The sequence below is a fragment of the Photobacterium sp. 2_MG-2023 genome, from assembly GCF_030547675.1.
In the GTDB taxonomy this organism is placed as follows: Bacteria; Pseudomonadota; Gammaproteobacteria; order Enterobacterales; family Vibrionaceae; genus Photobacterium; species Photobacterium arenosum.
This window is the reverse complement of sequence record NZ_JAUOQQ010000028.1, coordinates 1-57,671: the sequence shown is the minus strand read 5'-3', so window position 1 is coordinate 57,671 and position 57,671 is coordinate 1. Positions and strand designations below refer to the sequence as shown.

The 57,671-nt window shown below is 51.7% G+C and carries 54 protein-coding genes, 2 tRNA genes and 1 other RNA gene; 45 read left to right on the top strand and 12 right to left on the bottom strand.

All coding sequences use genetic code 11. The features are described 5' to 3' along the window. The first annotated feature begins 180 nt into the window (after window positions 1–180). From epd to mscS, 4 genes are all read left to right on the top strand, one after another. A complete protein-coding gene (epd, locus tag Q4491_RS18700; protein WP_303459812.1) occupies window positions 181–1,254 on the top strand; it encodes an erythrose-4-phosphate dehydrogenase in 1,074 nt (357 codons plus the stop codon). Window positions 1,255–1,298: 44 nt separating this feature from the next. Beyond that, complete coding sequence (locus Q4491_RS18695) at window positions 1,299–2,462, top strand: phosphoglycerate kinase (protein WP_192015753.1); 1,164 nt, start codon at window positions 1,299–1,301, stop codon at window positions 2,460–2,462. Window positions 2,463–2,600: 138 nt separating this feature from the next. Then, the gene (fbaA, locus tag Q4491_RS18690; protein WP_027253596.1) at window positions 2,601–3,677 is read left to right on the top strand and encodes a class II fructose-bisphosphate aldolase; all 1,077 of its coding nucleotides are present in this window, start codon (window positions 2,601–2,603) and stop codon (window positions 3,675–3,677) included. 263 nt (window positions 3,678–3,940) lie between these two features. After that, window positions 3,941–4,825, top strand: a complete 885-nt coding sequence (gene mscS / locus Q4491_RS18685) for a small-conductance mechanosensitive channel MscS (protein WP_303459801.1) — start codon at window positions 3,941–3,943, stop codon at window positions 4,823–4,825. A gap of 71 nt (window positions 4,826–4,896) precedes the next feature. Here mscS and Q4491_RS18680 read toward each other — a convergent pair whose 3' ends face one another. Continuing rightward, window positions 4,897–5,529 (bottom strand): LysE/ArgO family amino acid transporter, encoded by a 633-nt coding sequence (locus Q4491_RS18680; protein ID WP_303459798.1) that lies wholly within the window; start codon window positions 5,527–5,529, stop codon window positions 4,897–4,899. 129 nt (window positions 5,530–5,658) lie between these two features. On the opposite strand from Q4491_RS18680, the gene Q4491_RS18675 reads away from it, so the two are divergent. Both Q4491_RS18675 and Q4491_RS18670 read left to right on the top strand, forming a co-directional pair. Then, complete coding sequence (locus Q4491_RS18675; RefSeq protein ID WP_303459794.1) at window positions 5,659–6,555, top strand: LysR family transcriptional regulator ArgP; 897 nt, start codon at window positions 5,659–5,661, stop codon at window positions 6,553–6,555. A 153-nt stretch (window positions 6,556–6,708) separates the two neighbouring features. Further along, the gene (locus Q4491_RS18670) at window positions 6,709–7,404 is read left to right on the top strand and encodes an oxidative stress defense protein (protein WP_218384258.1); all 696 of its coding nucleotides are present in this window, start codon (window positions 6,709–6,711) and stop codon (window positions 7,402–7,404) included. Window positions 7,405–7,471: 67 nt separating this feature from the next. Here Q4491_RS18670 and serA read toward each other — a convergent pair whose 3' ends face one another. From serA to Q4491_RS18645, 5 genes are all read right to left on the bottom strand, one after another. Then, window positions 7,472–8,701: a phosphoglycerate dehydrogenase gene (gene serA, locus Q4491_RS18665; RefSeq protein ID WP_192015748.1), complete on the bottom strand. Its 1,230-nt coding sequence runs from the start codon at window positions 8,699–8,701 to the stop codon at window positions 7,472–7,474. 252 nt (window positions 8,702–8,953) lie between these two features. Continuing rightward, complete coding sequence (gene rpiA, locus Q4491_RS18660) at window positions 8,954–9,613, bottom strand: ribose-5-phosphate isomerase RpiA (RefSeq protein WP_192015747.1); 660 nt, start codon at window positions 9,611–9,613, stop codon at window positions 8,954–8,956. A 117-nt stretch (window positions 9,614–9,730) separates the two neighbouring features. Next, a complete protein-coding gene (locus Q4491_RS18655) occupies window positions 9,731–10,354 on the bottom strand; it encodes a 5-formyltetrahydrofolate cyclo-ligase (RefSeq protein WP_192015746.1) in 624 nt (207 codons plus the stop codon). A 69-nt stretch (window positions 10,355–10,423) separates the two neighbouring features. Further along, window positions 10,424–10,605, bottom strand: a non-coding RNA gene (ssrS, locus tag Q4491_RS18650) — 6S RNA. 7 nt (window positions 10,606–10,612) lie between these two features. After that, window positions 10,613–10,915: a cell division protein ZapA gene (locus tag Q4491_RS18645; protein WP_192015745.1), complete on the bottom strand. Its 303-nt coding sequence runs from the start codon at window positions 10,913–10,915 to the stop codon at window positions 10,613–10,615. A 291-nt stretch (window positions 10,916–11,206) separates the two neighbouring features. Here Q4491_RS18645 and Q4491_RS18640 point away from each other — a divergent pair, with 291 nt between their 5' ends. From Q4491_RS18640 to gcvH (Q4491_RS18620), 5 genes are all read left to right on the top strand, one after another. Beyond that, the gene (locus Q4491_RS18640; protein WP_192015744.1) at window positions 11,207–11,782 is read left to right on the top strand and encodes a UPF0149 family protein; all 576 of its coding nucleotides are present in this window, start codon (window positions 11,207–11,209) and stop codon (window positions 11,780–11,782) included. A 26-nt stretch (window positions 11,783–11,808) separates the two neighbouring features. Beyond that, window positions 11,809–12,996 (top strand): 2-octaprenyl-6-methoxyphenyl hydroxylase, encoded by a 1,188-nt coding sequence (gene ubiH, locus Q4491_RS18635; RefSeq protein WP_303459786.1) that lies wholly within the window; start codon window positions 11,809–11,811, stop codon window positions 12,994–12,996. Window positions 12,997–12,998: 2 nt separating this feature from the next. Beyond that, the gene (locus Q4491_RS18630; RefSeq protein ID WP_303459784.1) at window positions 12,999–14,210 is read left to right on the top strand and encodes an FAD-dependent 2-octaprenylphenol hydroxylase; all 1,212 of its coding nucleotides are present in this window, start codon (window positions 12,999–13,001) and stop codon (window positions 14,208–14,210) included. 202 nt (window positions 14,211–14,412) lie between these two features. Then, window positions 14,413–14,796, top strand: a complete 384-nt coding sequence (gene gcvH / locus Q4491_RS18625; protein ID WP_311568064.1) for a glycine cleavage system protein GcvH — start codon at window positions 14,413–14,415, stop codon at window positions 14,794–14,796. A 291-nt stretch (window positions 14,797–15,087) separates the two neighbouring features. Then, window positions 15,088–15,474, top strand: coding sequence for a glycine cleavage system protein GcvH (gene gcvH / locus Q4491_RS18620; protein WP_330872759.1), 387 nt, complete (start codon window positions 15,088–15,090; stop codon window positions 15,472–15,474). A 52-nt stretch (window positions 15,475–15,526) separates the two neighbouring features. On the opposite strand, the gene Q4491_RS18615 is transcribed toward gcvH (Q4491_RS18620), so the two are convergent. The 3 genes from Q4491_RS18615 to ygfZ all read right to left on the bottom strand — a co-directional run bounded on the left by Q4491_RS18615 (window position 15,527) and on the right by ygfZ (window position 17,641). Continuing rightward, on the bottom strand, window positions 15,527–15,730 hold the full coding sequence (locus Q4491_RS18615) for a DUF1107 domain-containing protein (RefSeq protein WP_027253583.1): 204 nt from the start codon (window positions 15,728–15,730) through the stop codon (window positions 15,527–15,529). Window positions 15,731–16,193: 463 nt separating this feature from the next. Then, the gene (locus Q4491_RS18610) at window positions 16,194–16,658 is read right to left on the bottom strand and encodes an aminoacyl-tRNA deacylase (protein WP_303459775.1); all 465 of its coding nucleotides are present in this window, start codon (window positions 16,656–16,658) and stop codon (window positions 16,194–16,196) included. Then, on the bottom strand, window positions 16,658–17,641 hold the full coding sequence (ygfZ, locus tag Q4491_RS18605; RefSeq protein WP_303459772.1) for a tRNA-modifying protein YgfZ: 984 nt from the start codon (window positions 17,639–17,641) through the stop codon (window positions 16,658–16,660). Before ygfZ ends, Q4491_RS18610 begins: the two co-directional genes overlap by 1 nt. Window positions 17,642–17,884: 243 nt before the next feature. On the opposite strand from ygfZ, the gene Q4491_RS18600 reads away from it, so the two are divergent. The 3 genes from Q4491_RS18600 to Q4491_RS18590 all read left to right on the top strand — a co-directional run bounded on the left by Q4491_RS18600 (window position 17,885) and on the right by Q4491_RS18590 (window position 20,568). Next, window positions 17,885–18,145: a succinate dehydrogenase assembly factor 2 gene (locus Q4491_RS18600; protein WP_120513499.1), complete on the top strand. Its 261-nt coding sequence runs from the start codon at window positions 17,885–17,887 to the stop codon at window positions 18,143–18,145. Next, a complete protein-coding gene (locus Q4491_RS18595) occupies window positions 18,117–18,527 on the top strand; it encodes a protein YgfX (protein ID WP_192015737.1) in 411 nt (136 codons plus the stop codon). The genes Q4491_RS18600 and Q4491_RS18595 overlap by 29 nt, the downstream gene beginning before the upstream one ends. A gap of 214 nt (window positions 18,528–18,741) precedes the next feature. Next, window positions 18,742–20,568, top strand: a complete 1,827-nt coding sequence (locus Q4491_RS18590; RefSeq protein WP_192015736.1) for a methyl-accepting chemotaxis protein — start codon at window positions 18,742–18,744, stop codon at window positions 20,566–20,568. A 63-nt stretch (window positions 20,569–20,631) separates the two neighbouring features. Here the strand turns inward: Q4491_RS18590 and nadB are convergent, their stop codons facing one another. Continuing rightward, a complete protein-coding gene (nadB, locus tag Q4491_RS18585; protein ID WP_192015735.1) occupies window positions 20,632–22,251 on the bottom strand; it encodes an L-aspartate oxidase in 1,620 nt (539 codons plus the stop codon). 317 nt (window positions 22,252–22,568) lie between these two features. On the opposite strand from nadB, the gene rpoE reads away from it, so the two are divergent. From rpoE to acpS, 11 genes are all read left to right on the top strand, one after another. Continuing rightward, window positions 22,569–23,147 carry an RNA polymerase sigma factor RpoE gene (rpoE, locus tag Q4491_RS18580; RefSeq protein WP_027253576.1) on the top strand — a complete coding sequence of 193 codons (579 nt, stop codon included), beginning with the start codon at window positions 22,569–22,571 and terminating at the stop codon, window positions 23,145–23,147. Window positions 23,148–23,171: 24 nt separating this feature from the next. Next, window positions 23,172–23,810, top strand: a complete 639-nt coding sequence (locus tag Q4491_RS18575; protein WP_192015734.1) for a sigma-E factor negative regulatory protein — start codon at window positions 23,172–23,174, stop codon at window positions 23,808–23,810. 14 nt (window positions 23,811–23,824) lie between these two features. Further along, complete coding sequence (gene rseB, locus Q4491_RS18570; RefSeq protein ID WP_192015733.1) at window positions 23,825–24,796, top strand: sigma-E factor regulatory protein RseB; 972 nt, start codon at window positions 23,825–23,827, stop codon at window positions 24,794–24,796. Then, window positions 24,793–25,305 (top strand): SoxR reducing system RseC family protein, encoded by a 513-nt coding sequence (locus tag Q4491_RS18565; protein ID WP_218384247.1) that lies wholly within the window; start codon window positions 24,793–24,795, stop codon window positions 25,303–25,305. The genes rseB and Q4491_RS18565 overlap by 4 nt, the downstream gene beginning before the upstream one ends. A 73-nt stretch (window positions 25,306–25,378) precedes the next feature. After that, window positions 25,379–27,175, top strand: a complete 1,797-nt coding sequence (gene lepA / locus Q4491_RS18560) for a translation elongation factor 4 (RefSeq protein WP_192015731.1) — start codon at window positions 25,379–25,381, stop codon at window positions 27,173–27,175. Between the two features lie 99 nt (window positions 27,176–27,274). Beyond that, window positions 27,275–28,174: a signal peptidase I gene (gene lepB / locus Q4491_RS18555; protein WP_303459762.1), complete on the top strand. Its 900-nt coding sequence runs from the start codon at window positions 27,275–27,277 to the stop codon at window positions 28,172–28,174. A 10-nt stretch (window positions 28,175–28,184) separates the two neighbouring features. Next, window positions 28,185–28,859, top strand: coding sequence for a ribonuclease III (gene rnc, locus Q4491_RS18550; protein ID WP_027253570.1), 675 nt, complete (start codon window positions 28,185–28,187; stop codon window positions 28,857–28,859). Further along, window positions 28,856–29,761: a GTPase Era gene (gene era, locus Q4491_RS18545; RefSeq protein WP_192015730.1), complete on the top strand. Its 906-nt coding sequence runs from the start codon at window positions 28,856–28,858 to the stop codon at window positions 29,759–29,761. Before rnc ends, era begins: the two co-directional genes overlap by 4 nt. 8 nt (window positions 29,762–29,769) lie before the next feature. After that, window positions 29,770–30,480: a DNA repair protein RecO gene (gene recO / locus Q4491_RS18540; RefSeq protein ID WP_303459758.1), complete on the top strand. Its 711-nt coding sequence runs from the start codon at window positions 29,770–29,772 to the stop codon at window positions 30,478–30,480. After that, complete coding sequence (pdxJ, locus tag Q4491_RS18535) at window positions 30,477–31,208, top strand: pyridoxine 5'-phosphate synthase (RefSeq protein WP_192015728.1); 732 nt, start codon at window positions 30,477–30,479, stop codon at window positions 31,206–31,208. The genes recO and pdxJ overlap by 4 nt, the downstream gene beginning before the upstream one ends. 1 nt (window position 31,209) lies before the next feature. After that, on the top strand, window positions 31,210–31,593 hold the full coding sequence (gene acpS, locus Q4491_RS18530; protein WP_218384243.1) for a holo-ACP synthase: 384 nt from the start codon (window positions 31,210–31,212) through the stop codon (window positions 31,591–31,593). Between the two features lie 192 nt (window positions 31,594–31,785). Here acpS and barA read toward each other — a convergent pair whose 3' ends face one another. Continuing rightward, window positions 31,786–34,554 carry a two-component sensor histidine kinase BarA gene (gene barA, locus Q4491_RS18525; protein WP_192015726.1) on the bottom strand — a complete coding sequence of 923 codons (2,769 nt, stop codon included), beginning with the start codon at window positions 34,552–34,554 and terminating at the stop codon, window positions 31,786–31,788. A gap of 156 nt (window positions 34,555–34,710) precedes the next feature. Between barA and rlmD the strand changes: the two genes are divergently transcribed. The 13 genes from rlmD (at window position 34,711) to rpoS (ending at window position 48,693) form a co-directional block, all read left to right on the top strand. Continuing rightward, a complete protein-coding gene (gene rlmD, locus Q4491_RS18520) occupies window positions 34,711–36,048 on the top strand; it encodes a 23S rRNA (uracil(1939)-C(5))-methyltransferase RlmD (RefSeq protein ID WP_303459811.1) in 1,338 nt (445 codons plus the stop codon). A 74-nt stretch (window positions 36,049–36,122) separates the two neighbouring features. Beyond that, complete coding sequence (gene relA, locus Q4491_RS18515) at window positions 36,123–38,348, top strand: GTP diphosphokinase (protein ID WP_192015725.1); 2,226 nt, start codon at window positions 36,123–36,125, stop codon at window positions 38,346–38,348. Window positions 38,349–38,426: 78 nt separating this feature from the next. Beyond that, window positions 38,427–39,239 carry a nucleoside triphosphate pyrophosphohydrolase gene (gene mazG, locus Q4491_RS18510; protein ID WP_218384236.1) on the top strand — a complete coding sequence of 271 codons (813 nt, stop codon included), beginning with the start codon at window positions 38,427–38,429 and terminating at the stop codon, window positions 39,237–39,239. Window positions 39,240–39,408: 169 nt separating this feature from the next. Further along, window positions 39,409–41,049 (top strand): CTP synthase, encoded by a 1,641-nt coding sequence (locus Q4491_RS18505; protein ID WP_192015723.1) that lies wholly within the window; start codon window positions 39,409–39,411, stop codon window positions 41,047–41,049. An 83-nt stretch (window positions 41,050–41,132) separates the two neighbouring features. Next, window positions 41,133–42,434: a phosphopyruvate hydratase gene (eno, locus tag Q4491_RS18500; protein WP_192015722.1), complete on the top strand. Its 1,302-nt coding sequence runs from the start codon at window positions 41,133–41,135 to the stop codon at window positions 42,432–42,434. Between the two features lie 187 nt (window positions 42,435–42,621). Further along, window positions 42,622–42,903 (top strand): cell division protein FtsB, encoded by a 282-nt coding sequence (gene ftsB, locus Q4491_RS18495; RefSeq protein ID WP_192015721.1) that lies wholly within the window; start codon window positions 42,622–42,624, stop codon window positions 42,901–42,903. Between the two features lie 37 nt (window positions 42,904–42,940). Continuing rightward, window positions 42,941–43,636, top strand: coding sequence for a 2-C-methyl-D-erythritol 4-phosphate cytidylyltransferase (ispD, locus tag Q4491_RS18490; RefSeq protein WP_192015720.1), 696 nt, complete (start codon window positions 42,941–42,943; stop codon window positions 43,634–43,636). Further along, on the top strand, window positions 43,636–44,109 hold the full coding sequence (ispF, locus tag Q4491_RS18485) for a 2-C-methyl-D-erythritol 2,4-cyclodiphosphate synthase (RefSeq protein ID WP_192015719.1): 474 nt from the start codon (window positions 43,636–43,638) through the stop codon (window positions 44,107–44,109). Before ispD ends, ispF begins: the two co-directional genes overlap by 1 nt. 30 nt (window positions 44,110–44,139) lie before the next feature. After that, window positions 44,140–45,204 carry a tRNA pseudouridine(13) synthase TruD gene (truD, locus tag Q4491_RS18480; RefSeq protein ID WP_192015718.1) on the top strand — a complete coding sequence of 355 codons (1,065 nt, stop codon included), beginning with the start codon at window positions 44,140–44,142 and terminating at the stop codon, window positions 45,202–45,204. Continuing rightward, window positions 45,185–45,934 carry a 5'/3'-nucleotidase SurE gene (gene surE / locus Q4491_RS18475; RefSeq protein WP_192015717.1) on the top strand — a complete coding sequence of 250 codons (750 nt, stop codon included), beginning with the start codon at window positions 45,185–45,187 and terminating at the stop codon, window positions 45,932–45,934. The genes truD and surE overlap by 20 nt, the downstream gene beginning before the upstream one ends. A gap of 2 nt (window positions 45,935–45,936) precedes the next feature. Continuing rightward, window positions 45,937–46,566, top strand: coding sequence for a protein-L-isoaspartate(D-aspartate) O-methyltransferase (locus tag Q4491_RS18470; RefSeq protein WP_192015716.1), 630 nt, complete (start codon window positions 45,937–45,939; stop codon window positions 46,564–46,566). A gap of 3 nt (window positions 46,567–46,569) precedes the next feature. Beyond that, window positions 46,570–47,631 (top strand): peptidoglycan DD-metalloendopeptidase family protein, encoded by a 1,062-nt coding sequence (locus Q4491_RS18465; RefSeq protein WP_303459745.1) that lies wholly within the window; start codon window positions 46,570–46,572, stop codon window positions 47,629–47,631. Window positions 47,632–47,685: 54 nt separating this feature from the next. Further along, window positions 47,686–48,693, top strand: coding sequence for an RNA polymerase sigma factor RpoS (gene rpoS, locus Q4491_RS18460; RefSeq protein WP_192015714.1), 1,008 nt, complete (start codon window positions 47,686–47,688; stop codon window positions 48,691–48,693). A gap of 151 nt (window positions 48,694–48,844) precedes the next feature. Here the strand turns inward: rpoS and mutS are convergent, their stop codons facing one another. Beyond that, window positions 48,845–51,415: a DNA mismatch repair protein MutS gene (mutS, locus tag Q4491_RS18455; RefSeq protein ID WP_192015713.1), complete on the bottom strand. Its 2,571-nt coding sequence runs from the start codon at window positions 51,413–51,415 to the stop codon at window positions 48,845–48,847. A 162-nt stretch (window positions 51,416–51,577) separates the two neighbouring features. Here mutS and pncC point away from each other — a divergent pair, with 162 nt between their 5' ends. The 7 genes from pncC (at window position 51,578) to Q4491_RS18420 (ending at window position 57,671) form a co-directional block, all read left to right on the top strand. Next, window positions 51,578–52,066 (top strand): nicotinamide-nucleotide amidase, encoded by a 489-nt coding sequence (pncC, locus tag Q4491_RS18450; protein WP_303459740.1) that lies wholly within the window; start codon window positions 51,578–51,580, stop codon window positions 52,064–52,066. 128 nt (window positions 52,067–52,194) lie between these two features. Then, window positions 52,195–53,259 carry a recombinase RecA gene (recA, locus tag Q4491_RS18445; RefSeq protein ID WP_192015711.1) on the top strand — a complete coding sequence of 355 codons (1,065 nt, stop codon included), beginning with the start codon at window positions 52,195–52,197 and terminating at the stop codon, window positions 53,257–53,259. A gap of 186 nt (window positions 53,260–53,445) precedes the next feature. After that, entirely contained in the window at window positions 53,446–53,907 is a 462-nt protein-coding gene (gene recX / locus Q4491_RS18440) for a recombination regulator RecX (protein ID WP_192015710.1), read from the top strand. A 187-nt stretch (window positions 53,908–54,094) separates the two neighbouring features. Further along, a complete protein-coding gene (gene alaS / locus Q4491_RS18435; RefSeq protein ID WP_303459736.1) occupies window positions 54,095–56,719 on the top strand; it encodes an alanine--tRNA ligase in 2,625 nt (874 codons plus the stop codon). A 329-nt stretch (window positions 56,720–57,048) separates the two neighbouring features. Next, a complete protein-coding gene (gene csrA / locus Q4491_RS18430; protein ID WP_027253546.1) occupies window positions 57,049–57,246 on the top strand; it encodes a carbon storage regulator CsrA in 198 nt (65 codons plus the stop codon). A gap of 218 nt (window positions 57,247–57,464) precedes the next feature. After that, window positions 57,465–57,556: transfer RNA gene (locus tag Q4491_RS18425), tRNA-Ser, on the top strand. 41 nt (window positions 57,557–57,597) lie between these two features. After that, window positions 57,598–57,671 (top strand) — tRNA-Arg (locus tag Q4491_RS18420).

Sequence of the window (57,671 nt, the reverse complement as noted above, 5' to 3'; positions counted from 1 at the left end):
TAAAGCACTATTTATATATCTGTTATAAGGAAGGATGTAGTTACAGCGGGCGTATTTACTGGCATTGCGCTACGCTCGCAGACAATCGTTCTGGGGAGTGAGGCGGGTCACAATTAGGATGAATCTCGTTAACGCTTGGTATACACTAGAGCGGCTTTTCACTTACGTAGCACGGATATGATATTACGAGTCGCAATTAATGGATTTGGCCGTATCGGCCGCAGTGTACTGCGGGCCTTGTATGAAAGCGGCAAACACCACCAGATAAAAGTCGTGGCAGTGAATGAACTGGCTCAGCCTGAAGCTATGGCACATCTGCTTCAGTATGATTCTAGTCATGGTCGCTTTGGTCGCAAGGTCAGCCATGATCAGGAACATCTGTTCATTGCCGATGGTCAGAGTGAAGACGCGATTCGTATTCTTCATCTCAATGATATCCAGTTGCTCCCGTGGCGGGATCTGGAAGTGGATATCGTTCTGGACTGTACCGGGGTGTACGGCTCAAGAGCCGATGGTGAAGCCCATATTCAGGCCGGTGCCAAGAAAGTCCTGTTTTCCCATCCTGCAGCTAACGACATAGATAACACCATCATCTTCGGTGTTAACCAAGACAGCCTGTCACCTCAAGATCGCATTGTTTCCAACGGTTCCTGTACCACCAACTGCATTGTTCCTGTGATTAAAGTGCTTGATGAAGCTTTCGGCATTGAATCCGGCACTATCACAACGATTCATTCAGCCATGAATGACCAGCAGGTGATCGATGCCTACCATACTGACCTGCGCCGGACACGCGCCGCGAGCCAGTCGATCATTCCGGTAGACACAAAATTACACTTAGGTATAGGCCGTATTTTCCCTAAATTTGCGGATAAATTTGAGGCGATTTCAGTCAGGGTTCCTACAATTAACGTCACCGCGATGGATCTGAGCGTTACGGTGAAGACTAATGTCTCGGTTAATGATGTAAATCAAGCCCTGGCCGAGGCTGCCAGGTGTACATTGACGGATATTGTCGATTACACCACAGCGCCACTTGTTTCTGTTGACTTCAATCATGATCCCCACAGCGCCATTGTTGATGGCACCCAGACGCGTGTCAGCAATCAGCACCTGCTGAAATTGCTGATTTGGTGCGACAACGAATGGGGATTTGCAAACCGAATGCTGGATACAGCACTGGTGATGCATCAGGTCAGTGGTCAGCTGATAGACGTTTCTGAATTTCCCAGCCAGGCAAAATCGCAGGGCTGAACATATTTATCATTTACACAGTAAGACTATTGAGAGGACAAACCATGTCTGTAATCAAGATGACTGAGCTGGATCTGGCCGGTAAACGCGTGCTGATCCGTGCCGATCTGAACGTGCCAGTAAAAGCAGGTAAAGTAACTTCTGATGCACGTATCCTGGCATCTCTGCCTACGATCAAGCAATGCCTGGCAGCAGGCGCAAAGGTAATGGTTACCTCTCACCTGGGTCGCCCGACCGAAGGTGAATACGCTGACGAGTTCTCTCTGCAGCCTGTAGTGAACTATCTGCAAGACGCGCTCGACTGTGATGTGACGCTGGCGAAAGATTACCTGAATGGTCTGGATCTGAATGCAGGCGAGCTGGTAGTACTGGAAAACGTTCGCTTTAACGTGGGCGAGAAGAAGAATGACGAAGCACTGTCCAAGCAATACGCGGCACTGTGTGACGTGTTTGTGATGGATGCATTCGGTACGGCGCACCGTGCCCAGGCATCTACTCACGGTGTGGGCATGTTTGCCCCTGTGGCTTGTGCAGGCCCGCTGCTGGCTGCGGAACTGGACGCTCTGGGTAAGGCGCTGGGTAATCCGGCTCGTCCTATGGTGGCGATTGTTGGCGGATCTAAAGTGTCGACCAAACTGACCGTGCTGGAGTCACTGGCGAAGATTGCCGATCAGGTTGTGGTGGGTGGCGGTATCGCAAACACCTTTATTGCGGCTGAAGGCCATGGCGTCGGTAAATCTCTGTACGAAGCCGAACTGCTTGACACAGCGAAAGCGCTGATGGAGCAAACCAATGTGCCGGTTGCGACTGACGTAGTCTGCGCCAAAGAATTCTCTGACACGGCTGAAGCCACCATTAAGTCTGCTTCTGATATTGCAGAAGACGACATGGTGCTGGATATCGGTCCGGATTCTGCTGCTGAGCTGGCTCGCATTATCAAAGAAGCCAAAACTATTTTGTGGAACGGCCCGGTCGGCGTGTTCGAGATTGAGCAATTTGGTAAAGGTACTGAAGTCGTAGCGCAAGCGATTGCCGATTCTGAAGGTTTCTCTATTGCCGGTGGCGGCGATACGCTGGCAGCCATTGATAAGTACGGTATCAAAGATAAAGTGTCTTACATCTCAACCGGTGGCGGTGCGTTCCTGGAGTTTGTAGAAGGCAAAAAACTGCCGGCAGTTGCTATGCTGGAAGAACGAGCGAAAGCCTGATAACAGCGGCGCTGGGCTTGCTCGGCGCCTGGAATATGCTGTGTGTGGTGTGAACATTAACCGTTTGGCCGCACACGTTAGCAATGAGTTTATCTTTAAACCCAGACAACAAAGCTAAAAGCTAATAGGACTATTGTTATGTCTAAGATCTTCGACTTCGTAAAACCTGGTGTGATTTCTGGCGACGACGTACAGAAAGTATTTGCAGTAGCAAAAGAAAACCAATTTGCTCTGCCAGCGGTTAACGTGGTTAACACGGACTCTATCAACGCAGTGCTTGAAGCTGCCGCGAAAGTGAAAGCCCCTGTTGTTGTTCAGTTCTCAAACGGCGGTGCAGGTTTCTTTGCCGGTAAAGGCCTGAAGCTGGAAGGTCAGAACGGCCCGATCCTGGGTGCGATTGCGGGTGCAAAATATGTTCACGCCGTGGCTGAAACTTACGGTGTGCCAGTGATCCTGCACACTGACCATGCGGCGAAAAAACTGCTGCCATGGATCGATGGTCTGCTGGATGCTGGTGAAAAGCACTTTGCGGAAACAGGCAAGCCTCTGTTTTCTTCGCACATGATTGACCTGTCTGAAGAATCGCTGGAAGAAAACATCGAAATCTGTGCCAAGTACCTTGAGCGCATGAGCAAGATGAACATGACGCTGGAAATTGAACTGGGTTGTACCGGTGGTGAAGAAGACGGTGTAGATAACTCTCACCTGGACCAATCTTCTCTGTACACTCAGCCAGAAGATGTTGCGTACGCTTATGAGAAACTGAATGCTATCAGCCCACGTTTCACTATCGCAGCGTCATTTGGTAACGTACACGGTGTTTATAAGCCAGGAAACGTGGTTCTTACGCCAACCATCCTGCGTGATTCTCAAGCGTATTGTTCTGAGAAGTTCGGTATTGAGTCTAATGCGCTGAACTTTGTATTCCACGGTGGTTCAGGTTCTTCTCTGGAAGAAATCCGCGAATCTATCGGCTACGGTGTGATCAAAATGAACATCGATACTGATACTCAGTGGGCAACCTGGAACGGTATCCGTGAGTACTACCTGGAAAACGAAGCTTACCTGCAGGGCCAGATCGGTAACCCAACCGGTGAAGATGCGCCTAACAAGAAATACTATGATCCACGCGTATGGCTGCGTAAAGGTCAGGATTCTATGGTTAAGCGCCTGGAACAAGCTTTCTCTGATCTGAATGCAGTAGACGTGCTGTAATTTGTCACTCTGAACAGATTAGATTGTAAAAAGCCCGCTTTGCGGGCTTTTTTATTTGGTTTAATAGCAAGAGCTGAATAAAGTTACCTTAAGCCGCATAAAAAAGTCTTGCTTGTGATCGCTATGACAGCAATGATTGCGCATGTCGTATCATACTTATCTGAGTTCAGATAAGTGGTTATTGTTAGGGTAATTTCGTTCTGTTTGTTATGTATCACGGGACTTGAGCATTACCGCATCATCCCCAATGTAGAGAGAGCGCTATGACTGAGAGTGTAACGGATAAAGTGGTTGATACCATTGCCAATAATGAGCTGGCTGATGGTGTAAAACAAGCGGGTAACTGGGTTGTCGATAATCAGGAGCTGTTAATCCAGTATGGCGTTAACCTGATTTCTGCCTTATTAATTCTGTTTATTGGTAATCTGGTATCGAAAGGGGTGGCGAGCGGCTTCGGCAAAATGCTGCGCCGCAAGCAAATGGATGAAGCGGTTGTCAAATTCCTGCAGTCAATGGTCCGCTACCTGTTGTTTGTGATAGTGCTGATTGCGGCATTAAGCCGAGTGGGTGTGCAAACAGCCTCTGTGGTCGCTGTCATCGGTGCCGCCGGCCTGGCTATCGGCCTGGCCTTGCAGGGCTCACTGTCCAACTTCGCTGCCGGTGTGCTGATTGTTGCCTTCCGTCCTTTTAAATCAGGCGATTATGTTGAAGTGGCCGGGGTGGCCGGTTCTGTCGAATCTATTCAGGTTTTTCAGACCGTACTGAATACCCCGGACAATAAAATGGTGGTTGTCCCTAATGCGGCTGTGATTGGTGGAGCTATCACCAACTACTCCAGGCATGAAACCCGTCGTATTGATTATGTCATCGGGGTTTCGTACAAATCGGATCTGAAGAAAACCAAAGAAGTGCTCAAGCGCGTTTTGGATGCAGAGCCTCGCTTACTGAAAACGCCTGCGCCAACTATTGGTGTAGTGGCTCTGGCTGACTCTTCGGTGAATTTTGTAGTTCGTCCCTGGGTGAAAACCGCCGATTACTGGGCCATCTATTTTGATTTGCTTCAGGCGATCAAAGAAGAGCTGGATAAAGAAGGTATTGAGATTCCCTTTCCGCAAATGGATGTGTACCTCAACAAAGTTGAAGAATAATGTTCAGCTAAATTGCAACAACAATGGAGCCGTTTGGCTCCATTGTTGTTTTTGGCACGTATCTGCTGATGTTAGAAAATATACTGTGTCAGCAGGCCTTGAGCCAGATGGGCCGCAATAATGAACATCATGGCGGCAACGGCAATATCGATGCCACGTTTGACTTTGGGCCGGGACAAGGTTGGCGCCATCTTCGCTGCGGCAATCGACAAGGTATAGAACCAAACGAATGATGCCAATATCGTACCTATGGCAAAAGCAATGCGGTCTTGGCCCTCAAACTGCCCGCCAATCGAACCCAGAATAACAACGGTATCCAGGTACAGGTGCGGATTGAGTACAGTAACAGCCAGCGCGCCAGCAACTACGGCCCGTCTGCCGCGAGCCAGTGTTTGTCTTTGTACTTCTTCTTCAGAGGCCTGACTAAAGGCACTTTTCAGAGACAGGCTACCGTAAAACAGCAGAAAAGCGATCCCACCCAAGGTCACAGCCAGCAGCACGCTTTCGTTGCTGGAAAGCAGCGCGCCGCCACCAAATACGCCCAGACTGATGAACAACACATCAAGCAGGCAGCATACAGTGGCAGTGGTTAAATGATGATTACGTTTAATGCCTTGATTGAGTACATACGCATTTTGAGCGCCAATCGGAATAATCATGCTGGCGCCAAGGCCAAAGCCTTGCAGTAACGGCCATAGACTCATGAGTGATATTGTCCTTATTCTGTGGTGAAAGTGACGGCTACATCTGGCTAAAGCTTAAATCACTCGCTATGATTTAGTAAATCTAATAATTTTTATGATTTATTAGACTTCCTAATATTGAGGGTGGGCATGGAAGGACTGGATTATCGCTGGGTACAGGCGTTGGACGCAGTCGTGTCGCAGCGAGGATTTGAACGGGCGGCAGAAATGCTATGCATCACTCAGTCTGCGGTTTCGCAGCGGATAAAGCAGCTGGAAAAACACATGGCTCAGCCATTGCTGGTGCGTGAGCAGCCACCAAGGCCCACACCGGCAGGACAAAAATTGCTGGGTCTGTACCGCCGTGTTCGCCTGCTGGAGCAGGAGTTACTGCCGGATATCCGCCCTGGTGAGCAAAGCCAGCCATTACAAATGTCCATCGCTACAAATGCTGACAGTCTGGCCACCTGGTTGCTGCCGGCGCTCAGCCCGCTGCTCAAACAGCGTCACATCGAAATTAACCTGATGCTGGAAGATGAAAGCAGAACCCTCGACAGGTTGCGCAGCGGGGAAGTGGTCGGGGCTATCAGCATGGAGGCCACGGCAATGCCTGGCTGTGTGTCTGATTACCTTGGCCGGATGGATTATTTGTGTGTCGCCAGCCCGGACTTTCAGACGAAGTATTTTGCCGATGGAGTCACCCGCGAGGCACTGATGCGCGCCCCTGCTGTGGCATTTGACCAGTATGACGATATGCATGAAGTCTTCATTCAGCAGCATTTTAATCTGCCTCGTGGCAGCGTGCTGACCCACAGGGTGCGCTCCTCAGAGGCTTTCGTCAAACTGGCGCTACAGGGAGCGGCATACTGCCTGATCCCTAAAATTCAGATAGAGTCAGAACTGGCAAGCGGCGAGTTGGTCAACCTGACCCCGGGTATCATGCTGACACGCAGAATTTACTGGCATCACTGGGCGCTGGAAAGTGGTGTCTTTAGTGAAGTGACAGCTCAGTTGCTTGATCATGCCAGAAACCGTCTGCCCCAGTGAGGGGAGTCAGCGTATTCTGGAATTGATAAATGTCATTTTAATAAAATGATGTGCAAAATTTTTTGCGATCCAGGGATAATTTTTCTCTGTCCGGTGTCAAAAACAGCATAAGGCCAATGAGCTGAAACCTAACGTTATGATTTGGATGGTGTTATGAAAAAAACCTTACTTGCTGTTTGTTTGAGTGGAGCGACTCTGATCAGTCCGTTGGCAATGGCAGAAGACAGTTTTCCCCGTCTGGAAACCATTGGTGTGGGTGAAATAACTGCTCAACCGGACATGGCTGTGTTTACAGTGGCGGTTGAAGAAAATCGTAAAACTGCTCAGGAAGCGAAACAGGCCGCGGATAAAGCCGTCACGGCCTTTATGGAGCGCTTGCAAAAAAGCGGCGTAAAACGTGCGGATATTGAAAGCGCCAATATTTATCTGCATCCGCAGTATCACAGCAGCAACGATGCGCCACCTGAACTGGTGGGTTATCAGGCTTCACGTCAGGTGACTGTGACTGTTCGTGATTTAGAACAACTCAATACCTACCTGGACAGTGCGCTGGGGGATGGAATCAACCGGATTCAGAACATAGAGCTGAAAGTCAGCGATGCCGATAAGTACATGGAGCAAGCTCGCCAGGCCGCCATCAAAGATGCGCAAAGTAAGGCCAAGTCACTGGCACAAGGTTTTGATACCGACATCGATGGCGTGTGGAATATCCGCTATTTCGATCCTATGCCGCGTCCGGTGATGGGGCGGATGAAAATGGATGCGGCGATGGAAACTCAGGCCACCTATCAGGATGCCGAAATTACTTTCCGTGACAGAGTGGAAGTGGTTTTCCGCCTGGAAAAATAACGCTATGCGTCAGACAGAAAGAAGCTCACCCCAGGGTGAGCTTCTTGGTTTAAGGGGCGTGCCAGAATTAATGCAGAATACGGGCACGGACTGTGCCGTCAATGGCCTTCAGCTTATTCAGTGCTTCTTCAGATCGCTCGGTCTCAACGTCAATCACCACATAACCCAGCTCAGGGCTGGTTTGCAGATACTGAGCGGCAATGTTGATACCTTCAGCGGCGAAAATTGTGGTGATCTGATTCAGAATGCCCGGGCGGTTTTCGTGAATGTGCAGCAGGCGCGAACAGCCACGGTGCTCAGGTAATGACACCTCAGGGAAGCCAACGGCCGACACAGTTGAACCGTTGTCTGAGTATTTCACTATTTTGCCCGCCACTTCGATACCGATGTTTTGCTGAGCTTCCTGAGTCGAACCACCGATGTGTGGAGTCAGAATCACGTTATCAAAGCGCGTCAGCGGTGACTCGAACTGATCTTTATTGGTTTTAGGCTCGACCGGGAAGACATCAATCGCAGCACCTGCCAGATGTTTGCTTTCCAGTGCACTGCACAGTGCATCTATGTCGACGACTGTGCCGCGCGCGGCATTGATAAAGATGGAACCCGGCTTCATGCGCGCGAATTCTTCGGCACCCATCAGGTTCTGAGTATCCAGCGTTTCAGGAACGTGCAGACTGATAACATCGGATTTATTGAGCAGCTCACTCAGGGAATCAACCTGGGTTGCGTTGCCTAAGGTCAGTTTGTTTTCGATGTCATAGAAATACACATCCATACCCAGGTTTTCAGCCAGAATACTGAGCTGAGTCCCTATGTGACCATAGCCTATGATACCCAGTTTCTTACCACGGGCTTCATAGGAGGAGTCAGCCGTTTTTTGCCATTCACCCCGGTGGGCTTTGGCATTTTTTTCCGGGATACCACGCAGCAGCAGCAATATTTCACCCAGTACCAGCTCAGCCACACTGCGGGTATTGGAGAAGGGGGCGTTAAATACAGGAATACCACGGCGGTTGGCTTCAGCAAGATCAACCTGATTGGTACCAATGCAGAAACAGCCTACAGCAATCAGCTTCTTGGCCGCGTCAAAGACTTCTTCAGTCAGCTGGGTACGGGAACGAATACCTACAAAGTGGGCATCTTTGATTGCGTCGAGCAGTTCATTCCCCGCCAGCGAGCCTTTGTGATACTCGATATTCTCGTAGCCGGCTTGTTTGAGCACTTCAAGTGCAGAGGGGTGAACGCCTTCCAGCAGCAGAATTTTAATCTTGTCTTTATCCAGCGAAACTTTTGCCATGGTCCTTTTCCTTAAAAACAACAGGTATTCCATACAGCGGGCAGGATAACGTGTTCATGCAACAGCACATTGTGATGTCACACGGTGACAGGCGTACATCCTGTGTTGCCGTCTGGTGAGCTTAAACGATTGCGTTCACATTAAAGTATCAAAAATTTCGGTGAAGTGGCGAGAATATTACGAAATGGATAATAAAAAACGGCATATATTATGCCGTTTAGTCATCAAGCCTTATGAATAGCGCTGATACTGTTATTTAGTGACAGTTTTCACGCCGTCTGGAGAGCCTACCAGCAGGACATCCGCACCGCGCCGGGCAAAAAGACCGACAGTGACCACGCCTGGCAGCGCATTAATCTTATTTTCCAGATCTTTTGCATCGGTGATTTGCAGATTGTGCACATCTAAGATGATATTGCCGTTATCAGTGATGACACCTTCACGGTATACAGGATCGCCGCCCAGCTTGACTAACTCACGGCCTATGTAGGAGCGTGCCATCGGAATAACTTCAACCGGCAGCGGGAAGGCACCCAGCACATCGACTTCTTTGGTGTTGTCGACAATACAGATGAATTTTTTTGCAATGGCCGCAACAATCTTCTCGCGTGTCAGTGCTGCACCGCCACCTTTGATCATGTCAAAGTCAGGGTTGATTTCGTCTGCACCATCCACGTAGATATCCAGCGCAGACACTTCATTGGCATCAAATACCGGAATATCTAACTCTTCCAGTCGCTGTGTTGACGCAACAGAGCTGGACACAGCACCTTTGATTTCTTCTTTGCGGGTTGCCAGCGCATCGATGAAGTGATTGACGGTAGAGCCGGTACCAACGCCTACAATGCTGTCTTTGGTCACGTAGTCCAGGGCTGCCCAGCCAGCCGCTTTTTTCATTTCATCCTGTGTCATGCTTTTTCCTCGTGATGGCCTATGGATTGCGGAGCGCTGATTATAGCCGACCATTGATACTCTGGCAGGTTAAAATCATGATGAAGATCCCTGTTTAGGCAACTGACAGCTGGATGTTTACCAGTGGTGGTGTGCCGAGGGGGTGATAATAGCTGGCAGTGGTACATCCCAGGCTTCTGCCGGCAGATGCCGGACCTGCTGGCAGTCGTGGGCCAGTCCGAGGGGACGAGGGCCTGCGCTGTTATGGTGCCACTGGCTTAATGTGCGGTCATAGTACCCGCCTCCCATGCCTAACCGTTGTCCCTGTTCATCAAAGGCGACAAGAGGGGTACAGATCAGATCCAATTCGTGAACGGGTTTAACAAGACGAACATCCAGCACAGGCTCGGCAATGCCATAGCGGTTACAATGCATTTTCGTCTCAGGCCGGTAATGCAGAAATAACAAGTGGCCTTTGCTGAAGGGATGTAACACGGGCAGATAAACGTTTTTGTTCTGGTGCCACAGCCATTCGATTAGCGGTTCGGTATCTAACTCACCGTCATTGTTGAGGTATAAAGCCACATGTTGCGACTGGCGAACCTCGCTGAGCTGACAAAAGCGGCTCAGCACAGCCTTACTGGCCTGTTCCTGCTGGTGTGGGGTCAGTGCCTGGCGTTTAAGGCGCACCTGCTGACGAAGCTGTTGGCGTGTGGTTTGGGTTGTTTGGCCGGTAAAGCCTTGTGGGTGAGATGCATCCATAACATTCTATGCCTGTCGTCGCCTGCTCAAAGAGAGAACTGCTGGCTGTGAGCAGAATAGAAAAAGAGGGGGTGCCCCAAGGTGCCGTTGCGAATTGTAGCCCTTGAACCAGACGTTCAAGGTGGATCGGCAACATTAACCGTAGGCTTCTCAGTCGTGCTGAGCATGCTCAATAGCTAATAAAAGCAAATCCTGGTTTTTTGCTTATCGGCTCGGGGACGTCGATTCGCTGACGCACACCCCAGGGTCAATCCATTATCAACGTTGCGGTTGATTTTGCAATGCCTCAGTCAGAGTTTCTGTAATTTGACCGATGCGCTCGGACAAAGAATCGGCATTGTTGTTAAATTCTTTTCGTTCGTTATGCAGTTCACTGCAGATGTTCAGCCCGGTAAACATCAGTAACTGCTCCGGGTTGGAGATTTTGGTTCGCTGCGACAGTTCATTCAGGCGACTGTCAAAATCCGCCGCGGCTGCACGTAACGCTGTTTCCTGGCCAACGGGGCAATTTACCTTAATGGTCCGGCCTAAAATTTCAATTTCAACTGCCTGCGAGCTCATAGCTGTTTTGTATCCGTGTCAGTCACTGTGAATTCGTGAAGCGAAGATCGGCCGCTAATATAGAAAAAGCCTATTTAACTTGCAAGCATGCGACCTGACTGCATGAGCGACCTGCAAGCGAGATGACAAATCTTCATCAGTTCGGTGTTATTTTTGCCGTTGAGCCGATGAATGCCAGTAAAAATATCGACTCAATCAATCGCCTTTTTCTTTAGGTTAGCCTGAATCCAGCCTAAGTGGTAGCATATCACAAACCCATCTGACACCAATCTTATTAAGGTGAAAAAGCCCATGAGCGAAGTAAAATTGCCGGCTTATGAAGCGGTGGAAACCGCGCTGAAAAGTCAGTCTCTGGCGGTTACGCCCTCAGAATTACACGGATTACTGACGGGTATGCTGTGCGGCGGTTTACCCGCTGTCGGCGAGCATTGGATTGGTCCGATCTCGGATTACGCCAACAATGGCGAATCTCTGGACGGTGACGCCAGAACGCTGACACAAAATCTGGTGGACATTACTTCTAAGGAATTGGCTGGTACGGGGTTTGACGCGTCTTTGTTGCTGCCAGATGATGATGTGGATTTGATGGTGCGGGCTGAAGCTTTGAGTGAATGGGTTAACTGTTTCTTGTCCGGATTGGGTCTGATGGGACTGAATCAAGAAAAATTGCCAGCTTCAGTGCAGGAAGCCTTGGGCGATCTGCAGGATATCGCGCAGCTGGGGATCGACGATGAGGATGATCTGGAAGAGCAGGCGACGTTGTTTGAGCAGGTCATAGAGCATGTCCGAATGTGCACGCTGACCTGTTATTTCGAGCTGGTGTCACGACATCAGTCGGGTCAGGGCGATGCGCCTACGCTGCACTGACAGGGCAGGTTTGAGGTAAAACAGACGTGAAGCAGTATGATGTTGTCATTGCAGGGGGAGCCATGACGGGTGCCAGCCTGGCCCTTGCATTGGATACCCTGAGTAAGGGTAATTTGCGCATTGCCGTTGTTGAAGCGGTTTCTCCTGAACAGGCAGGCCATCCCGGCTATGATGCCCGCAGTATTGCTATGTCTTTAGGCTCCGTCCGCTTGATGGAGCAACTCGGCCTCTGGTCATTTCTGGCGGGCGAAGCCACGGCTATCTCTCGTATTCATGTGTCTGATCGCGGCCATCCCGGCTTAGCCCGTATGTCAGCCAGTGAGTATGGGATCAGTGCGCTGGGCTATGTCATTGAACTGGCGCAGGCGGGCTCTGTATTCCTTGAGCAGTTGTCGAAAAGGGCGGCGATTGATCTGTTTTGCCCGGCCAGAATCCATACGCTGCATCGCGAACAGGATGTGGTCAGCCTGCAGCTCTCTAACGGTGAATCTTTGCAGGCCAGCTTACTGGTGGCGGCCGATGGCGGGGTGTCCGGCTGCTGCGCGCAACTGGGCATAGGTCATCAGAGCCTGGACTTTGAACAGGTCGCTGTGATTGCCAATATCTCTACCGCTTTATCTCATCAGGGCGAAGCCTTTGAACGATTCACGCCTTACGGCCCCCTGGCTTTGTTGCCGATGAGTCAGGGACGAAGCTCGCTGGTATGGTGCATATCGCCGGAACAGCAGCAGGAAGTGATGGGATGGGACGACGAAACGTTTCTGGCGCAGTTACAGTCCAGCTTTGGCTGGCGTATGGGCAAGATGGTAAAAACCGGCCAGCGATTTGTGTATCCGCTGAGTCTGCGACAGGCTGAGCGACGGGTTTCTCACCGTTTTGCTGTGGTCGGCAATGCTGCTCAGACACTGCATCCGATAGCCGGGCAGGGGTTCAATCTGGGCTTGCGTGATGTCGTGACCCTGGCTGAGGAAGTGGTGGCTGGCTATCAGGCCGGTGAAGACCCGGGATCAACGGCGATACTGAGCCGCTTTCGGCAACGTCGCGAGCCAGACCAGGCCGCAACGGTGGCGATGACCACATGCCTGGTGAAACTGTTTGCAAATGAGCACTGGCCTTTGGTCGCCGGGCGCAATGCCGGCCTGATGGCGATGAGTGTAATGGATACAATTAAAGCGCCGCTGATGAAGCGGGCGATGGGACAGGTAGACAGATAATCATGATGCAAAGTGTGGATATAGCTATTATCGGTGGCGGTATGGTGGGGTTAACTCTGGCTGCAGCCCTGGCCGATACTGATCTTCGTATTGCCGTCATTGAAGGCCAGTTGCCTGACCCTGAACTGGCCCCGTTACCGGATGTCCGTGTCTCTGCATTGAGCCGTGCCAGTGAGCGGATTTTGCAGCGGGTCGGAGCCTGGCCAGGCATGGCTGAGCGTAGAGTCAGCCCTTATCAGCAGATGGATGTCTGGGAGCAGGACAGCTTTGCGCATATCAGTTTTGATGCTGCCTCTCTGGCGCAGCCTGATCTTGGCCATATCGTCGAGAATCGCGTGATTCAGCTGGCACTGCTGGACAAAGTGAAAACTCAGCCTAATGTGACCATGATTGCCCCGGTGCGCTGCCAGCAGCTGGCTTTTGGTGAGCGCGAAGCCTGGCTGACGCTGGACAACGGTCAGAGCCTGACGGCCAAGCTGGTAGTGGGGGCGGATGGCGCCAATTCATGGGTGCGCAGACAGATGGATATCCCGCTGACTCACTGGGATTATGGTCATCACGCCATTGTTGCCAACATTCGTTGTTCTGAGTCCCACACGCGCACCGCCAGACAAATTTTTACCCCTGATGGCCCACTGGCATTTCTGCCCTTGTCAGAACCGGATCTGTGTTCGATTGTGTGGTCTGTCTCGCCGCAGAAGGCGGAAGACTTGATGGACCTGGATGCCGACAGCTTCAGCAATCAGTTGTCTGCGGCGTTTGATTGCCGGCTGGGATTGTGCCGTCTGGAAGGCGAACGTCAGGCTGTGCCTCTGAAAATGCGTTATGCCCGTGATTTTGTGCGTGAGCGTGTGGCGCTGATTGGTGATGCCGCGCATACGATTCATCCGCTGGCGGGGCAAGGGGTGAATCTGGGGTTGCTGGATGCTGCCAGCCTGGCGGAAACTCTGAGTCTGTTGTGGCGTCAGGACAAGGACATAGGGGCCCGCCAGCATCTGCGTTATTTTGAACGTTGGCGAAAAGCGGAAGCGGCGAAAATGATTGCGGCTATGCAAGCGTTCCGGGAGCTGTTTGATGGCAGTCATCCGGCGAAAAAGCTGATCCGTGATGTGGGGCTGTTGCTGGTCAACCATGCGCCTGGGGTTAAAGATCAGTTTATGCGCCGGGCCCTGGGGTTGAGCGGAGAGCTGCCTGCGTTAGCCAGAGTTGAGTAAGGTTCTTTTAACTGAATGCTAATTCTGAAAAGCCGTCTCGCGAGAGGCGGCTTTTTTTGTGAGTCCATTTACTTTCAATCTGTTTTTTTTCTCCTAAAGTAATAACAGTTAGGCAAGACGAAGCCTTTGTAAGGGAAGGTTAGACCTCTTTTTGTGAACATATCGGCGTCGCCGTTTTGGTAAGGATCTACTTATGGCCCATATTCCTTCTGAATTGAAATTCACTAATACTCATGAATGGGTACGTCCCGAAGGGGACGGAATCTATACTGTCGGCATCACAGATTACGCGCAGCAAATGCTGGGGGATATGGTGTTTGTTGATTTACCGGAAGTGGAAAGAGTCACTGAGGCTGGCGATGAGTTTGCGGTGGCGGAATCGGTTAAAGCGGCGTCAGATGTGTATGCACCTATATCCGGGGTTGTGGTGGCTATCAATGAAGACCTCGAATTGTCTCCCGAGCTGGTGAATAACGATCCGTACGGAGATGGCTGGCTGATTCAGATAAAAGCCGATGATGAAGGTGAGCTGGATGAATTGCTGGATGCCGAAGGGTATCAGGAGTTTACCTCTGAAGAAGACTGATATCAGCGAAACATAATAATCAGGCGATGTGTTCTGCCTGTGATGCTGGATAGTTGCCAACCATGCTGCGACAGCATCAGGTTTTTTAACTGAATGTAAATTATGAAGAGCCGTTTCGAAAGAGGCGGCTTTTTTGTTGGCTCAATGACTTTCAATCTGATTTTTTTATCCTAAAGTAATCTTAGGAAGGGCTGAGTGCCCTTGAGGTAATACTAACCAAGTTGCGCTTTTGTTTTGGTATATCACCAAACGGGCACTTTAGACTTTAATAAGGATAACGTTATGATTCATATTCCACCTGAATTGAAGTATACCGAATCACACGAATGGGTACGTGCTGAAGGTAATGGTGTTTATACCATCGGAATCACGGATCACGCACAGCAATTGTTAGGGGAGATGGTGTACGTTGAATTACCGGAAATTGACAACGCATTTGAAGCGGGCGAGGAGTTTGGGTCTGCAGAATCAGTCAAAGCGGTATCAGAGGTATATGTACCAGTATCCGGGGTCGTGGTGGCAATCAATGAAGAGCTGGAGGGGGCTCCTTATTTGTTGAATGACTCTCCATACGGAGATGGCTGGCTGATTAAGATAAAGGCCAATGATGAATCTGCTCTGGATGATTTGCTTGATGCGAAAGCTTATGCGGAGTTAGCGCGTGAAGAAGAGGATTAGCGCTCAAGCAGGAATCATCTATTAGGCCGGTAGTTAACCGGCCTTGATTGTATTAAGCCGCTTCTTTGAGCCGACGGATCTCCATATTCACTTCTTTCACGGTTTTGAAATGACGTTGTTCTGCTTTCACGGGCAGTTTGAGCAGCCCATTGTCAAATTCATACCCGCCACGACCGTCAATGTATAAGCGGCCACTGAATAGCCTGCTGACGTGTTTGGCTACCAGTTTCGGTAAATATTGTTTAAACATGCGCATAATGATGAGCAACCTTGCCTTATTTCTATTGTTGTTGTGTTTATTTCGCGGCCATTATAGAGAATTGACTATGAAATATTTGTGATACTCTCAGCATAATGTTTATGTAAAATGATGGCTTGGTGTAATTAATTTTTACAGATTTATCATTGTGCAGAGTATTATTCTGAATTGATGTGTGAATACTCAATTAAAACTGGCGGATTCCGGTATGGGTCAATTCCGCTACATTTCTTTTTTTTCTTATTTTTATCAGTTACTTATAGTTATCTGGTTGGGTTTAGCCAGTTGTCTGTCACGGTATTTGCTGCAGGAATGCATTGGTGTTTTTTTGTACAGGTGGGTGAGGTGAAGACAATAAAAAAGTGTTTTCTGCTAACCTGTGCCACTGCTCTGATCTGTGCGTTAAATTGCGAAAAGGGTGAATGATTACGCAAAAAATGGGAGGGAGGCCCGTTTTTGGCTAGCGACAGATATCGCCATACACGGGGGCGCACAACTGAACAAGATCTTGCATCGCCAGCTCAATCCCTGCCATGCGATCACCACTGCTGATATTCACTGTCTGATAGTGAGAGAGTGACAGGTCAAAAACCACAGGCAGCGGCTGTCTGAGCCCGATAGGGGCCACAGTGCCGATAGTCAGACCTGTGACTTCTTCAACATCTTGGGCGTCGGCGCACGTCATCCTGCGGCAGCCAAATAATGTGCGGACTTTTTTAGGATCAACCTGCCTGGTGCCGGGCACACACGCCAGAACGTGTAACCCGCCCATATCCCGCAGAAGTATCGACTTGACCATCTGATGTGGCTCTACGCCTCGCTCTTCGGCTGCTTCTTGTATGGTGCGGGCGGGCTTGTTATGAGGGAGCAGCAGGAAGTTAACCCCTTCCTGCTGCAGATAACGCGTGATGGGAGTATCCAGCATTACGCCTCTTCATCCAGCGAATACGGCAGTGGCAGCTGTTGCCACTGGTTTTCAGGTTCGGCAGCCAGACGAAAAGCTGTGTCTGGCTCCAGATCATTGGGCAGTACGACCAATGCCAGAGACTGATGATCACTGAATTGATAGCCAGCAATGATTGTGCCGCCTTTGCGCCAGTTGTCACCGACACTGCGCTCCAGCACATCGCCGGCTTTCGGGCAGTTTTCGGCCTGGCCAGAGACTATGTACATGGCCCGTTTGTTGATGCCGCGCCATTTGGCCCTGGCGACCGTTTCCTGACCGGTATAGCAGCCTTTTTTGAAGTTGATGCCGTTAAGTGCCTGCAAGTTCATGGATTGTGGAATGAATTCCAGCCCGGTTTCGGTGTCAATACGGGGCAGGGCCTGGCGAATATCGTACAGATCCCAGAGTGAGTCGTCTGACAATACGGCCTTGGCGGCGATTTTCTCTGCGATCTCACCGGCTGCGGTGCTATCAACCGCCAGGAGCCAGCGCTGCGCATCAATTTTTACCGCGGTACCCTTGTCGAATGCCCGTACCTCTCCTTCACCACCCAGCACATTGTCTATGGTGGCTTGTGCCTGCTCACCTGTCAGGCCCAGCAAGACGTCAGTACTGGCTTCTATAGTGGTTTTTGAAAAGATGGCGTACTTTTTCAGTTCCGGCAATTGGGTGTCCATGACGCTTTTACGCTGCAGCCAGCCCAGACCGTCCCTGTGATGAAAGAGGCGAAAGATGGTGCGCATCTTACCTTTGGCGTCACAGTGCGCGCCAAGCGTGGACTGCCCGGCATTCAGAGACACGACATCGCAGGTGACTTGTCCCTGTAAGTAGGAAATGCTGTCCTGACCAACCAGAGTCACCAGTCCCCATTGGGTGAGATTTACCAGGGCAAGTGATGGCAGAGGAGCGTCAGCGGAAAGTGAAAGTGTGTCGAATTGCAAAGTATCTGACCAGGTGCTCATAGTCGAATCCGTCGTTGATAAGGAAAGCTGGCTTCAGCTTTCAGAAAAGCTTCGAATAAGCGCTATGTTATCGCTCTGGCTGAGCTTTGTCAGCCTGCATGCAAAAGTACCTGAGTTTTTGTGTCGGGTATTATCACGACCAGCTCTCATTTTGTTGTGCTATATGTGGCTGCAGATAGTCGGCAGGAAAACTGGCTGGTAGTATTGCCGCAGAATGAATACCACCAGGAGTTGAGGTTGGATATGATAGGTGCAGACGATAAAGCACGAATTAGATGGGCCTGCCGTCGTGGCATGCTGGAGCTGGACGTCATTATCATGCCGTTCTTTGAAGAGTGCTTTGATGATTTAAACCCGCAGGATCGCCAGGATTTTGTGTCTTTACTGACATGCGATGACCCGGACCTGTTCAACTGGCTGATGGAGCACGGACGCAGCACTAACCCTGCGCATGCTGCAATGGTGGACAAGATTGTTGCCCACAACAAGAGCAAGCTTCGCTAACCTGACGCTTTACCCTTCTTCTATCCTGCTTGCCGCTTTAACCGGAGCATATCTGGCAGTGGCAAGCCTGTTGTCTTTTCTGATGTTTGCTGATGTTCTGCCCGTGCCATTATGGTGGCTGTTTTGTGAATGGCTGTGGGGCGAGTATCTTTGCGCCAGAATCCAGCTCGCCTCCCTTCATGGCACGCTGATTTTATTTGATGACCGACAAATTGAGTGGCAGCGCTGCCGCTGGCAATTGTTTCATACCCGTGTGCTGACCTCCCGATTACTGATTATTGAGCTGAAACGCGCCCACCAGCATTACTGGCTTGCCGTCAGCCGTGATGCCTGTTCTGACAAAGATTTCCGTCTGCTGAGCCTTTTCTGTCGTATCTGCTGACGCCAAGGGTTGAGTCTGCTGCCTTTATCACCGGCTTCTGGAAGCAGTGTCATTCTTGTCCTGCCCGTTATCACAATATTGCGATCTTAAAGCAGAGCAGAGTAAAGTTCTGCTTTATTGTTGATGTAATTGATTGCTTGGGAATTTATAATGTCTTCTTGGCTATTAAGTGTATAAAACACCAATATTTTATACCTATAAGGAATTTTGTGTAATGAAAGTTAGGCATAAGCTGCTAGGGCTGGCAGGGTTAAGTGTCACAGCGATTTTTTTATTGTTTGGTGTAAATAGTTATACCAATCAAAAGCTTGTGAATATAGAAGTGGCTGGCAGTCAGCTTGACCAACTGGAAGTGACATTGCTTAACCTAAGGCGTAATGAAAAAGATTTTCTGGCACGTATGGATCTTAAGTACCTGCAGACCTTCAATGGCAATTACGATAAATTTCAGGCGCAATTAGCACGATTGCAGCAAGATGTGGCAGCCTTGTCGATTGATCTGCCGCAAGTGACAACTCTGCAAGGTAAGATGCACGACTATCATGCGGGTATGCAGGCAATGGTCTCAGGCTACCAGACTCTGGGACTGACACCCTCACAAGGGATTTATCAGTCATTGTATCAAAGCGGTGAGCAGCTGATGACATTGGCATCTGAAAGTACGCAGACATTGGATGTTTATCGCTTGATACTGACGGCAAAGTTATTTGCAGCGACTGATGACAAAGCTTTGCTGGCAGACTATCAGGCGTTTGTCACGCAATACGGTGATCAGCTGGATACGCAGTTAGGTCGGGATTACCGCGAGTTTAATCAGAGATTCAACCAGATGGTGGCGCAGAAAACCCGAGTAGGCCTGAGCCATAAAGATGGACTGAGAGGGCAGATTCGCGCCTTGTCTCATCAGGTTGAGGCCGAATTTGGCCAAATGCAGCAGCAGATAGACAAAGAAGCTGATCAGGTAAAGGTTTCAATCAGCCGCCTGGCCTGGCTTCTTATCGCTGTCATCATTGCAGGGCTGATCTTACTGTCATGGAAAATCAGCGCCTCTATTTTGGCCCCGGTTGAGCGTTTGAGCCACTTAATGAACCGTATTGCCGCCAGTCATGATCTCACCCTGAATGCCGATACTTCAGGTAAAGATGAGCTTGCCGCAATGGGGACGCACTTTAACTATCTGCTGAGCAATTTGCGCAAGCTGGTGGGGGATGTGCAGTCCGCCGTGTCTGAACTCGGTGCTGCTTCTTCTCAGCTTCAGCGCCGCAGTCAGGACGCAGAGCAGGCACTGGCGGCACAACTGCTGGACAGCGATTCTGTGGCGGCGGCCAGTACAGAAATGCAAGCGACCATCAGCGAAGTGGCTCATATTACCCATGAAGCCGCTTCACAGACCGGCCGCAGCCATGATGAAGCCACACAGGGGTTATCGGAAGTTGTCGAAACACGTTCACGGATTGATCAGCTGTCTGCAGGGCTGGCTCAGAGCAGCCAGGAAGTGTCCAGTCTTTCCGGTTTGTCAGACAGTATCGGCTCTGTGGTTGTAGTGATTAAAAACATTGCTGAGCAAACCAACCTGCTGGCATTGAATGCTGCCATCGAGGCCGCCCGGGCCGGTGAGCAAGGGCGGGGATTTGCGGTAGTGGCCGATGAGGTACGCTCTCTGGCCATGCGCACCCAACAGTCAACACAGGAAATCACCAGCATTATCAGTTCACTGCAGCAGCAGACGAAACAGGTGGTCAGCCATATTGAGCACTGCCGGGTGCAGGGGGATGACAGTGTGGCCCAGGCGCAAAGCGCGGAGGCTAAGATCCGAACCGTAATTGCTGATATGCAGCGGATATTGGATTCCAGCACCCAAATCGCCGCAGCGGTGGAGCAGCAGAGCCAGGTGTCTGAAGATATTGGTGCGCGGGTCGTGTCGATTCGCGATGTCACCAATAGCAATGTGGTGGTGGTGCAGGAAAATGCGCAGGCAGCCCACTCTGTTTCCGTGCAGGCCCACACCTTATCGCAGGCGATCAAAGCTTACAAAGTATGAGCTGACCGCTGAGAAGGAAGACATGAATGACGGGAGCCCGGGTGGCTCCCGTTGCTATTGTTTTTATTGCGGATTGCGCGGATCCAGTATGGTGGGTGACAGCGTCTCCAGCATATCCGGATAATCCAGAGTGTAATGCAGCCCCCGGCTTTCTTTTCGCTCCAGCGCACAGCGCACCATCAGCTCGGCGACCTGCAGCAGGTTCCGCAGCTCCAGCAGATTGTTGGACACCCTGAAGTTACTGTAATACTCATCAATTTCCTGCTTCAGCAATTGGATCCGGCGCATGGCCCGCTCAAGGCGTTTGGTGGTGCGCACTATGCCGACATAGTCCCACATGAACAGGCGCAATTCATGCCAGTTGTGCTGAATGACAACTTCCTCATCTGAATTGGAGACTTTACTTTCATCCCACAGCGGGATAGATGACGATAAGCTCACTTCATTGAGGTGCTGACTGATGTGTTCGGCCGCAGACCAGGCATAGACCACGCACTCCAGCAGCGAGTTCGACGCCATGCGGTTGGCACCGTGCAGGCCGGTATAGCTGACTTCGCCAATGGCATATAAGCCGTTCAGGTCTGTTTGTCCCTGCCGGTCGACCATGACTCCACCACAGGTGTAGTGGGCGGCCGGGACAACGGGAATGGCATCTTTGGTAATGTCGATACCGTAGCCGAGCAGTTTTTCGTAGATGGTCGGAAAATGCTTGGTCACAAAATCAGCGGGTTTATGGCTGATATCCAGATACATGCAGTCTGCACCCAGTCGCTTCATCTCATAGTCGATTGCGCGGGCAACGACGTCCCGCGGGGCCAGCTCGGCACGCTCGTCAAACTCTTGCATAAAGCGGGAGCCGTCCGGACGGCGCAGATATGCCCCTTCGCCGCGCAGGGCTTCGGTCAGCAGGAAATTACGCGCTTCTGGATGGAAAAGGCAGGTGGGATGAAACTGATTGAATTCCAGATTAGCGACACGGCAGCCTGCCCGCCAGGCCATAGCGATGCCATCACCGGATGAGACATCCGGGTTCGAGGTATACTGATACACCTTAGAAGCCCCGCCGGTGGCCAGCACTACGAATTTGGCCCGCACGGTTTCGACAGACTCACGCTGGCGGTTCCAGATGTAAGCACCGAGAACCCGGTTGGGCGCATCGGCCTCACCTATTTTATGACTGGTGATCAGATCCAGCGCATTATGGCGTTCCAGTACTTCAATATTCGGGTGGTTGTGAACATTGTCCTGCAGCGACATTTGCATGGCCATGCCAGTTGCATCTGCTGCGTGCAGAATCCGGCGGTGACTGTGACCGCCTTCGCGTGTCAGGTGGTAGCGAGGATGATCATCGGTGCTGTTGTCTTCCTGATCAAAGGGCACCCCGGCGTCTATCAGCCACTGCACGCAATCGCGGGCATTTTCAGCAATGAAGCGAACCACTTCTTCATCACAAAGATGGGCACCGGCAATCTGAGTATCTTCAACATGAGAGTCCACACTGTCTGTTTCATCAAAAACAGCAGCGATACCGCCCTGAGCATAGTAAGTCGCCCCTTCACTCCGCGGGCCTTTACTCAGGACGAGCACTTTACACATCGGAGCCAGACGCAAGGCCAGAGAGAGGCCTGCTGCGCCGCTACCGATGACCAGGACGTCACAACTGTGTTCTCGGTTCTCGTTCATATTGATCTCATATCCCTGTGGTAAGCTCGCCATATTACCAAAAAACCCTTTATGTGGGGCTTTTTTGATCTGTAAAGCTAGGTAAGGCAAATTGCCCCTGGCGGCGTACATCTGCCAGAATGAATGGCAGTTGCACCCGGGCGAATGTGCCAGTAAGGTGTGCGGGAACTTTGCGCTTTTTTTGGGGTCAGTAATTCTTTAGGCTTCTATGTCCATAGAATATAAATAGTTCTGAACACAGGATGGATAAATTGGCTGCATCCGGTACGGTTCAGAGCAGAGATGACCTTGTCACAGACAGAGGAGTACACGCTCGAATGAGCGAGCAGTTAACTGACCAGGCACTGATTGAGCGAGTACAGCGAGGGGACAAGCAAGCCTTTAATTTACTGGTCGTAAAGTACCAGAACAAGGTTTGCAACCTTATTGCCCGTTATGTTGGCAATTCCGGTGATGTGCCGGATGTGGCGCAGGAAGCCTTTATCAAAGCTTACCGTGCGCTACCGTCTTTTCGTGGGGAAAGTGCATTTTATACTTGGCTATATCGTATAGCCGTGAATACGGCAAAAAATTACTTGGTGGCTCAGGGGCGCCGTCCGCCTGCAACAGACGTTGATGCGGAAGATGCCGAGTACTATGAAAATGGCAGTGCATTAAAAGAAATTTCGAACCCTGAGAACCAAATGTTGTCAGATGAATTGAAGCGGGTGGTATTCAGTACCATAGAAAGCCTCCCGGATGATTTGAAAACTGCAATTACGCTTCGCGAACTTGAAGGATTGAGTTACGAGGAAATTGCGGAAGTCATGGGCTGTCCGGTGGGTACGGTACGTTCCCGTATTTTCCGGGCTCGGGAGGCGGTAGAAAAACGTATTGCCCCCCTAATGCAGCGCTAATATTTGGGCCAAACGGTGACAAAGATGGCTGATAAAGAAAAGATTTCGGCTTTGCTTGATGGTGAAGACGTTGATCAAAGTATCATAAACCAGCTTCTGGTGGATGATAATGCAAAGCAAAGCTGGCAAGCTTATCAATTGATGAGCGATGTGATGCACGGTGAAGCGCCGGGGCACCCCAAGTGGGATATCGCCGGAAACGTGGCGATGGCGCTCGATAATGAACCTGCGCACAGCCTTGCAGACAGTGTCGCGGCGTCGGCGAATGTGGTGTCTCTGCCGCATGTGGAGCAACCAACGCCCCATCAGGCACGTCGTACTATGCCAGCCTGGCTGACACAATTTGGTCAGGTGGCATTAGCTGCCTGTGTTTCTTTGGCAGTGATTGTCGGCGTACAACAATATAACGGTGGTGAAGAGGCTGGGTTAGCGAGTGATGCTAATACTCAGGTGCCTGTTTTACAGACCATTCCTTTTGCCGGAACTGCTGAACCAGTCAGCCTGACGCGGGATTCTGTTCGTACCCGGACTGAATCGCCAAGCGAAGCACAACTGATGGAACAAAGACGTCGTATTAATGCGATGTTACAGGACTATGAGTTGCAACTGCGCCTGAATGCGGAAGACGGCAGTTTGGATAGAACCCTGTTGGAATCACACTGATTCGTGGCGGTGATATGAAGAAAATTCTGGTCGGTGCTCTGACACTGGTCAGCTTGGCTATGCCTTGGCAAGCCTCTGCGGAAGAAGACGCTATGACTTCTGCAGAGGCTTTGTTGCATCAAATGGATCAGGCAACCAGGCAGTTGAGCTATGAGGTGTCTTACATCCTCATCAAGAAAAACAGTATTGAACCCTTACGTTATCGCCATGCAGTAGAAGATGGCGAGACATTTGCACATCTGGTGTACCTCAGCGGTCCGCCGCGTGAGGTTATTCAGCGTGGCAAAGAAGTCAGTTACTTTGAGCCAGGGCTGGACCCGTTTACCATCGACAGCAATCGCATGGTGGCCCCTTTGCCGCCTATTATGCGTACCAATGTGGCAGAGCTGGCCCAGTTTTATGACTTCATCCCCATGGGACGATCCCGTGAGGCGGGAACCGCCTGTGATGTGGTACGTATCGCGCCCAAAGACGGCGCCCGCTATTCCTACCTGTTGTGGATGGACACCCGCTCTCATTTAGTCTTGCGGGCAGATTTACTGGATCGGGATGGTGAGCCTTTAGAACAATACCGCGCAGTGTCTTTTGTCGTGAATGACAAAGTGGCCGATATTCTGGAAAGTCTGAAATCAGTGAAACTGCCGGAAGTGGTTCAGCTACCGCCACAGCCACAGGTGGACTTGTCCTGGCAGGTCGACTGGTTGCCGCTGGGCTTTGAAAGTATTTCACACAACCGACACCGCCTGATGCTGACTGAGCGTCCGGTTGAAAGCCAGATGTATACGGACGGCCTGTTTAGTTTCTCTATTTATGTCTCGGCTGCAGATGGCTTCAGTGTGCGGGAACAACTGGTTCGCCAGGGACGACGTACGCTGCACAGCCAGTTACTGAAAGACAAAGAGATCACTGTTGTCGGTGACATACCGCCGGCAACGGCGCGCCGGGTGGCTGAGTCGGTCTCTTTTCAGGGAGTCAGCCAGCCATGATGCATTCACTGGCCACAGTGGTGGCTGTTGATAAAAAGCAGATCATCGTCAGTTGCCAGCAGCAAACCAGCTGCGGATCCTGTGCCTCACAAAATAGCTGTGGCACAGGCGTAGTCAGCAAAGTATTACCTGGTCGCCAGCATCAACTGACGTTATCGACAACCCATATTAATGATCCTATTCACATCGGTCAGCTGGTTGAAATCGGGTTATCTGAACGCAGCGTGCTGCAATCTGCGTTGCTGGTTTACGTGCTGCCGTTAGTGTGTCTGCTGTTGGGGACCTTGCTCGGCCAGTGGTGGTTTGTTGAGCTGGCTGGCGGTGGCGAAGGGGGCGTAATTGCCTGTGCCCTTGCCGGTGGCGTGGTAGGACTGCTGATTGCGCGATATCGCGCCAGAAGATTATCGGCCCTGGGGGATTATCAACCCAGCCTGATTCGGGTGCTCGGAAAGCCTGTCGCGGAGGGGCTGGAAACAAATGCACTATCGAAAGATAGCAGCAGCCGTTGAAATTCGGTAGAATCTGCCAACTTGATCGTAAGATCCCATTCATTTTTAAATCACGAGTTAGTCACGCCAATTCATGAAGCACATTCGTAACTTTTCGATTATTGCACATATCGACCACGGTAAGTCGACGTTATCTGACCGCTTGATTCAAGTCTGCGGTGGCCTTTCCGATCGTGAAATGGCTGCGCAAGTGCTTGATTCAATGGATCTGGAACGTGAACGTGGCATCACCATCAAGGCCCAGAGCGTGACGCTCAATTACACGGCAAAAGATGGTGAAACCTATCAACTGAACTTTATCGACACACCGGGACACGTAGACTTTTCCTATGAAGTCTCCCGTTCGCTGGCGGCCTGTGAAGGTGCGTTGCTGGTGGTCGATGCCGGTCAGGGTGTGGAAGCCCAGACACTGGCTAACTGTTATACCGCGATTGAAATGGATCTGGAAGTTGTGCCGATCCTGAACAAAATCGATCTGCCAGCGGCTGATCCTGAACGTGTCGCGGAAGAAATTGAAGAAATCGTCGGTATCGACGCGATAGAAGCCACCCGTTGTTCAGCCAAAACTGGCCTGGGCGTTGACGAGGTGCTGGAAAACATCGTGCGTTCGATTCCTGCGCCAGAGGGCGACCCGGATGCGCCGCCACAGGCGCTGATCATCGACTCCTGGTTCGATAACTACCTGGGTGTTGTTTCTTTGGTCCGCATTAAAAACGGCGCCCTGAAGAAGAACGATAAGATCAAGGTCATGAGCACAGGACAGACCTGGAACGTTGACCGTATCGGTATCTTTACTCCGAAACAGGTGGATAAAGACATACTGAGAACGGGCGAAGTGGGCTGGGTGGTCTGCGGTATTAAAGATATCCTGGGCGCGCCGGTGGGCGATACCCTGACACTGGCGAAGAACGGCTGTGAAAAGGCGCTGCCAGGCTTTAAAAAAGTGAAACCTCAGGTGTATGCAGGCCTGTTCCCGGTATCGTCTGACGATTATGAGAACTTCCGTGATGCACTGGGCAAACTGAGCCTGAATGATGCTTCACTGTTCTATGAACCGGAAAGCTCTGCCGCTCTGGGCTTTGGCTTCCGCTGTGGTTTCCTTGGCATGTTACACATGGAAATCATTCAGGAGCGTCTGGAGCGTGAATACGATCTGGATCTGATCACCACTGCACCGACTGTAGTGTATGAGGTGAAGAAGAGTAATGGCGACATGCTGTATGTTGACAGCCCGGCCAAACTGCCGCCTATTAATGATATTGAAATCATTGGCGAGCCGATTGCCCGCTGTAACATTCTGGTGCCAAGCGAATACCTGGGTAATGTGATTACTCTGTGTGTTGAAAAACGCGGCTCTCAGGTCGATATGGTTTACCACGGTAACCAGGTTGCGCTGACTTATGACATTCCGATGTCAGAAGTGGTACTGGATTTCTTCGACCGTCTGAAGTCAACATCGCGCGGTTATGCCTCTCTGGATTATGGCTTCCAGCGTTATCAGGAATCTGACATGGTTCGGGTCGATATCCTGTTAAACGGTGACCGTGTTGATGCGCTGGCTATCATTACCCATAAAGACCATGCGCAATCGCGTGGTCGTGATGTGGTTGAGAAAATGCGGGAGTTCATTCCCCGCCAGATGTTTGATATCGCGATTCAGGCAGCGATCGGTAACCACATTATCGCTCGCTCGACCGTGAAACAGTTACGCAAAAACGTTATCGCCAAGTGTTATGGTGGTGACGTGAGCCGTAAGAAAAAACTGCTGCAGAAGCAGAAAGAAGGTAAAAAGCGCATGAAGCAGATCGGCAATGTCGAACTGCCGCAGGAAGCCTTCCTCGCCATACTGCATGTAGGTAAAGACAAATAATTCGAGTCCGCCTTCCGCCGCATTATGCGGCGGAATGGTTAGGGTCTTCAGACCCTGAGAGACCATGAAAAATTCATCATAGGGACATTAGGAACAGCAATGGCAAATCTGTTTTCGTTAATTTTAGTGCTGGCAACCATAGTGACCGGAATTATCTGGGCACTGGACCGGTTCCTCTGGGCACCTAAGCGTCAGTTGAAAATCGACGCTGCGGCGGCCAATGCCGGTGGCCAGGTGGATGCTAAAACCTTGGAAGCTGTTGCGCCACAGCCTGGCTGGGTTGAATCGACCAGCTCTATGTTCCCTGTGATAGCGCTTATCATGGTGTTTCGCTCGTTTATATATGAGCCGTTCCAGATCCCATCCGGATCGATGATGCCGACATTGCTGGTTGGCGATTTCATTCTGGTTGAAAAATTTGCTTATGGTCTGCGCGATCCTGTATTTCGTCATAAACTGGTGGAAACCGGCGAACCTGAACGTGGAGACATTGCTGTCTTTAAATACCCGGTAAACCCTAATGTTGATTACATTAAGCGCGTTGTGGGATTGCCGGGCGATTTAGTTCGCTATAGTGACAATAAGCAGCTCTGTATTGCACCTAAAGGCACCACAGAATGTAAACCTGTCATGATGAGTCAGATGCACGACAGTGATTTTGTTCAGAACCGAACCCGGCTGATCCAGTTTACTGAGCAGCTTGGTGAGGCGAAACATGACATTCTGATCCATCCGCTAAGACCGAATCAGACGTTTGATTATCAACCGCGTCCCGGGCTGGCTGAGTGGGTGGTACCTGAAGGTCACTACTTTGTGATGGGTGACAATCGTGATAACAGTGCAGACAGCCGCTACTGGGGATTCGTGCCGGAAGCAAATCTGGTTGGCAAGGCGGTCGGGATCTGGATCAGCTTTGAATTTGAACGAAGTGCCGATAGTGTACTTCCCTCTTGGATTCCTACCGGTGTGCGCTTCAGCCGCATCGGAGGCATAGACTGATCGGGAAAAAATGACATCTCCTGTACAAAGACTCCAGCGTAAGCTGGGACACGAATTTAAGAACAGCGAATTACTGACCCTGGCGCTGACACACAGAAGCGCCAACGGCACGCACAACGAGCGTCTGGAGTTCCTGGGTGACTCTATCCTGAGCTTTGTGATTGCCGATGAGCTATACCATCGCTTCCCTAAAGTTGACGAAGGCGATATGAGCCGGATGCGCGCCACTCTGGTCCGGGGTAAAACGCTGGCTGAATTAGGCCGCGAATTCGAGCTGGGTGATCATCTGCTGCTGGGGCCGGGCGAACTGAAAAGCGGCGGTTATCGCCGCGATTCCATTCTGGCTGACTGTGTCGAAGCCATTATTGGGGCAATTTACCTCGACAGTGATATCGAATGTGTCCGCCATATCGTTTTGAGCTGGTATCAGAGTCGTCTGGACACCATACAACCCGGTATAAACCAGAAAGACCCGAAAACCCGTCTGCAGGAATGCCTTCAGGGGCGTCGTTTGCCGCTTCCGGCATATACTGTAACTAAGGTACAGGGTGAAGCACACAATCAGGAATTCACTGTACAGTGCGACGTCTCGGGGCTGGATAACCCTGTGGTTGGTAAAGGCGGTAGTCGGCGCAAGGCTGAGCAGGCTGCGGCAGAACTGGCATTGAAGCAGTTAGAATCATGACAGATAAAACACATTGTGGCTTTATTGCCATCGTTGGCCGTCCGAATGTCGGTAAATCAACACTGCTTAACCGTCTGGTCGGGCAGAAGTTGTCGATCACCTCGCGTAAACCGCAGACCACCCGCCACCGTATCATGGGCGTGGATACCCGAGACGGTTATCAGGCTGTGTATGTGGATACCCCCGGGCTGCATATCGAGGAAAAGCGCACCATTAACCGCCTGATGAACCGTGCGGCCAGCAGCTCGCTGACCGATGTTGAACTGGTGCTGTTCCTGGTGGACGGCACCATGTGGACGCCGGACGATGAAATGGTGCTTAACAAGCTGGCGAAAAGCGGCCTGCCTGTGGTGCTGCTGGTCAACAAAGTCGATAACGTTAAAATGAAGTACGATCTGTTCCCGCATATGCAGGAGCTGGCGAAAAAAATGGACTTCAAAGCTATCGTGCCGATTGCTGCCAAGCATGGTACCGGTATTGAGGATGTTGAAAAGATAGTCCGCGGTTGTTTGCCGGAAGGGGAGTATTACTTCCCGGAAGAGTACGTGACAGATCGTTCACAGCGTTTTATGGCCTCGGAAATCATCCGTGAAAAGCTGATGCGTTTTACCGGCGAAGAGCTGCCGTATTCTGTGACCGTTGACATAGAGCGTTTTGACTATAATCCGGAAACCGATGGCTTTGATATCAACGGTCTGATTCTGGTTGAGCGTAAGGGCCAGAAGAAGATGGTGATAGGCAAAGGTGGCGAGAAAATCAAAACCATTGGCCGCGAAGCCCGTCTCGACATGGAAGATTTGTTCGAGCGCAAGGTGTACCTTGAACTGTGGGTGAAAGTGAAATCCGGTTGGGCTGATGACGAACGCGCCCTGCGTAGTCTTGGCTATATCGACGATCTTTAAGGACAGCGATGGAAGGGTTGCAGCGCTGTTTTGTTCTGCACTCTCGTCACTACAGCGAGACGAGCCTGATCCTGGATGTCTTCAGTGAAGAGTCCGGTCGGATCACCCTAATAGCGAAAGGTGCCCGTCGTAAGCGCTCCAATCTCAAAGGAGCGCTTCAGCCATTTACCCCCCTATTCATCAAATGGACTGGCCGCGGCACTATGCCGGTTCTGACTCACGCCGAACCTATCAGTATCGGGCTGCCCATGCGCAGCTATATCCTGTATTCCGCCTTGTATGTGAACGAGATTCTGGCTCGGGTACTGGAAGTTCAGACGCCTTATCCTGCCTTGTTTCTTGATTATCTCAATGTGCTGAGAGAGCTTGCTCAGGCGGAAAATCCCGAACCCGCACTACGCCGCTTTGAACTGGCGCTGCTGGATCACTTGGGTTACGGTGTGGACTTTCTTCATTGTACCGGCAGCGGGCTGCCGGTTGACGATGAAATGACGTATAACTACCGGGAGCAAAGAGGTTTTATTGCTTCTATGGTTGCCGGCCAGCTGACGTTTACCGGACGGCAACTGAAAGCCATTGCCGCCCGGCATTTTGAATCCCAGGATCAGCTCAGGGCAGCAAAGCGCTTTACACGTATGGCCCTGAAACCGTATCTTGGCAGCAAACCATTAAAAAGCAGGGAATTGTTTGTCCCTAGAGGAAGGAGTACCGCTACATGAAGAATATACTGCTCGGCGTCAATATCGACCACGTTGCGACTTTACGTAATGCCCGCGGCACCCGGTACCCGGATCCGGTGCATGCGGCCGAAGTAGCAGAACGCGCAGGCGCTGATGGTATTACCATTCATTTACGCGAAGACCGTCGTCATATTACTGACCGCGATGTCCGCATTCTGCGCGACACCATTCAGACGCGTATGAATCTGGAAATGGCAGTGACCGATGAGATGGTGCAGATAGCGCTGGATACCCAACCTGAGTTCGTCTGCCTGGTGCCGGAAAAACGAGAAGAGCTGACCACTGAAGGCGGCCTGGATGTGGTGGGTCAACTGGACAAAGTGAAAGCGGCAACCGAAAAACTGAGCTCGGCGGGTATTTTGGTTTCTCTGTTCATTGATGCGGATCGCGCGCAAATCGATGCCGCTGTGGCTTGTGGTGCGCCTTATATCGAGCTGCATACCGGCCATTACGCCGATGCAGCAACGGACACAGAGCAACAGGCCGAGCTGAAGAAAATTGCTGCTGCGGCCAGTTATGCCCATGATCAGGGTATCAAAGTCAATGCAGGCCACGGGCTGACCTATCACAATGTCAAACCCATTGCGGCCCTACCTGAGATTTACGAGCTCAATATTGGTCATGCCATTATCGGCCGTGCCGTGTTTGACGGCCTGCATAAAGCCGTGGCAGACATGAAAGCCGTGATGCTGGAAGCACGCTGGTAACATGGCTATTGTCGGATTGGGGACAGACATTGCTGAAATTGCCCGTGTCGAACATGTACTCGCCCGTGCCGGCGAGACGTTTGCCCGGCGGGTACTGACACCTGAAGAGTTAACCATTTTCAGTCAGCATAAGCAGGCAGGTCGCTATCTGGCTAAGCGTTTTGCCGTAAAAGAAGCGGCCGCCAAAGCGCTGGGAACAGGCATAGCCTGCGGTGTCTCGTTTCAGGATTTTACCGTCACCAATAACGAACGCGGCAAGCCAGAGTTGGCATTGGCCGGTAAAGCGGCCGAGCTGGCCGCGCAGATGGCGGTCCGCCATATTCACCTGACCATTGCCGATGAAAAACACTATGCAGTGGCAACCGTGATCCTGGAGTCGGGCTGAAAGCGCAATCAGTCCGCCGGAGATAAAGAAAGGGAAACGTTGTTTCCCTTTTTTGACGAAAAAATGGGAGGAGTGAACAAGATTTGACGTAAGAGCCTCAAAGGTGGTGGCTGGTATTGGCATGTCACTCACCTGCCGGCTGCCAAAAGCATGAAACAAAGCAGAAAGGTCATCCTTTCTGCATGATGGGTGTTACTGCCGGTAAGCCTGCGATGCCCTGACCACATTGTTCATTTCGTCGATTAGCTCGAACAGTTCCGGTTCCAGCTCGGTGGCTGAACTCCCGGCTTTGAGCTGGGTTTCCAGGGTATAGCAGAGGTTTTTCAGCCTTGGCACGCCACTGTAGGCGCAACTGCCATGCAGTTTGTGGATGGACGGCCACAGGTCAATGTCTTTGCCGTCCAGCACTTCATTGACCAGCATTTCCACTTCGGGCATAAAATCGAGCAGCATCTGCAACATGTCACGGGCCAGGTCTTCTTTGCCTGCAGCTTGTTTCAGCGCCAGATCCCAGTCCCAGCTGACGTTATTATTCACTGTATCAGGCTTAACGGATGGCGCTGCGGAAGCCACGGCAGGTGCTGAACTGTTGCTCTGTGGCTGCGGAATCCATTTGGCCAGCATCTGCTGCAAAATCTGTTCTTCAATGGGCTTGGTCAGGTAATCGTCCATACCAGCACGAAGCAAGCGTTCACGTTCGCCAGCCATCGCATGGGCTGTGACCGCGATGACGGGCGTATGGCTGTTCAGCGTGGTTTCATGAATCGCCTCACAGGCTCTGACGCCGTCCATCTCAGGCATCTGAATATCCATGAAGACTAAATCAAAGGCTTTCTGCTGCGCGTAATCCACGGCTTTACGGCCGCCGGTGGCGGTAATCACGGTTTCTACCCGTTCACTGAGCAGGGCGGCGATCAGTTTCAGGTTGGCCGGGTTGTCATCAACCGCCATAACGGTGAGCGGCAGCAGGGCATCGTTCGTGGCAGCCAGTGGCAGTGGTTCGGGCTCTTCCTGATGATCTGTCTGGCCAATCAAGGCATCAAACAGTTTACGCCGGGCCAGCGGTTTACCCAGACAAGCCGTCACACCGGCACTGAGTAAGCGTTCCGACAAGGCCAGCTCTGTGGTGGGCAGGCACACTAAAACTTTGTCGGCCAGTTGCTCGGCTTTAAAGACTTTATCCAGAATCGTTGCCAGCGGTGGCTGTTCGCCCGGTGACAGGCAGAGCAGGGCAAAGTCGTGATGTTCGACATCGTCCTCCGGCATGTCGGCCCGGTAGGTCACATCCAGTCCGGCTTGCAGCAGGCGTTGCTGCAGCACGTTGGCCGCCTGCAGGTTGGGTTCGATCAGCAGCAGGTGGCGGTTTTTCAGCTCGCTGGTATCGATAGGCTGAGATACCGGCAGGTCAGTTTTGGTCAGTTTGAGGGTGAACCAGAAGGTGGAACCCTGGTGCAGGCGACTGGTCAGGCTGATCTCGCCGCCCATCTGAGTAACCAGTTTCTGGGTGATCACCAGCCCCAGCCCGGTTCCGCCATAGCGGCGTGAAATGCTGGCATCAGCCTGGCTGAAGGCCTGGAATAATTGTGCTTGCTGGCGCTCCGAAATCCCTATCCCGGTATCACGGACCATGAATTGCAATTCGAGGCTCTCATCGCGATCGGCTTTGAGCTCCACGGCTATGTCTATGTTACCGCGCTCGGTAAATTTCACTGAGTTACCGATCAGATTAGTCAGCACTTGCTGAATACGCAGCGGATCGCCAATCAGACCGGTAGGAATACGCTGATCAACCCGCAGTGTCAGCTCCAGGCCTTTCTCGTGGGCACTGGGTGCCAGCAAACGCATGACTTCATCCAGCGAGTCGGTGAAGTCGAACGGAATGTTTTCCAGCAGCAGCTTACCGGCTTCCAGTTTGGAAAAGTCCAGGATGTCATTGATGATGGTCAGCAGATTGTTGGCAGATTTTTCGATCGTCAGCAGGTAATCGTGCTGGCTGGCACTGAGCCGGGTTTTGAGCATCTGGCGGGTAAAGCCGATGACGCCGTTCAGCGGTGTGCGCAGTTCGTGGGACATATTGGCCAGAAATTCGGATTTGACCCGGGCAGCTTCCTGAGCGCGTTTCTTGGCAATATCCAGCTCTACATTCTGTATTTCTAGCTGCTCAAGGGTTTCACGCAGATCGGACGTGGCCTGATCGATGCTTTGCTGCATTTCGATATGGTAGTCAGACAGCGAAATGGCCATGGCATTGATACCGTTTTTCAGGTTATCCAGCTCACCCAGCAATTCACCTTCAATCCGGATATCGAGATGCCCGCGGCGAATTCTGTCTACGACGCTGATCATGTGCGAAATCGGGCGGGTGACATCCCGCATCAGGCGATAGGCAAACAATCCCGACAGGATCAGGCCCAGCAGCAAGACCATCAGCGCAGTAAAGACTTCCTGATACTGCTGCAGCCGCAGGGGGCTCATGTCCATTTCAATGGCGATGTAACCCAACGCCCTGGCCTGAAACCCGGGTGCGGACAGGTTACTTTGCTGTGCTTCTGTCAGTATAGGGGCCCGCATGATCATGGTACTGTCATTGATGATGATGTCAGGAAGGAAGGGGATCGGCTGATCATCGGGAAACATCAGCGCCTCAAAATTCCGATGGAAATTTGAGGTCACAAACAGCTCATTATTGCCGTCAAATACCGCGATACTGCGTACAATATCGGAATGCTTGCGATGGGCATAACTGATGATGCGTCTGACCGCTTCACGGTTATGATCTGCCATGCCGTATTCGGTGGCAATCGCCAGCGGCTCTATGATGCTGGTGCCGGTTGCAATCAGCTGATGCTCCAGATCACGGTAGCGGCTCAATGTGAAAAATGCGCTCAATAGCAGGCCAATGATCAGGGTTGGTGCTAATGTCAGGGTGAAAACCCGGGCGCGAAGTCCGTATTTGGTCATGGTTACAAGAATTCGATTCTGTGGGAGAATTGCTGTCTATGCTGGTCACGCAAGCATGTTCCAGCCCTTAGCTTAATGAATCTTTACCGTAGCGACAATTGAAGTCGATCCGGCGTTGCCTTGAAAAGGCGACAGAACACCGTGAGTTACAACATTATGGCACGCTTTTTTAAGCCGACTAAACGAATTGTCAGCGACACCAAACACAAAGAAGTGACGGTTTCACGTCTGGACCATCTGGGATCAGGTATCGCCCATCTCGATCGCAAACCGGTTTTTATTCCGGGATTGCTGCCTGGCGAACGTGCGCTGGTGCAGCTCACTGACAATAAAAAACACTATGCCCGGGCTAAAGTCATCAAACGACTGACTGACAGCCCTGAGCGCATTACACCTCAGTGTCCTGTCTATGACCAGTGTGGTGGGTGTAACTTGCAACATCTCTCTCATTCTGCCCAGGTATCGGCCAAGCGCCAGTCTCTGGGGGAGTTGATGGCGAAGTTTGCCTTGGGTGGTGACAATGAGACTGCAACGGCATTAGTGCAGGACGAACCTGTTACAGGTGAAGAGTGGCAGTACAGGCGGAGCGCGCGTTTCAGCCTTAGGTTTGAATCCGGCAAAGGGCTGTGTTTCGGTTTTCGCCAAGAGCAGAGCAAAGAGATTGTTGATATTGAGCATTGCCCGGTACTAGCGGCTTCGCTGAATGCTCTGCTGCCGCCTTTGCGTGAATTACTGGCGCAATTGCAGGGCCGCCGGAACCTGGGGCACGTCGAGCTGGTCGAAGCCGATAATGGCCCTGTAGTCCTTATCCGGCATCTCAAGCCTTTTTCTGACCAGGATATGACGAGCATTCAGCAATTTGCTGACAGTCATCATGTTATGCTTTTTCTGGCGCCGGAACCTGATGAAGTGATCCAGCTGGCCGGTGATACGCCCTGCTATGCCGTGAATGGTTTGACACTGCAGTTCTCGCCTAAAGATTTCATTCAGGTGAACCGGACGGTGAATACCCGAATGATAGAACAGGCGCTGGACTGGCTGGATATTCAGCCGCAGGACAGAGTGCTGGATCTTTTCTGTGGCCTGGGTAACTTCAGTTTACCGCTGGCTCAGAAAGCACAGCAAGTCGTCGGTGTCGAAGGGGTGGATGAGATGGTGCGCCGAGCCAGTACCAATGCGGCGCTGAATAAGCTGGCGAATACGGCTTTTTATCAGGGCAATCTTGAACAGGGTATTGAGACGTTCAGCTGGGCCAGCAAAGGTTTCGACAAAGTATTGCTGGATCCGGCACGCGCGGGTGCTGCCGGGGTAATGAAAGAAGTGGCAGCGCTATCACCCAGCCGGATTTTATATGTCTCCTGCAATCCGTCCACACTGGCGCGGGACAGTCAGGTATTGTTGCAACAGGGCTATCAGTTGCAACGGCTGGGAATGCTGGATATGTTTCCCCATACGGGGCACTTAGAATCTATGGCACTGTTTATCCGAACCTGATGCCAGGCTGAGCCGGCAAAGGCCGCAGGGAGTAACAGAAAGCCATCCGTAATAACGCTATACAGGACAGAATCATGGTCGCAGTTCGCGGTGCGCATTTGAAGGAAAACGCAAAATTTGAGTTGGTACCCTGGGTAGAGAGTCTGCTGCAGGATGCTAAAACCTCGGACCGTCTGCTCCAAACCTATCAGCGCTGTGAAGCGCATCTGGACAACAAGGAAGCGGCCGGTCAGTTACTGTGGCGTGGCCGGGAAATGGTTGAAATCCTGGTGATGCTCAGTATGGATACCGACACCCTGGTGGCGGCCCTGCTGTTCCCGCTTGTTGAAGGTGGCTTCTACAAGAGTGATGACATCAAAGAGGAATACGGCCAGACCATTCTGCAAATGGTCAAGGGCGTTAAGCAGATGGCGGCAATCAGCCAGTTGAATGCCATCAAAGAAGGCGCGGCACAATCGGCACAGGTCGATAATATTCGCCGCATGCTGCTTTCTATGGTGGATGACTTCCGCTGCGTGGTGATCAAACTGGCCGAGCGCATCTGTAATCTGCGCGAGGTGAAGGACGAGCCGGATAATGTTCGTCGTGCCGCGGCGCGGGAGTGTTCCAATATCTATGCCCCGCTGGCAAACCGTTTGGGTATCGGTCAGCTTAAGTGGGAAATCGAAGATTACGCGTTTCGCTACAAACACCCGGATACCTATAAGCAGATCGCCAGACAGCTGTCTGAGCGCCGTATCGACCGGGAGCACTACATCGACCATTTCGTTAAGGATCTGGATGAGTCGATGAAAGCGTCGAATATCAAGGCGGAGGTGCATGGGCGGCCTAAGCATATCTACAGCATCTGGCGCAAAATGCAGAAAAAGAATCTCGCCTTTGATGAGCTGTTTGATGTGCGAGCGGTGCGTATTATCGCGGATCAGCTTCAGGACTGCTATGCGGCACTGGGGGTGGTGCATACCAAATACCGCCATCTGCCCAAAGAGTTCGATGATTATGTGGCCAACCCCAAACCCAACGGTTATCAGTCGATCCACACTGTGGTGATCGGCCCGGAAGGCAAAGCTATTGAGATCCAGATCCGCACCAAGCAGATGCACGAAGAATCCGAGCTGGGGGTGGCCGCGCACTGGAAATACAAAGAATCCGGCACCTCTGCCGGCGCTCACTCTGCCTATGATGAGAAAATCAATTGGCTGCGTAAGCTGCTGGCCTGGCAGGAAGAAATGTCCGACTCTGGCGAAATGCTCGAAGAGTTGCGCAGTCAGGTCTTCGATGACAGAGTCTATGCCTTCACCCCGAAAGGGGATGTGGTCGATCTGCCCTTGAATGCTACTCCGCTCGATTTTGCCTATCACATTCACTCTGAAGTTGGTCACCGCTGTATCGGGGCCAAAGTGGAAGGGCGAATTGTGCCTTTCACCTATCACCTGCAAATGGGCGATCAGGTTGAAATCATCACCCAGAAAGAGCCGAATCCGTCGCGTGACTGGCTGAATCCGAACCTGGGCTTTGTCAATTCAAGCCGGGCACGAGCCAAGGTGCATGCCTGGTTCCGTAAGCAAGACAGAGATAAAAACATCACGGCTGGCCGGGAAATTCTGGAGCAGGAGCTGCATAAAATCGGCGCCACCATGAAAGATGCCGAGTCCTATGCCCTGAAGCGCTTTAACGTGAACTCGACCGATGAGCTGTTTGCCGGTATCGGTAGCGGTGATCTGCGTATCAATCAGGTGATTAACCACATCAATGCGCTGGTGAACAAGCCCACGGCTGAAGAAGAAGATCAGCAGTTGTTGGAGCGTTTAACCGAGGCGGGCAGCAAAGCCAGCCAGAAAAAGCCGCAGCGCGATGCTGTGGTGGTGGAAGGGGTGGATAACCTGATGACCCACCTGGCGCGTTGCTGCCAGCCCATTCCCGGTGATGACATAGTCGGCTTTGTGACACAGGGGCGGGGGATTTCGGTTCACCGCAGCGACTGTGAACAGCTGGAAGAACTGCGTCATGTGGCGCCGCAGCGGATCATTCATACTGTCTGGGGCGGAAGCTTTGCCGGGCGCTACACGCTGACCGTCAGGGTAACCGCTTCTGAGCGTAACGGCCTGATTAAAGATCTGACCAACACCATGCACAATGAAAAGGTCAAAGTGGCCGGCGTGAAAAGCCGGATCGATTTCAAAAAGCAGATGGCGATCATGGATTTCGATATTGAGCTGACTGATCTCGACAGTCTGGGCAGACTGATCCTCCGCCTGGAGCAGGTGAAAGATGTCTTTGAAGCCAGACGACTGCACTGATCTCATCCTATCGACAAAACGGGCTCCGGCCCGTTTTGTGCCCAATAACAACCTGACACAGAGCACAGGATAACCATCATGAGCGATAAGCCCATCAACACCTTACTTTCCATCATGACGCAGCTGCGCGACCCGCAGCGGGGTTGCCCCTGGGATCTCAAACAGGATTTTGCCTCTATCGTGCCCCACACGCTGGAGGAAGCCTATGAAGTGGCAGATGCCATTGCTGAAGAGAGCTGGGATGATGTGAAGGAAGAATTGGGCGATTTGTTATTTCAGGTAATCTTCTACAGCCAGTTGGCGAAAGAAAAAAGCTTGTTTGATTTTGATGATGTGGTCGGCGCGATCAATCACAAACTGATTCGTCGCCATCCTCATGTTTTTGCAGATAAAGATTTCGCCGATGAAGCAGCAATACATGCGAACTGGGAAGCGGAAAAGGCCAAAGAGCGTGCAGAAAAAGGGCAGGATGACAGTATTCTGGCTAATATCCCTAAGGCAATGCCTGCTCTGAACCGGGCCGATAAAATCCAGAAACGCTGCGCCCAGCTGGGTTTCGACTGGCCAACGCTGGGGCCGGTCGTTGACAAAGTGCAGGAAGAAATCGATGAAGTGATGGAAGAAGCCCATCAGGCGGTACCCAGTCAGGAACGCATCGAAGAGGAGATCGGGGATCTGCTGTTTGCTGTTGTTAACCTGAGCCGGCACCTGAAAGTGAAACCGGAAATGGCCTTGCACAAAGCCAACCGTAAGTTCGAACGCCGGTTTCGCGAAGTGGAACGCTGTGTGCTGGAACAGGGCAAGTCGATTGACGCATGTTCACTGGATGAGCTGGATGCCGAGTGGGAAAATGTTAAGCGCAAGGAAAAGTCTGTTTCAGCATCAAAGTGAGCACTAACCCGTAAGCAGACTTTTCATCAAGGATACCGGGCTTGATTTGGAACAAAAAGCGTCTGGGTTTACTGTGATAGTTTTCACGTTGTGGCAATAAAATGTGTCTGGTATACTAATTTCCCGTCCAGATACTTTTTATCCTCTACACCAATCTTCCAGGTTAAACATGACAACGAATTACATTTTTGTGACGGGCGGTGTTGTATCCTCCCTAGGTAAAGGTATTGCTGCAGCCTCACTGGCGGCCATCTTAGAGGCCCGTGGTCTGAAAGTGACCATGATGAAGCTAGACCCTTACATTAACGTTGATCCAGGCACCATGAGCCCGATTCAACACGGTGAAGTATTCGTTACGGAAGACGGTGCAGAGACCGACCTTGACCTTGGTCACTATGAGCGTTTTATCCGTACCAAGATGACCAAGCGCAACAACTTTACTGCTGGCCGTGTCTATGAAGACGTGCTGCGTAAAGAGCGTCGCGGTGACTATCTGGGTGCGACCATTCAGGTCATCCCTCATATTACTAACGCTATCAAAGAGCGTGTGATTGCCGGTGCAGAAGGCCACGACGTTGCTATCGTTGAAGTGGGCGGTACGGTCGGTGATATCGAGTCCCTGCCATTTATGGAAGCAATTCGCCAACTGGGCGTGCAGCTGGGCCGTGAGCGTGCAATGTTTATGCACCTGACTCTGGTGCCTTACCTGGCCGCGGCCGGCGAAGTGAAAACCAAGCCTACTCAGCACTCAGTCAAAGAACTGCTGTCTATCGGTATTCAGCCGGATGTGCTGATCTGCCGTTCTGACCGTATGATTCCGGCCAATGAGCGAGCCAAGATTGCCTTGTTCTGTAACGTGCCGGAAAAAGCTGTTATCTCAATGAAAGACGTTGACTCCATCTACAAGATCCCTCAGCTGATCAAGTCGCAGGGTCTGGATGAACTGGTTTGTCAGCGCTTTGGTATTACCGCCCCGGAAGCCGATCTGAGCGAGTGGGAGCGCGTTATCTATGAAGATGCCAATCCTACCGGTGAAGTCACTATCGGTATGGTCGGTAAATACACCGAACTGCCGGATGCATATAAGTCAGTCAACGAAGCACTGAAGCACGCTGGCCTGAAAAACCGCTTGTCTGTGACCATCAAGTACGTAGATTCACAGGATGTTGAATCCAAAGGCGTAGAAATGCTTGCAGGTCTGGATGCGATTCTGGTACCGGGCGGTTTCGGTGGTCGTGGTGTTGAAGGCAAGATCATGACAGCGCAATATGCGCGTGAAAACAAAATTCCATATCTGGGCATCTGTCTGGGCATGCAAGTCGCACTGATCGAATTTGCGCGGAACGTGGCAGGTCTGAGCGGTGCACACTCAACGGAATTTGATGCCAAATCACCGTATCCTGTGGTGGGCCTGATCACTGAATGGGTCGACAGCGAAGGTAACGTTGAAGAGCGCACAGAAGAGTCGGATCTGGGCGGCACTATGCGCCTGGGCTCTCAGCTGTGCCATCTGGAAGAGAGCAGCAAAGCCCGTGAAATGTACGGCAGTGCAACAATTCACGAGCGCCACCGTCACCGTTACGAAGTGAACAACAACCTGCTGCCTCAGCTGAAAGAAGCGGGCCTGAAAATCTCCGGCCTGTCTGCTGACAAGAAGTTGGTAGAGATTATCGAAGTGCCGAATCACCCTTGGTTTGTGGCGGCTCAGTTCCACCCTGAGTTCACCTCAACACCTCGCGATGGCCATCCTTTGTTTGAAGGATTCGTCAAAGCGGCTGGTCAGCACCAGCGTGGTGAGTTCGAAGAGTAATCAGTTACAAACAGCTGTTGCACATGGAGTGCGGCAGCTTTTTTTTCGCTTTTTTAAATCAAAATAAAGCAAGAGGAAACACTATGTCTAAGATCGTTAAAGTTTTGGGTCGTGAAATCATCGACTCACGCGGTAACCCGACAGTGGAAGCTGAAGTCCACCTGGAAGGTGGTTTTGTTGGTATGGCTGCGGCACCATCTGGTGCATCAACGGGTTCCCGCGAAGCTCTGGAGCTGCGTGACGGCGACAAATCTCGTTTCCTTGGCAAAGGTGTACTGAAAGCCGTTGAAGCGGTTAACGGTCCTATTGCTCAGGCGCTGGTTGGTAAAGACGCGAAAAGCCAAGCGGACATCGACCAAATCATGATCGACCTGGACGGTACTGAAAACAAATCTAAGTTTGGTGCTAACGCTATCCTGGCTGTCTCTCTGGCGAACGCAAAAGCAGCCGCGGCAGCAAAAGGCATGCCTCTGTACGAGCACATTGCTGAACTGAACGGCACTCCGGGCAAGTTCTCTATGCCTCTGCCAATGATGAACATCATCAACGGTGGTGAGCATGCTGACAACAACGTAGACATCCAGGAATTCATGATCCAGCCAGTAGGTGCTAAAACACTGAAAGAAGGTCTGCGTATCGGTGCTGAAGTGTTCCATAACCTGGCAAAAGTACTGAAAGCCAAAGGTCTGAGCACAGCTGTTGGTGATGAAGGTGGTTTCGCACCAAACCTGGAATCTAACGCTGCGGCACTGGCTGCTATCAAAGAAGCTGTTGAAGCGGCTGGCTATGTACTGGGTAAAGACGTCACGCTGGCGATGGACTGTGCGGCTTCTGAGTTTTACGACAAAGAAGCAGGCAACTACAACATGAAAGGCGAAGGCAAAATCTTCACGTCTGAAGAGTTTAACTTCTACCTGCAGGATCTGGCGAACCAGTACCCAATCGTGTCTATCGAAGACGGTCTGGACGAGTCTGACTGGGATGGCTTCAAGCACCAGACAGAACTGCTGGGCGATAAACTGCAACTGGTGGGTGACGACCTGTTCGTGACTAACACCAAGATCCTGAAAGAAGGTATCGACAAAGGTATCGCTAACTCTATCCTGATCAAGTTCAACCAGATCGGTTCTCTGACTGAAACGCTGGCTGCTATCAAGATGGCTAAAGATGCCGGTTACACCGCCGTTATCTCTCACCGTTCCGGTGAAACTGAAGATGCAACGATTGCTGATCTGGCCGTTGGTACTGCCGCAGGTCAAATCAAGACAGGTTCTATGAGCCGTTCTGACCGTGTTGCTAAGTACAACCAGCTGATCCGTATCGAGGAAGCGCTGGGCGAGAAAGCACCGTATAACGGTCTGAAAGAAGTGAAAGGTCAGGCATAAGTCTGAAGCTTCACTTTTGTCACTTTGAGTGACCCCGGATGATAAGCCGCTCAACAGAGCGGCTTTTTTCTGTCCGAATGGCGGGTCCGGAACTGGTCACATACGGCGCTTTATGGGATTATTACCGGCTTAGAGGCTGATTAGATAGCCTGTCGACTTGTGTTAATCACCCAAGAATGAGGCTTGCATGCGTGTATTCAGTGCAGTGTTACTGCTGGTATTATCCTGGCTGCAGTACGAATTCTGGTCCGGCAAGAATGGCATGTCTGATTATATGGCGCTTAAAAACAATGTGGCGCTACAGCAAAAAGCGAATGCCGAACTGGTTCAGCGTAACCAGCAGATGTATGCAGAAATCAATGATTTGCATCAGGGCCTGGAAGCGGTAGAAGAGCGTGCACGGCATGAGCTGGGTATGATCAAGCCCGGAGAAACTTTTTTCCGCATAGTCGGTGACCATTCCCTCTAGGATGGCCACTCAGCGTTAACTTGGCAGTAAACCCATCATGACTCAAACCTTAACGGCGGTAGTGCCTGCTGCAGGTGTCGGCAGTCGTATGCAGGCCGACAGGCCGAAGCAGTATCTGGTTATCGCAGGCAAAACGATACTGGAACATACGGTGGACAGCTTGTTACAACACCCCGCTATTAGCCGGGTAGTGATTGCGATCAGTGACGGCGATCCTTATTTTAATCATTTGTCTCTGGCCCGTCGTCCGGATGTCGTCGTGGTATCAGGCGGTAGTGAACGTGCCGATTCAGTGTTTTCCGGCCTGGCCACACTGGCGGATAATGATTGGGTACTGGTGCACGATGCTGCCCGTCCCTGCCTGCATCAGGATGATTTGTCCCGTCTGATTGAACAGGCACAGCAGCATGCCTTTGGCGCCATTCTGGCCGCACCGGTGCGCGATACCATGAAACGTGGTAACGGCCGGCAAACTATTGCGGCAACAGTGGATCGCACCGACCTTTGGCATGCATTGACCCCCCAGATGTTTCGGGTCAGACAGCTCAGAGATGCCATGGTCAAATCGCTGGCGGAAGGGGCTGTGCTCACTGATGAAGCATCGGCGCTGGAATATTGCGGCTTTTCGCCGCGGCTGGTGCCCGGTCGGGCTGATAACCTGAAAGTCACTCAGCCTGAAGATCTGGCACTGGCTGAATTTTACCTGCAGCAACGACAAAAGGAGCAGGCATAATGCGAATTGGACACGGTTTTGACGTACACAAGTTTGGCGGTGATGGCCCGGTGATCATCGGCGGGGTTGCAGTGCCTTATGAACAGGGTCTGATTGCTCACTCCGATGGTGATGTCGCTCTGCATGCTGTGTGTGATGCGCTGCTGGGCGCGATAGGTGCCGGCGATATCGGCCGTCATTTCCCTGATACCGATGCGGAGTGGGCGGGGGCAGACAGCCGCGTGCTGCTGCGTGATGTGTACGCCAAGGTTAAAGCGAAAGGCTACCGCCTGGGCAATCTGGATGTCACAATTATTGCGCAGGCACCGAAAATGGCGCCTTATATTGAACAAATGTGCCAAACCATTGCCGACGATCTCGACACCACGGTCGATAATATTAATGTAAAGGCCACAACGACTGAACGTTTGGGTTTTACGGGCCGCAAAGAAGGCATAGCCTGCGAAGCGGTCGTTTTGCTGCGCTCGCTCTGACGCCGCCCCTTCCTGTATAACGGAAAGAATATGACAATTGATATGGACAGCCTGAACTGGCTGAATGGTAAGCCTGTCTGCCAGGGACGAAGCAAAGTTCGCCCGGAAGATTTTATCGTCAAAGAGCAACTGGGTTTTGACTTCACCGGCAGTGGTGAGCATTTCATGGTGAAGATCCGTAAAACCGGCGAGAACACCAAATATGTTGTCAACGAGCTGGCGAAAGCGTGCGGAGTGAAATCCCGCGATGTCAGCTGGGCTGGCCTGAAAGACAGGCACGCTGTGACCGAGCAGTGGCTGAGTGTGCATCTGCCGGGTAAACCAGACCCGGATTTGACGTCATTTGTCGCCGAGCATCCAGGCGTCGAAGTGCTGGCGACCGATCGTCACGACAAAAAACTGCGTCCCGGCGATCTGGCCGGCAACCATTTTGAGTTGCGTCTGAGCGAGCTGGATAACCCTCAGGATCTCGACGCGCGGCTGAAGAAGATTCAACAGCAGGGCGTGCCGAATTACTTTGGTGCGCAACGTTTTGGCCATGACGGTAATAACGTGGTCAAAGCCAGAGCCTGGGGGAACGATGAATTTCGTGTCCGCGACAAGAGTAAGCGCAGCTTCTACCTGTCAGCTGCCCGCTCCTGGTTGTTTAATCTGGTGTTGTCCCAGCGTATTGCCGACGGCAAGGCAGGTACCTTGTTAGCGGGCGACTGTGTTCAGCAGCAGGGCAGAGAAGACTGGCAGCTGGTTGAGCAAATCACGCCTGAATGGCAGGCACAGGTGGCGGCGGGTGAATGGCTGATTACTGCGCCTGTGACCGGCGACAATGCGCTGCCCAGCCAGGGTGAGGTGGCGGCTTTTGAAATGGCGGTGATTGAGCAGGAGCCATTGCTGCTGAAACTGATCCGCGATAACAGGATGCGACACGAACGTCGTCCCCTGATGCTGCGTCCGGCGGACATGCACTGGCAACTGCATGCTGATCAGCTGGAAGTGCAGTTCTCCTTGCCTGCGGGATGTTTCGCCACGGCAGTATTAAGAGAACTGATTGATGAGCCTGAGCAGAAGGATGGCAGATATGCGAATTTTGATCAGTAATGATGACGGCATCTTTGCTGAAGGAATCAATACACTGGCCGATACCCTCAAAGAGCTGGGTGAGGTGTATGTGGTGGCGCCGGATCGTAATCGCAGCGGCGCCTCTAATTCACTGACACTGGAAACTCCTTTGCGTGTTCGTGAAGAAGGTATCAGGCGTATGTCGGTGGAAGGGACACCAACAGACTGTGTACACTTCGCGCTGAACGAGTGGCTGACCGATAAACCGGATATTGTGGTGGCCGGGATTAATCACGGCGCCAACCTGGGTGATGATGTGTTGTATTCAGGCACAGTGGCTGCCGCGACGGAAGGGCATTTTCTCGGCGTACCGGCCATTGCTGTGTCTTTAGTCGGTCGTGAACATTTTGCTACGGCCGCTCAGGTTGTCAAAGAAGTGGTGGGGCGTTTGATGGCCCAGCCTCTGCCGAGAAATAAAATTCTCAATATCAATGTGCCGGATGTGCCTTTGTCTGAACTGGGCGAATGGCAGGTGACGCGCCTGGGTGCCCGTCACCGTGCGGAAAAAATGGTCAGGGACGTTGATCCCCGCGGCAAAACGATATACTGGCTTGGTCCCCCCGGGAGTTGCCAGGATGCCGGGCCAGGTACAGACTTTTATGCGATAGAACACAAGCAAGTATCAATTACACCGCTTCAGGTTGATCTGACAGCACACGATGCGCTGGACGACTTGGCACAGTGGATGAAACAAGTGGAGAGCAACTGATAATGCGCTATGCGGAACAACGCCATAGCCTGATGGAATATTTGTCTCAGCAGGGGATAGCAGACCGTAGGGTATTGCGGGTAATGGATACGGTTCCCCGTGAGCATTTTATTGATGAAGCCTTGTCGCACAAGGCTTACGAGAATAATGCCCTGCCCATCGGGCGTGGGCAGACCATTTCACAGCCTTATATTGTGGCCAGAATGACAGAGTTGCTTGCCTTGCAACCCGGCACCCGAGTGCTGGAGATTGGTACCGGCTCTGGCTATCAGACCGCGATTCTGTCTCGTATGGTGGAGCATGTTTACTCGGTTGAACGCATTAAGGCTTTGCAGTGGCAGGCCAAGCGCCGTTTCAAACAGCTGGACTTACATAATATCTCGACCAAGCATGGTGATGGCTGGCAGGGATGGTCAAGTAAAGGGCCATTCGATGCCATCATAGTGACCGCTGCCGCGGAGGTCGTCCCGCCGGCGTTGCTCGAGCAGCTGTCTGAAGGGGGGCGCCTGGTGATCCCTGTCGGTGAGCAGCACCAGATGCTGAAACGCATCCGCTTACTGGATGGTCACTATGTGACAGATGAAATTGCGCCGGTCCGATTTGTGCCTCTGGTGGCAGGGGAGCTGGCGTAGCGCATGAAAGGTTTTAGCGGAAAAAAGCACAAACTCCCGATGGTACTGGCAGCCTGTTTGTTGCTGTCGGCCTGTGCCACTTATCCGCCTGATGGCGCGAACTATGATAACACCCGGCCTGGTAGCTACCGGGGCAGTTACTATGAAGTGCAAAAAGGTGACACCCTTTATTTTATCTCTTACCTTTCAGGTCGTGATGTCAACGACTTGATTGCACTTAATCAGCTGACGCCCCCTTATACGATATATCCCGGCCAGAAATTGTTTCTGTGGAAGTCCAAATACGTAGCCCCTCAGTTTGGCCAGAAAGTGGCAGCTAAGCCTGCGCCATCTATCAATAAAAAACCGCCAGTGTCACCCAAGCGGGAAGCTGTGTCTTACCAACCTGTAGTTGTGGTCGGTCCAGTTGCGACAGCTGCCGCCGCTTCAGGTACGGCGGCAGCTACAACTGCTGTGGCGGTTGCTAAACCACCAGTAAAATCAACACCCCCGAGTAAACCGGCTAAAACACCGCCTCAGACTAAAGCTAATCCGGCTACAATACCTGCAAAAACCGTGCAAAAAAGCGTCAATAAAGATGTTGATCGCGCTCCCACAAAAGAGTACTCTCAAGACTCAAAAAGTAACAAAGTTGTTACAAGTAAGGTTGGCACAAGTGACAAGGCAGGCAAGTCGCCTGCACCTGTCGCTGACAAGGTTGATACCTGGGTATGGCCGGCGAAGGGAAGAGTCGTTTCCCGCTTTTCCAGCAGTGATAATGGTAACAAAGGCATTGATATTGCAGGCCAGAGAGGCCAGGACGTCAACGCAACAGCTGCAGGGAAAGTGGTGTATGCCGGCAATGCATTACGGGGCTATGGCAACCTTGTCATTATAAAGCACAATGACGACTACTTAAGTGCATATGCACATAACGACAGAGTACTCGTCAGAGAGCAAGATACGGTAACCGCAGGGCAAAAAATTGCTTTGATGGGCAGCTCGGGAACGAACAATGTCCGACTGCACTTTGAGATCCGTTATAAAGGCAAGTCAGTGAATCCGCTCAAGTACCTGCCAAACTGACAGACTGCTCGGGCGTGGTGAACCGGATTTGCAAAACGCTATCTGGGAGGCGCTATGAGCAGAAGTAATGCAGCTACTGATATCGAAAACTATGAAGAGTTTGAAGATGAGATGGAGCTCGATGTTGAAGAACAGGAAGCCGATGTTTCAGCAAAAGCAGACTCAGAGGTTGATGACGCCGACGAAGATTTGGATATCTCGTCCTACAGTGTCACTCAGAAAGCACTGGATGCCACTCAGCTTTATCTCGGTGAAATCGGCTTTTCCCCACTTTTAACCGCCGAAGAAGAAGTTCTCTATGCCCGCCGCGCGCTGCGGGGTGATGAAGTCGCCCGTAAGCGCATGATCGAAAGTAACCTGCGTTTAGTGGTGAAGATCTCCCGTCGTTACAGTAACCGTGGTCTTGCCCTGCTGGATCTTGTTGAAGAGGGCAACCTGGGCCTGATTCGCGCAGTGGAAAAATTCGACCCTGAGCGCGGTTTCCGTTTCTCTACCTATGCAACCTGGTGGATCCGTCAGACCATTGAACGGGCTATCATGAACCAGACCCGGACCATCCGCTTACCAATTCATGTGGTGAAAGAGCTGAATGTCTATCTGCGTACGGCTCGTGAGCTGGCTCAGAAGCTGGATCATGAACCCACAGCGGAAGATATTGCCCTGCAGCTGGATAAGTCGGTGGATGATGTGAACCGCATGCTGCGTCTGAATGAGCGTGTCGGCTCGGTCGATAACCCAATTGGCGGTGATACCGAAAAAGCCCTGCTGGATATCATTCCGGATGAACGTTGTGGCGGCCCGGAAACCTCCACGCAAGATGACGATATGAAAACCTCTATTGTCACTTGGCTGCAGGAACTGAACCCTAAACAGCGTGAAGTGCTGGCCCGACGTTTTGGTCTGCTGGGCTATGAAGCCTCCACCCTTGAAGATGTCGGCCGTGAGATTGGTCTGACCCGAGAGCGTGTGCGTCAGATCCAGGTCGAAGGCCTGCGCCGCCTGCGTGACATGCTGACACATCAGGGCCTGAATATTGAATCCCTGTTCAACCAGGAAATTTGAGGCAAGTGCACTTCTTAAGTGCATGCTGACACAACGAAAGAAGCAACAAGCACAAACAAGAAATAAGAAATAAGAAACAAGATAAAAAGGTAAAAGAAAGGACGCTTCGGCGTCCTTTCTTGATCGTGCCTGATCCGTTACCTGTAACCCGTTACAGCAACGCTTTTAAACGGTACAGCTCATCCAGGGCTTGCCGTGGTGTCAGCTCATCCGGATTCAGGCGCGCCAGCGCTTCTTCTACTTCGCTGGGCTCAGGGATCAGCGAGAGTTGCTGGTTGTCTGCGCGCTGCGCCTGTGGCTGGTCCATGGCGTGCTGGTGGCCCGTGGTCTCCAGTTGCTGCAGCTTCTGCTTGGCTCGCTTAATCACTGATTTAGGGACACCCGCCAGGCTGGCAACCGCCAGTCCGAAAGACTTGCTGGCAGCTCCTTCCTGCACGGCGTGCATAAAGGCAATTTCATCACCGTGCTCAATGGCATCCAGATGAACATTGGCCAGCCCGGGTATCAGTGACGGTAATTCTGTCAGTTCGAAATAGTGGGTGGCAAACAGCGTCATGGCTGCGATTTTTTCAGCCAGCCATTCGGCACTGGCCCAAGCGAGAGAAAGTCCGTCATAGGTGCTGGTGCCACGGCCGATTTCATCCATCAGTACCAGGCTGTTTTCCGTGGCGTTATGAAGAATATTGGCGGTTTCCGTCATTTCCACCATGAAGGTGGATCGGCCTGAGGCCAGATCGTCAGAGGCACCGATCCGGGTGAAAATGCGATCCAAAGGCCCAATAGTGGCGGAATCTGCCGGTACGTAAGAACCAACATGTGCCATCAGAGCGATCAGCGCAGTCTGACGCATATAGGTGGATTTACCGCCCATGTTCGGACCTGTGATGATCAGCATGCGGCGATCTTGGTGTAACGAGATCGGGTTAGCAATGAAAGGCGCATCCAGCACCTGCTCGACCACCGGGTGCCGGCCGGCATTGATATCCAGGCCGGGTTTATCGCTCAGTGCCGGGCGGCAGTAATTCAGGGTATCTGCACGCTCAGCCAGATTGGCCAGTACATCCAGTTCCGACAGCGCGGCTGCAGTCTGCTGCAACTGAGCCAGATGCGGCAACAGGCTGTCAAAAAGAGCTTCCCAGAGTTGTTTTTCCAGTGCCAGCGCTTTGGACTTGGAGTTAAGCACTTTATCTTCGTGCTCTTTCAGCTCAGGGATAATGTATCGTTCTGCATTTTTCAGCGTCTGACGGCGAACATAATGGCTCGGTACTTTGTGGCTCTGACCGCGACTGATCTGAATATAAAAGCCATGCACCTGATTAAAACCGACTTTCAGGCTGTCGATGTCATGGCGCTCACGCTCGCGCTCTTCCAGTTCAGCCAGAAATTTGGTGGCACCATCGGCCAGATCACGCCATTCGTCCAGTTCGGCATTGTAGCCAGGTGCCAGCACGCCCCCGTCACGGATAATGACAGGCGGGTTTTCAATGATAGCGTGTTCCAGCAGGCTGCAAATCTCGTCCATTGGCTGGCTTTGTTCAGCCAGCTGGCGCAGTGATTCGCTGTTTAACTCGGCCAGCAGCTCAGCCAGTGCGGGCAGGTGCTGCAGTGCCGTACGCATGCGGGCAAGATCCCGTGGCCGGGCCGAGCGCAATGCCAGTCGGGCCAGAATCCTTTCCAGATCGCCCATGTGACGCAGCACGCCGGCCAGCTCGGCGAACATGCCGCTGTCTTTCAGGTTGCCGATGGCATCCAGGCGCAGATTCAGCTGCTGACGGTTTCTGACGGGCTGATGCAGCCAGCGTTTGAGCAGACGGCTGCCCATGGGAGTGGCAGTATGATCCAGCACGGAAGCCAGTGTATTCTCTGTCCCGCCGGCCAGGTTCTGGGTCAGTTCCAGATTACGTCGGGTAGCGGCGTCCAGGATCACCGATTGCTCCTGGGTATCCCGGGTGATGGCACGAATGTGAGGTAGCGCGGTGCGCTGAGTATCTTTCACATATTGCAGCAGGCAGCCGGCCGCACACAGGCCGAACTCATCGTTTTCAACGCCAAACCCCACCAGATCCCGGGTGCCGAATTGCAGCGTCAGCTGCTGGCGAGCAGTGTCCAGATCAAACTCCCACACCGGGCGTCGGCGTGCCCCTTTCATATGGCTGAAAAGGCCAGGTAAAGGAAAATCTTCCGGATACAGCAGCTCGACCGGACTGGTACGCTGCAACTCGGCCTGCATGGCTTCTTCGGTATCGGGCTCAATCAGCATGAAACGGCCGGAGGTGATATCCAATGTTGCATAGCCGAAGCGGCCATTCTGACAGAAAATCGCCGCAATCAGGTTATCGCGTCTCTCCTGAAGCAGCGCTTCATCGCTGACGGTACCGGGTGTGACAATACGCACAACCTGGCGTTCAACCGGTCCTTTGCTGGTGGCAGGATCGCCAATCTGCTCGCATATCGCGACGGAAACACCTAACTGAACCAGCTTGGCGAGATAACCTTCAACGGCATGATAAGGCACGCCAGCCATAGGAATGGGCTGACCGTTGCTTGAACCTCGCTTGGTGAGCGAAATATCCAGCAGTTGAGAAGCTTGCTTGGCATCATCAAAGAAGAGTTCATAGAAATCCCCCATGCGGTAAAACATCAGCACATCAGGGTTTTCAGCTTTAAGCCTCAAATATTGCTGCATCATGGGGGTGTGTGTTTCTAAACCTTTTATTGTCACGCTGTTGCCCGCATCAAACCGAGAAAAATCAGGCTGTCTAGGATACGTGAAAGCGTAATAGTGGCAAAGGGGGGAAGCGCAATTTCATGTCGCGACTAATGCTTGAAGCGCCCATACCATCCTAGTAAGGTGTCGGCATTGACTGTGTACGGAGGAAAGCCGATGGTGACGACATCTTTGTCAGCGCAGCTTGGTCAGGCACTGAAAATCCAACAATGGCTCGCCACTACCGCAGAATCCTGTACCGGTGGCGGTGTCTCTGCTGCTATCACGGATATTGCGGGCAGTTCTGCCTGGTTCGACCGAGCATTTATTACCTATAGCAATGAAGCTAAGCAGGAGATGCTTGGCGTTAAACCTGAAACTCTGACTCAGTACGGCGCGGTGAGTGAGCCTGTGGTGCAGGAGATGGCGAAAGGTGCGCTGGCACATTCTCTGGCCTCTATCAGCGTGGCTATCAGCGGTATTGCCGGGCCTGATGGCGGCACGCCGGATAAACCGGTCGGCACTGTCTGTTTTGCCTGGGCGGATACCACAGACTGGCTTGTTGCCGAAACCTGTCATTTTAGCGGAGACCGGCAGGCGGTACGTGCGCAGGCGGTCGAGCGCGCATTGCAAGGCTTACTGGAGCGCCTGAATACTCTGCAGTGAAGATCACACTCTTGCCCGGCCCGGTAGCTGGTCAGGAAAAAAATGCCATACAGTGCTAGACACTGTATGAATAGACAGTATACTAACCAGTAATTTGAATATTGAATTAGCATCCGTTGGAGAGTCGAATGGACGACAACAAACAGAAGGCTCTTGCCGCTGCCCTGGGTCAGATCGAAAAGCAGTTCGGTAAAGGCTCCATTATGAAGCTGGGTGACAACCGTACGATGGACATTGAGACCATCTCAACCGGTTCACTGTCTCTGGATATTGCACTGGGTGCCGGCGGTCTGCCAATGGGTCGTATCGTAGAAATTTATGGTCCTGAGTCATCAGGTAAAACGACTCTGACACTGGAAACTATTGCCGCCGCACAGCGCAAGGGTAAAACCTGTGCATTTATTGATGCTGAGCACGCACTGGATCCTATTTATGCCAAGAAGCTGGGTGTGGATATTGATCAGCTGCTGGTGTCACAGCCGGATACCGGCGAGCAGGCGCTGGAAATCTGTGATGCACTGGCCCGTTCCGGTGCAGTAGACATGATAGTGGTCGACTCAGTTGCTGCCCTGACACCAAAAGCCGAAATTGAAGGCGAAATGGGTGATTCGCACATGGGCTTGCAGGCACGTATGCTGTCTCAGGCCATGCGTAAGCTGACGGGTAACCTGAAACAGTCTAACTGTATGTGTATCTTCATCAACCAGATCCGTATGAAGATCGGTGTGATGTTCGGTAACCCGGAAACCACCACCGGCGGTAACGCACTGAAATTTTATGCTTCTGTTCGTCTGGATATCCGCCGTACCGGCGCTATCAAAGAAGGCGATGAAGTGGTGGGTAACGAAACCCGCATTAAAGTGGTCAAGAACAAGATTGCAGCACCGTTTAAGCAAGCGGAAACCCAAATACTTTATGGTCAGGGCTTCAACCGTTTAGGCGAGCTGGTTGACCTTGGTGTGAAGAATAAACTAGTAGACAAAGCAGGCGCCTGGTATAGCTATAAAGGCGACAAGATTGGTCAGGGTAAGGCGAATGTTTGTAAGTACCTTGGTGAGCATCCAGAAATTGCTGAAGAGCTTGATAAGAAGCTGCGTGAGTTGCTGCTGAACCCTGCCACTGTTTCAGAAGCCGATGCTGAGCTGGCCAGTGCAGAGACAGATAAAGTCGATGCTCAGGATGAAGCTTTTTAATCACGACGAATGATGTCACGGCTGGATAGCCGAAGCAGTTATTCTTTAACGGGCGCTGTGCAGAGGTGAAACCACCCATGCCAGTGCCCGTTTTGTATTGACGGTTGAGCTACCGAAGTATTCAGAGAGCTCGGTATCAATCAGCAATCTATCTTGCTTGGTAATGTAAATCGGGGAGGTGTAAAGGTGAGAAGGCAAGCGCCCAAAATCTCGGCCAAAGAAGCAGCTGTGGGGTATCTGTCACGACGTGACCATGCCCAGCGTGAGTTACAACAGAAGCTCAAGCAGCGCGGCTACAGCGAGCAGGAGGTCAGTGATGCTGTTGCCTATTGCCAGGATTACAACTGGCTGGATGATGCCCGTTACGCGGCCATGGCAGTGCGTAACGGGGTATCAAAAGGCTGGGGCATGTTGCGTATCAAACAGGAAATGAAAATGAAAGGGGTGCATGACTTGTGTATCAAGCAAGCACTGGAAGATGCCGAAGTGGATTGGTTCGAACAGGCCAGAGCGGTGGCACAGCGCAAGTTTGGTGACACTCAAATGGACACACCGAAAGAAAAAGCACGCCGGTTACGTTTTATGCAATCAAGAGGTTTTAATTTCGACCAGATTCGGTATGCCTTAGCGGTTGAAGATGAATACTGAGGCTGATTCTGCCATTGTGTTAACAGAACATTTCCCGTCAAACCCGCGTTGTTTTACAATAGCCAGTAAACCTTTTATCTTAGATTGATTAAACCTGCATGTTAGCTGAACTTTGTTGTTCGGCAGCAGGCAACTGGGGCGCAGTTGCAGGCAGGGGGATTAACACAGCATTATTCAGGATTGTCAAATGTACATGAGCACTGATGAGATTCGCCGTGCGTTTCTTACGTTTTTTGAAAGCAAAGGCCACCAGATAGTCGAAAGTTCGTCGCTGGTTCCCGCCAACGACCCGACCCTGCTGTTTACAAATGCAGGTATGAACCAGTTTAAAGATACTTTCCTGGGTCTGGAAAAGCGTAATTACTCCCGAGCGACCACGGCGCAGCGCTGTGTACGTGCTGGTGGTAAACACAATGACCTGGAGAATGTCGGCTTTACTGCCCGTCACCATACCTTCTTTGAAATGCTGGGTAATTTCAGCTTTGGTGATTATTTCAAAGAAGAAGCAATTCAGTATGGCTGGGAATTTCTGACCGGTGTGCTGAAACTGCCGAAAGAGCGTTTGCTGGTCACTGTGTATCAGACCGATGATGAGGCCTTTAATATCTGGCACAAGGTTATTGGCTTACCGGAAGATCGTATTATCCGAATTGGCGACAAAACCGGCGGTAAGGCATACGAGTCTGATAACTTCTGGCAGATGGGCGACACCGGCCCGTGCGGACCTTGCACTGAAATTTTCTACGATCACGGTGATCATATCTGGGGTGGTCCTCCGGGTTCGCCGGAAGAAGACGGCGATCGCTTTATTGAGATCTGGAATATCGTTTTCATGCAGTTTAACCGCCAGGCCGACGGCCAGATGGATTCGCTGCCTAAGCCTTCTGTGGACACGGGGATGGGGATCGAGCGTTTGGCGGCCATCATGCAAAGCGTTCACTCAAACTATGAAATAGATATCTTTCAGGCGCTGATCAAAGAAGCGGCTTCTGTGATTGGCTATGACGATCTGACTAACCAGTCTCTGCGGGTTGTTGCTGACCATATTCGTTCCTGTGCTTTCCTGATTGTGGATGGTGTGATGCCGTCTAACGAAGGCCGCGGTTATGTTCTGCGCCGTATCATTCGTCGTGCGGTACGCCACGGCAACAAACTGGGTGCAACCGGTGCTTTCTTCCACAAGCTTGTTGGTCCTCTGGCTGAGGTCATGGGCAGCGCGGGTGAGACGCTGAAACAGCAACAGGCTATGGTTGAGAAAGTGTTGAAGATCGAAGAAGAAAACTTTGGTCGTACGCTGGATCGCGGTATGTCGATCCTGAATGAAGCGATTGACGCATTGGATGGCAAAGTACTGGACGGTGAAACTGTCTTTAAACTGTACGATACCTATGGTTTCCCTGCTGATCTGACCAACGATGTCGCTCGTGAGCGTGGTTTCAGCATTGATGAAGAAGGCTTCAACAATGCCATGGAAGCTCAGCGTCAGCGTGCCCGTGAAGCCGGTCAGTTCGGCGTTGATTATAACGACAGCGTGAAAGTGGATGCGGAAACTGAGTTTTGCGGCTACGACGGCACTCAGGGTGAAGGTCAGATTGTGGCGCTTTTCCGTGACGCTGAAGCGGTGGACACTGTGGCTGCCGGCGACAAAGCGCTGATCATTCTGGATCACACACCGTTTTATGCTGAATCTGGTGGTCAGTGTGGCGACACAGGACTGCTTTCCGCCAAGGGTGTGGTTTTCACCGTTGAAGACACGCAGAAGTTTGGCGACGCTATTGGCCATCAGGGCACCCTGAGCGAAGGATCTTTGTCTGTGGGTGATCGTGTGAATGCCCAGGTTGATGCTAAGCGCCGTGCGGCTATCAGTCTGAACCACTCTGCCACGCACCTGCTGCATGCGGCACTGCGTCAGGAGCTGGGTGAGCACGTGGCTCAAAAAGGCTCACTGGTGAAACCTGATAGCCTGCGTTTTGACTTCTCGCACTTGGAATCAGTCAAACCTGAGCAATTGCGCAAGATTGAACGCATTGTTAACGAACAAATCCGCCTGAACCATGTGATTGAAACCAATGTCATGGACATTGAATCCGCAAAATCCAAAGGGGCGATGGCGCTGTTTGGAGAGAAGTATGATGACCAAGTGCGCGTACTGAGCATGGGTGACTTCTCGACTGAGCTGTGCGGTGGTATTCATGCCCGCCAGACCGGTGATATTGGCCTGTTCAAGATAGTGTCGGAAGGGGGAATTGCCGCGGGTGTCCGTCGTATCGAAGCTGTGACAGGTGAAGGCGCCATCGAGGTGCTGCATGAGCAAGACAGTCTGTTGGCCGAAACGGCCAGTCTGGTGAAATCGGATTCAGCGTCTGTTGCCATCAAAGTGAATGCTTTGGTTACCCACAGTAAGCAACTGGAGAAAGAAATCCAGCAACTGAAAGACAAGCTGGCTGCCCAGGAAAGTGCTGATCTGATTAATCAGGTGCAAGAAATTAATGGTACTAAGGTCTTGATTGCTAAGCTGGACGGTGCAGATAACAAAGCACTGCGTGGTATGGTAGACGAGCTGAAAAACAAGCTGGGAAGCGGCGTTGTTGTCTTAGGTAACGTCAGTGACGGCAAGGTTGGCCTGATCGCTGGAGTCACCAAAGATGTGATCGCGAAAGTGAAAGCTGGCGATCTGGTGAATATGGTGGCTCAGCAGGTTGGCGGCAAAGGCGGTGGTCGTCCTGATATGGCTCAGGCAGGCGGTACAGATGCTGGGGCGTTACCCGCCGCGCTGGAAAGTGTGTCGCCTTGGCTGACCGAGCGTCTGTAACGAAGCGCCTTGATTGCAGAACGGCGACTTAAGTGTTGGTGTTGACTGTGGTACAGTCGACATCAATCATTCAAAAAGTGCTATAATTACAGTCAATTGAGTCGTTGAACCTGACAAAGGATGCAATGGCGAGTGGTCGAGTACAGTTTTTGGGTCTGATCTGAGTGGTACGCCAGATGCAGAAAATGTTTGTGGTTGATTGTTAAAGTCTGGATAATCGCCCACTTCTCGCTGTTTCTTGAGCAGTGACCATGAACTCTATGGGCTTTTTTGTGTAAAAAAGCTTTATAAACACTAATTACAAGTAAGATTACTCAAGGAGCAATCGAATGCTAATTTTGACTCGTCGCGTAGGTGAGACGCTAATGATCGGTGACGAAGTAACCGTGACCGTACTTGGCGTAAAGGGAAATCAGGTTCGCATCGGTGTTAATGCGCCGAAAGAAGTGTCTGTTCACCGTGAAGAGATCTACATGCGTATACAGGCAGAAAAAGATACCGGAACACAGGGTTCAGGTAACTACTAATTCCTGTTTTATAAAGAGGTCGGCTAATTAGCTGGCCTTTTTTGTTTTTGGCCGCAGACAACGCGCCAGGTCAGTGAAAATTATGACGAAGTCACCCCCCGGGAAGCTTTTGATAGCGGTTTGGTGATTAAGTGTTCAGCCAGCGATGGAAAGGCGCTTTTTCTCAATAAAGTGTTTGACTTATTTTTGCCTGACAGTAATATGAGCGACCGCAAGACGGTGAGGTGGCCGAGAGGCTGAAGGCGCTCCCCTGCTAAGGGAGTATACGGTTTATCCCGTATCGAGGGTTCGAATCCCTCCTTCACCGCCATTCCTTTCAACAGCTTGAAAGAAGTGGTATTTGCAAATTGCGCGTCCGTAGCTCAGCTGGATAGAGTACCTGGCTACGAACCAGGCGGTCGGAGGTTCGAATCCTCCCGGACGCG

Coding starts and splice junctions, on each gene's coding strand:
- Q4491_RS18465 (WP_303459745.1), top strand. CDS start 46,570: ATGAAAGGTTTTAGCGGAAAAAAGCACAAACTCCCGATGGTACTGGCA.
- Q4491_RS18505 (WP_192015723.1), top strand. CDS start 39,409: ATGACAACGAATTACATTTTTGTGACGGGCGGTGTTGTATCCTCCCTA.
- Q4491_RS18675 (WP_303459794.1), top strand. CDS start 5,659: ATGGAAGGACTGGATTATCGCTGGGTACAGGCGTTGGACGCAGTCGTG.
- csrA (WP_027253546.1), top strand. CDS start 57,049: ATGCTAATTTTGACTCGTCGCGTAGGTGAGACGCTAATGATCGGTGAC.
- era (WP_192015730.1), top strand. CDS start 28,856: ATGACAGATAAAACACATTGTGGCTTTATTGCCATCGTTGGCCGTCCG.
- ispF (WP_192015719.1), top strand. CDS start 43,636: ATGCGAATTGGACACGGTTTTGACGTACACAAGTTTGGCGGTGATGGC.
- Q4491_RS18610 (WP_303459775.1), bottom strand. CDS start 16,658: ATGCTGGATACTCCCATCACGCGTTATCTGCAGCAGGAAGGGGTTAAC.
- Q4491_RS18680 (WP_303459798.1), bottom strand. CDS start 5,529: ATGAGTCTATGGCCGTTACTGCAAGGCTTTGGCCTTGGCGCCAGCATG.
- alaS (WP_303459736.1), top strand. CDS start 54,095: ATGTACATGAGCACTGATGAGATTCGCCGTGCGTTTCTTACGTTTTTT.
- Q4491_RS18600 (WP_120513499.1), top strand. CDS start 17,885: ATGATAGGTGCAGACGATAAAGCACGAATTAGATGGGCCTGCCGTCGT.
- Q4491_RS18640 (WP_192015744.1), top strand. CDS start 11,207: ATGAGCGAAGTAAAATTGCCGGCTTATGAAGCGGTGGAAACCGCGCTG.
- rpoE (WP_027253576.1), top strand. CDS start 22,569: ATGAGCGAGCAGTTAACTGACCAGGCACTGATTGAGCGAGTACAGCGA.
- fbaA (WP_027253596.1), top strand. CDS start 2,601: ATGTCTAAGATCTTCGACTTCGTAAAACCTGGTGTGATTTCTGGCGAC.
- recO (WP_303459758.1), top strand. CDS start 29,770: ATGGAAGGGTTGCAGCGCTGTTTTGTTCTGCACTCTCGTCACTACAGC.
- rpiA (WP_192015747.1), bottom strand. CDS start 9,613: ATGACACAGGATGAAATGAAAAAAGCGGCTGGCTGGGCAGCCCTGGAC.
- Q4491_RS18655 (WP_192015746.1), bottom strand. CDS start 10,354: ATGGATGCATCTCACCCACAAGGCTTTACCGGCCAAACAACCCAAACC.
- Q4491_RS18575 (WP_192015734.1), top strand. CDS start 23,172: ATGGCTGATAAAGAAAAGATTTCGGCTTTGCTTGATGGTGAAGACGTT.
- Q4491_RS18590 (WP_192015736.1), top strand. CDS start 18,742: ATGAAAGTTAGGCATAAGCTGCTAGGGCTGGCAGGGTTAAGTGTCACA.
- rpoS (WP_192015714.1), top strand. CDS start 47,686: ATGAGCAGAAGTAATGCAGCTACTGATATCGAAAACTATGAAGAGTTT.
- acpS (WP_218384243.1), top strand. CDS start 31,210: ATGGCTATTGTCGGATTGGGGACAGACATTGCTGAAATTGCCCGTGTC.
- Q4491_RS18670 (WP_218384258.1), top strand. CDS start 6,709: ATGAAAAAAACCTTACTTGCTGTTTGTTTGAGTGGAGCGACTCTGATC.
- Q4491_RS18695 (WP_192015753.1), top strand. CDS start 1,299: ATGTCTGTAATCAAGATGACTGAGCTGGATCTGGCCGGTAAACGCGTG.
- surE (WP_192015717.1), top strand. CDS start 45,185: ATGCGAATTTTGATCAGTAATGATGACGGCATCTTTGCTGAAGGAATC.
- Q4491_RS18645 (WP_192015745.1), bottom strand. CDS start 10,915: ATGAGCTCGCAGGCAGTTGAAATTGAAATTTTAGGCCGGACCATTAAG.
- lepA (WP_192015731.1), top strand. CDS start 25,379: ATGAAGCACATTCGTAACTTTTCGATTATTGCACATATCGACCACGGT.
- mscS (WP_303459801.1), top strand. CDS start 3,941: ATGACTGAGAGTGTAACGGATAAAGTGGTTGATACCATTGCCAATAAT.
- barA (WP_192015726.1), bottom strand. CDS start 34,554: ATGACCAAATACGGACTTCGCGCCCGGGTTTTCACCCTGACATTAGCA.
- serA (WP_192015748.1), bottom strand. CDS start 8,701: ATGGCAAAAGTTTCGCTGGATAAAGACAAGATTAAAATTCTGCTGCTG.
- relA (WP_192015725.1), top strand. CDS start 36,123: ATGGTCGCAGTTCGCGGTGCGCATTTGAAGGAAAACGCAAAATTTGAG.
- rnc (WP_027253570.1), top strand. CDS start 28,185: ATGACATCTCCTGTACAAAGACTCCAGCGTAAGCTGGGACACGAATTT.
- Q4491_RS18470 (WP_192015716.1), top strand. CDS start 45,937: ATGCGCTATGCGGAACAACGCCATAGCCTGATGGAATATTTGTCTCAG.
- lepB (WP_303459762.1), top strand. CDS start 27,275: ATGGCAAATCTGTTTTCGTTAATTTTAGTGCTGGCAACCATAGTGACC.
- truD (WP_192015718.1), top strand. CDS start 44,140: ATGACAATTGATATGGACAGCCTGAACTGGCTGAATGGTAAGCCTGTC.
- rlmD (WP_303459811.1), top strand. CDS start 34,711: ATGGCACGCTTTTTTAAGCCGACTAAACGAATTGTCAGCGACACCAAA.
- eno (WP_192015722.1), top strand. CDS start 41,133: ATGTCTAAGATCGTTAAAGTTTTGGGTCGTGAAATCATCGACTCACGC.
- nadB (WP_192015735.1), bottom strand. CDS start 22,251: ATGAACGAGAACCGAGAACACAGTTGTGACGTCCTGGTCATCGGTAGC.
- ispD (WP_192015720.1), top strand. CDS start 42,941: ATGACTCAAACCTTAACGGCGGTAGTGCCTGCTGCAGGTGTCGGCAGT.
- Q4491_RS18615 (WP_027253583.1), bottom strand. CDS start 15,730: ATGCGCATGTTTAAACAATATTTACCGAAACTGGTAGCCAAACACGTC.
- pdxJ (WP_192015728.1), top strand. CDS start 30,477: ATGAAGAATATACTGCTCGGCGTCAATATCGACCACGTTGCGACTTTA.
- ftsB (WP_192015721.1), top strand. CDS start 42,622: ATGCGTGTATTCAGTGCAGTGTTACTGCTGGTATTATCCTGGCTGCAG.
- Q4491_RS18565 (WP_218384247.1), top strand. CDS start 24,793: ATGATGCATTCACTGGCCACAGTGGTGGCTGTTGATAAAAAGCAGATC.
- recA (WP_192015711.1), top strand. CDS start 52,195: ATGGACGACAACAAACAGAAGGCTCTTGCCGCTGCCCTGGGTCAGATC.
- rseB (WP_192015733.1), top strand. CDS start 23,825: ATGAAGAAAATTCTGGTCGGTGCTCTGACACTGGTCAGCTTGGCTATG.
- Q4491_RS18630 (WP_303459784.1), top strand. CDS start 12,999: ATGATGCAAAGTGTGGATATAGCTATTATCGGTGGCGGTATGGTGGGG.
- mazG (WP_218384236.1), top strand. CDS start 38,427: ATGAGCGATAAGCCCATCAACACCTTACTTTCCATCATGACGCAGCTG.
- pncC (WP_303459740.1), top strand. CDS start 51,578: ATGGTGACGACATCTTTGTCAGCGCAGCTTGGTCAGGCACTGAAAATC.
- ygfZ (WP_303459772.1), bottom strand. CDS start 17,641: ATGAGCACCTGGTCAGATACTTTGCAATTCGACACACTTTCACTTTCC.